The organism is Stenomitos rutilans (assembly GCF_059505485.1).
Window position 1 is genome coordinate 1 of sequence record NZ_JCACKR010000110.1, and the last position, 42,834, is coordinate 42,834.

38 protein-coding genes and 1 tRNA gene are annotated in these 42,834 nt (G+C 48.3%); 18 read left to right on the forward strand and 21 right to left on the reverse strand.

What is annotated here, in order from left to right; all coding sequences use genetic code 11:
- The first annotated feature begins 19 nt into the window (after window positions 1-19).
- From cas10d to AC5JLP_RS21890, 5 genes are all read left to right on the forward strand, one after another.
- Window positions 20-418: a type I-D CRISPR-associated protein Cas10d/Csc3 gene (gene cas10d, locus AC5JLP_RS21870; protein WP_496070109.1), complete on the forward strand. Its 399-nt coding sequence runs from the start codon at window positions 20-22 to the stop codon at window positions 416-418.
- Window positions 405-1,406, forward strand: coding sequence for a type I-D CRISPR-associated protein Cas7/Csc2 (cas7d, locus tag AC5JLP_RS21875; RefSeq protein ID WP_496070073.1), 1,002 nt, complete (start codon window positions 405-407; stop codon window positions 1,404-1,406). Before cas10d ends, cas7d begins: the two co-directional genes overlap by 14 nt.
- A 16-nt stretch (window positions 1,407-1,422) precedes the next feature.
- Window positions 1,423-2,229 (forward strand): type I-D CRISPR-associated protein Cas5/Csc1, encoded by an 807-nt coding sequence (gene cas5d / locus AC5JLP_RS21880; RefSeq protein WP_496070074.1) that lies wholly within the window; start codon window positions 1,423-1,425, stop codon window positions 2,227-2,229.
- Complete coding sequence (gene cas6 / locus AC5JLP_RS21885; RefSeq protein ID WP_496070075.1) at window positions 2,172-2,984, forward strand: CRISPR-associated endoribonuclease Cas6; 813 nt, start codon at window positions 2,172-2,174, stop codon at window positions 2,982-2,984. Before cas5d ends, cas6 begins: the two co-directional genes overlap by 58 nt.
- A gap of 750 nt (window positions 2,985-3,734) precedes the next feature.
- A complete protein-coding gene (locus tag AC5JLP_RS21890) occupies window positions 3,735-4,643 on the forward strand; it encodes a TniQ family protein (RefSeq protein WP_496070076.1) in 909 nt (302 codons plus the stop codon).
- A gap of 106 nt (window positions 4,644-4,749) precedes the next feature.
- Here AC5JLP_RS21890 and AC5JLP_RS21895 read toward each other — a convergent pair.
- The 9 genes from AC5JLP_RS21895 to msrB form a co-directional block, all read right to left on the reverse strand.
- Window positions 4,750-4,822, reverse strand: a tRNA-Ala gene (locus AC5JLP_RS21895).
- Between the two features lie 242 nt (window positions 4,823-5,064).
- Complete coding sequence (gene plsY, locus AC5JLP_RS21900; RefSeq protein ID WP_496070077.1) at window positions 5,065-5,742, reverse strand: glycerol-3-phosphate 1-O-acyltransferase PlsY; 678 nt, start codon at window positions 5,740-5,742, stop codon at window positions 5,065-5,067.
- Between the two features lie 220 nt (window positions 5,743-5,962).
- Window positions 5,963-7,162: a DUF3086 domain-containing protein gene (locus AC5JLP_RS21905; protein WP_496070078.1), complete on the reverse strand. Its 1,200-nt coding sequence runs from the start codon at window positions 7,160-7,162 to the stop codon at window positions 5,963-5,965.
- Between the two features lie 80 nt (window positions 7,163-7,242).
- The gene (locus AC5JLP_RS21910; protein WP_496070079.1) at window positions 7,243-7,626 is read right to left on the reverse strand and encodes a DUF3119 family protein; all 384 of its coding nucleotides are present in this window, start codon (window positions 7,624-7,626) and stop codon (window positions 7,243-7,245) included.
- Window positions 7,627-8,108: 482 nt separating this feature from the next.
- Window positions 8,109-9,164 (reverse strand): glycosyltransferase family 4 protein, encoded by a 1,056-nt coding sequence (locus AC5JLP_RS21915; RefSeq protein WP_496070080.1) that lies wholly within the window; start codon window positions 9,162-9,164, stop codon window positions 8,109-8,111.
- 28 nt (window positions 9,165-9,192) lie between these two features.
- Complete coding sequence (locus AC5JLP_RS21920; protein WP_496070081.1) at window positions 9,193-10,020, reverse strand: class I SAM-dependent DNA methyltransferase; 828 nt, start codon at window positions 10,018-10,020, stop codon at window positions 9,193-9,195.
- A gap of 282 nt (window positions 10,021-10,302) precedes the next feature.
- Window positions 10,303-11,421 carry a DegT/DnrJ/EryC1/StrS family aminotransferase gene (locus tag AC5JLP_RS21925; RefSeq protein ID WP_496070082.1) on the reverse strand — a complete coding sequence of 373 codons (1,119 nt, stop codon included), beginning with the start codon at window positions 11,419-11,421 and terminating at the stop codon, window positions 10,303-10,305.
- Window positions 11,422-11,746: 325 nt separating this feature from the next.
- On the reverse strand, window positions 11,747-12,205 hold the full coding sequence (locus AC5JLP_RS21930) for a cupin domain-containing protein (RefSeq protein ID WP_496070083.1): 459 nt from the start codon (window positions 12,203-12,205) through the stop codon (window positions 11,747-11,749).
- A 712-nt stretch (window positions 12,206-12,917) separates the two neighbouring features.
- Window positions 12,918-13,325, reverse strand: coding sequence for a peptide-methionine (R)-S-oxide reductase MsrB (gene msrB, locus AC5JLP_RS21935; RefSeq protein WP_496070084.1), 408 nt, complete (start codon window positions 13,323-13,325; stop codon window positions 12,918-12,920).
- 609 nt (window positions 13,326-13,934) lie between these two features.
- On the opposite strand from msrB, the gene AC5JLP_RS21940 reads away from it, so the two are divergent.
- Window positions 13,935-14,990, forward strand: coding sequence for a radical SAM/SPASM domain-containing protein (locus AC5JLP_RS21940; protein WP_496070085.1), 1,056 nt, complete (start codon window positions 13,935-13,937; stop codon window positions 14,988-14,990).
- Window positions 14,991-15,132: 142 nt separating this feature from the next.
- Here the strand turns inward: AC5JLP_RS21940 and AC5JLP_RS21945 are convergent, their stop codons facing one another.
- Both AC5JLP_RS21945 and AC5JLP_RS21950 read right to left on the reverse strand, forming a co-directional pair.
- Complete coding sequence (locus tag AC5JLP_RS21945) at window positions 15,133-16,467, reverse strand: hypothetical protein (RefSeq protein WP_496070086.1); 1,335 nt, start codon at window positions 16,465-16,467, stop codon at window positions 15,133-15,135.
- A gap of 115 nt (window positions 16,468-16,582) precedes the next feature.
- Window positions 16,583-17,221, reverse strand: coding sequence for a TetR/AcrR family transcriptional regulator (locus AC5JLP_RS21950; protein ID WP_496070087.1), 639 nt, complete (start codon window positions 17,219-17,221; stop codon window positions 16,583-16,585).
- A 132-nt stretch (window positions 17,222-17,353) separates the two neighbouring features.
- Between AC5JLP_RS21950 and AC5JLP_RS21955 the strand changes: the two genes are divergently transcribed.
- Window positions 17,354-18,571 (forward strand): HlyD family secretion protein, encoded by a 1,218-nt coding sequence (locus tag AC5JLP_RS21955; protein ID WP_496070088.1) that lies wholly within the window; start codon window positions 17,354-17,356, stop codon window positions 18,569-18,571.
- Window positions 18,572-18,582: 11 nt separating this feature from the next.
- The gene (locus AC5JLP_RS21960; protein WP_496070089.1) at window positions 18,583-20,577 is read left to right on the forward strand and encodes an ATP-binding cassette domain-containing protein; all 1,995 of its coding nucleotides are present in this window, start codon (window positions 18,583-18,585) and stop codon (window positions 20,575-20,577) included.
- Window positions 20,578-20,623: 46 nt separating this feature from the next.
- Here AC5JLP_RS21960 and AC5JLP_RS21965 read toward each other — a convergent pair whose 3' ends face one another.
- On the reverse strand, window positions 20,624-20,971 hold the full coding sequence (locus tag AC5JLP_RS21965) for a four helix bundle protein (RefSeq protein ID WP_496070090.1): 348 nt from the start codon (window positions 20,969-20,971) through the stop codon (window positions 20,624-20,626).
- A gap of 109 nt (window positions 20,972-21,080) precedes the next feature.
- Here AC5JLP_RS21965 and AC5JLP_RS21970 point away from each other — a divergent pair, with 109 nt between their 5' ends.
- The 3 genes from AC5JLP_RS21970 to AC5JLP_RS21980 all read left to right on the forward strand — a co-directional run bounded on the left by AC5JLP_RS21970 (window position 21,081) and on the right by AC5JLP_RS21980 (window position 23,771).
- Window positions 21,081-22,184 (forward strand): ABC transporter permease, encoded by a 1,104-nt coding sequence (locus tag AC5JLP_RS21970; RefSeq protein ID WP_496070091.1) that lies wholly within the window; start codon window positions 21,081-21,083, stop codon window positions 22,182-22,184.
- Between the two features lie 8 nt (window positions 22,185-22,192).
- A complete protein-coding gene (locus AC5JLP_RS21975; protein WP_496070092.1) occupies window positions 22,193-23,329 on the forward strand; it encodes an ABC transporter permease in 1,137 nt (378 codons plus the stop codon).
- 82 nt (window positions 23,330-23,411) lie between these two features.
- Window positions 23,412-23,771, forward strand: coding sequence for a hypothetical protein (locus tag AC5JLP_RS21980; protein ID WP_496070093.1), 360 nt, complete (start codon window positions 23,412-23,414; stop codon window positions 23,769-23,771).
- Window positions 23,772-23,829: 58 nt separating this feature from the next.
- Here AC5JLP_RS21980 and AC5JLP_RS21985 read toward each other — a convergent pair whose 3' ends face one another.
- The 3 genes from AC5JLP_RS21985 to AC5JLP_RS21995 form a co-directional block, all read right to left on the reverse strand.
- Window positions 23,830-24,639: a tRNA(His) guanylyltransferase Thg1 family protein gene (locus tag AC5JLP_RS21985; protein WP_496070094.1), complete on the reverse strand. Its 810-nt coding sequence runs from the start codon at window positions 24,637-24,639 to the stop codon at window positions 23,830-23,832.
- Window positions 24,632-25,075: an AAA family ATPase gene (locus AC5JLP_RS21990; protein WP_496070095.1), complete on the reverse strand. Its 444-nt coding sequence runs from the start codon at window positions 25,073-25,075 to the stop codon at window positions 24,632-24,634. Before AC5JLP_RS21990 ends, AC5JLP_RS21985 begins: the two co-directional genes overlap by 8 nt.
- A 67-nt stretch (window positions 25,076-25,142) precedes the next feature.
- Window positions 25,143-26,324: a glycosyltransferase family 4 protein gene (locus AC5JLP_RS21995; RefSeq protein ID WP_496070096.1), complete on the reverse strand. Its 1,182-nt coding sequence runs from the start codon at window positions 26,322-26,324 to the stop codon at window positions 25,143-25,145.
- Between the two features lie 231 nt (window positions 26,325-26,555).
- On the opposite strand from AC5JLP_RS21995, the gene AC5JLP_RS22000 reads away from it, so the two are divergent.
- Entirely contained in the window at window positions 26,556-27,554 is a 999-nt protein-coding gene (locus tag AC5JLP_RS22000; RefSeq protein ID WP_496070110.1) for a glycosyltransferase family 2 protein, read from the forward strand.
- 19 nt (window positions 27,555-27,573) lie between these two features.
- Here AC5JLP_RS22000 and AC5JLP_RS22005 read toward each other — a convergent pair whose 3' ends face one another.
- The gene (locus AC5JLP_RS22005; RefSeq protein ID WP_496070097.1) at window positions 27,574-28,167 is read right to left on the reverse strand and encodes a nucleotidyl transferase AbiEii/AbiGii toxin family protein; all 594 of its coding nucleotides are present in this window, start codon (window positions 28,165-28,167) and stop codon (window positions 27,574-27,576) included.
- 360 nt (window positions 28,168-28,527) lie between these two features.
- Here AC5JLP_RS22005 and rpsB point away from each other — a divergent pair, with 360 nt between their 5' ends.
- The 6 genes from rpsB (at window position 28,528) to AC5JLP_RS22035 (ending at window position 39,836) form a co-directional block, all read left to right on the forward strand.
- Window positions 28,528-29,322, forward strand: coding sequence for a 30S ribosomal protein S2 (gene rpsB / locus AC5JLP_RS22010; RefSeq protein WP_496070098.1), 795 nt, complete (start codon window positions 28,528-28,530; stop codon window positions 29,320-29,322).
- Window positions 29,323-29,419: 97 nt separating this feature from the next.
- The gene (tsf, locus tag AC5JLP_RS22015) at window positions 29,420-30,172 is read left to right on the forward strand and encodes a translation elongation factor Ts (protein WP_496070099.1); all 753 of its coding nucleotides are present in this window, start codon (window positions 29,420-29,422) and stop codon (window positions 30,170-30,172) included.
- 246 nt (window positions 30,173-30,418) lie between these two features.
- Window positions 30,419-31,960 (forward strand): site-2 protease family protein, encoded by a 1,542-nt coding sequence (locus AC5JLP_RS22020; protein WP_496070100.1) that lies wholly within the window; start codon window positions 30,419-30,421, stop codon window positions 31,958-31,960.
- Window positions 31,961-32,203: 243 nt separating this feature from the next.
- Complete coding sequence (locus AC5JLP_RS22025; RefSeq protein ID WP_496070101.1) at window positions 32,204-37,051, forward strand: PAS domain-containing protein; 4,848 nt, start codon at window positions 32,204-32,206, stop codon at window positions 37,049-37,051.
- A gap of 172 nt (window positions 37,052-37,223) precedes the next feature.
- Window positions 37,224-39,425, forward strand: a complete 2,202-nt coding sequence (locus AC5JLP_RS22030) for a PAS domain S-box protein (protein WP_496070102.1) — start codon at window positions 37,224-37,226, stop codon at window positions 39,423-39,425.
- Between the two features lie 3 nt (window positions 39,426-39,428).
- A complete protein-coding gene (locus AC5JLP_RS22035) occupies window positions 39,429-39,836 on the forward strand; it encodes a response regulator (protein WP_496070103.1) in 408 nt (135 codons plus the stop codon).
- Between the two features lie 194 nt (window positions 39,837-40,030).
- On the opposite strand, the gene AC5JLP_RS22040 is transcribed toward AC5JLP_RS22035, so the two are convergent.
- From AC5JLP_RS22040 to AC5JLP_RS22060, 5 genes are all read right to left on the reverse strand, one after another.
- The gene (locus tag AC5JLP_RS22040; protein ID WP_496070104.1) at window positions 40,031-40,216 is read right to left on the reverse strand and encodes a low molecular weight phosphatase family protein; all 186 of its coding nucleotides are present in this window, start codon (window positions 40,214-40,216) and stop codon (window positions 40,031-40,033) included.
- 121 nt (window positions 40,217-40,337) lie between these two features.
- A complete protein-coding gene (locus AC5JLP_RS22045) occupies window positions 40,338-40,529 on the reverse strand; it encodes an arsenate reductase/protein-tyrosine-phosphatase family protein (RefSeq protein ID WP_496070105.1) in 192 nt (63 codons plus the stop codon).
- A 31-nt stretch (window positions 40,530-40,560) separates the two neighbouring features.
- A complete protein-coding gene (locus AC5JLP_RS22050; protein WP_496070106.1) occupies window positions 40,561-40,968 on the reverse strand; it encodes an arsenic resistance protein in 408 nt (135 codons plus the stop codon).
- A gap of 136 nt (window positions 40,969-41,104) precedes the next feature.
- Complete coding sequence (locus AC5JLP_RS22055) at window positions 41,105-41,617, reverse strand: arsenic resistance protein (protein ID WP_496070107.1); 513 nt, start codon at window positions 41,615-41,617, stop codon at window positions 41,105-41,107.
- 249 nt (window positions 41,618-41,866) lie between these two features.
- Window positions 41,867-42,196 carry an ArsR/SmtB family transcription factor gene (locus AC5JLP_RS22060; RefSeq protein WP_496070108.1) on the reverse strand — a complete coding sequence of 110 codons (330 nt, stop codon included), beginning with the start codon at window positions 42,194-42,196 and terminating at the stop codon, window positions 41,867-41,869.
- Between the last annotated feature and the right edge of the window lie 638 nt (window positions 42,197-42,834).

Below are 42,834 nucleotides of genomic sequence, written 5' to 3' on the forward strand. Positions count from 1 at the left end.
TGGTTAGGCGGTTGGCGTAATTTGTTACACCCCTACCCCTTCTCAAACAGCCTCTAAAGCACTAGAGCACATTCTTTCAGTTCCAGCAGATTGGGATGATGAGGAAATTATTGAGCAAGGTGCCGGAATGCTCAAAGACGCACTTGATCGCCAGGAAATTTACAAACGTCCTCTGCTGTTAGATAAATCTATTGACTATGAAGTTCGGCAGTTGCAGGAAATTGAAGCTATCCAGACGTTCATGACTACCTGTGTAAAGCAGGTGCTTGGGGAAATGTGTAAGGGCGATCGCGCACTATTACAAGAGCAACGTAATCGGATCAAAGCTGGAGTTGAGTTTGCTTACCGCCAGCTAGCCCTTCAGGAGAAACAAGCGAAAGCCAATCAGAAACAGGGAGGCGAAAGTGAGTATTCTTGAGACCTTAAAACCCGAATTTCATTCCGTTCTTCCGCGCTTGGCGTCGAGTAGATATATTCATTTTTTCATCATCCGTCATAGCCAGTCATTTCCAGTTTTTCAGACGGATGGGGTGCTTAACACTGCCCGAACTCAAGCAGGATTGAACTCAGAAGATGAACAATCAAGTCAGATGATCAGTCGCCTAGTCATGTTCAAACGCAAGCAGATTACACCAGAGCGTCTATCTGGACGACAGTTACTACGATCGCTAGGATTTACGGACTTAGTTGAAGGCGAAAGTAACTTCTGCGACTATAACGGAGAGAAAACTTGCAAGCAATGCCCAGACTGCATTCTTTACGGATTTGGAATCGGCAGTAGAGGGGCAGAACGCTCCAAGGTTTATTCAGACTCCGCATTTTCCCTCAGCCCCTACGATGCCTCTCATCGCAGTTTCACGTTTAATGCACTCTTTGAAGGAGGCACGATGATTGAGCAGGGCAAAATGCGGAGTTCGATTAATGAGTTAGATCATGTACTTCCTGAGGTTGCTTTCCCCTCTGTGGAAACACTGCGAGATCCTACTTTGGAAGGTTTTATTTATGTGTTAGGTAACCTGCTTCGTACTCGTCGCTATGGAGCACAGGAATCACGTACAGGTACAATGATTAACCATTTCGTGGGACTTGCATTTTGTGATGCTGAAGTGTTTAGTAATTTGTACTTTACTCAAGCAATCTACGACGCACTAAAACAAAAAGGAAGCATCAACGTCCCGATTGGAGAAATCCGAAAAGAAGCAGCAGTCGTAGCAGGAAATTTGCTGGATCGTGAGCCACTGCGAATTAGCAGAATGATGTTTGATAGTGAACTGGCTGCTTTGCTGGAAGAAGTGACTGATATTTATCAGAGCGAAGCAAAGTTGCGGTCGATCCTGTCACTGCTCTGTCAACAAACTCAAACCTATGCTCGAACCTACGGAGCATTAGTGGGCAAGACAGAGTAATCTTGAAGGAGGCTTTATGGTGCTCTATTTATGCAATCTGACACTTCACGACAATGTATTTTTCGCCTCCCGTGAGATGGGAAGACTCTATGAAACAGAAAAATATCTGCACAATTGGGCACTAAGCTTTGCCCTATTTGAAGGTTCTTACATCCCAAAAGCCTATTGTCTAGATGAGCAAATGGCAGAACGTCCTGGATATCTGGAGGCAGACTACGATCGAAACCTTCTATCTCTAAATAGAGCAGGAATTTATGTTTTTCCTGCCTTACCTGTTCATTGGTCTTATCAGATCAGTACCTTCAAATCATCTCCTTCTGCTTATCACGATCAGCCTAGGAAACTTGGATTTGGGGGAAACAATCGCAATTACCCAAGCTACGGGCGGGTAAAAGAGCTGGCTGTGGGTAGTCAGTACCAAACCTATATCACTGCTCCTAAAACTGTTCAGATTCCAAGGTGGATCAGGTTAGGCAAATGGGCATCAAAAATCAAAGTCGATGCAAAACCTATTCTTGAAACGAATATCAAGTCAAGAACGGGAGAATTTGTCTGTGAGCATCCCTTGAATCCAATAGACTTGCCCGGTTCTACCAGGCTGCTCCTCTACAACCGGATTGTCATGACACCTGTAAGCTTGCTGAGTCAAGCTCAATTATCAGGTGACTATTGGGAAATTTCTCAACCTGAAGTGGCAGGTTCGACAGAACTGCCACTTCAGAAAGATTCGGCCAGACCGAGTTTGCTTACCGAGGGGGGTAGCGTATGGAGCCAGCAGTACTGTTACCACACCTTAAATCCGCAACTCTGCAAACCCTGGTAATTAATTTAGGAGCCGCAGAGAGCGGAGATTTACCTTCATCCTGTGGACGGGCTATTCATGCACAAGTTCTAGAGTGGTTTCGTCGAGGTGATCCAAAGGTTTCTGAGGCAATTCATGAAAGTCAGAATTCTCCCTTAAGTCTCTCCGGGTTGATCAGTAGATGTCAAAAAGCAAAAGTGTTAGCAGGAGATGACTGCTATTTTCGGGTTGGGTTGTTGGACGGCAGGCTGATAGAGCCTTTACTGAAAGGTTTAGATGAAACGGAGGATGTATCGTTCTCTCTTGCCAAATTTCCTTTTGTGCTGAAAGGTATCAGCGCACTGCCAGGAGCGGATGCGTGGGTCAAAACATCAGATTATGCTCTGCTTGCTGAACTACCAATTGTACTGAACGACTTGACACTAAAGTTTCTCTCTCCAACCAGTTTCAAGTTGAACACTGGACAGGGAATTCAATTATTTCCATCCCCTGAAGCAGTTTTTGGAAATATACATCGCCGCTGGAATGCTTTTGCTCCTGAAGAACTGAAGTTTCCCAAAATTCAATGGAGTGGATTAGTTTCTGACTATGATCTCAAAACTGAAAAGGTAAGGCTGGAAAACGCAGTTGAACGCGGTGTAATCGGTTGGGTTAGATATTTATTTCCTGATCCAGAACAAGCGAGGGTTGCAACAATACTGTCTCACTTCGCCTTTTTTTCTGGAGTAGGACGCAAGACGGCGATGGGAATGGGACAAGTAATGCTGGATGAATAAAACTAGACCGCTACTAGCAATGAGAAGGATATTTGTCCAACCAAAGCAAGAGTTAAAATTCTAGAAAACTTTCCAGAAACAACAAACCTTAAGATACTTAACAAACTCTTGCTCTCATTCGCTATACATAAGAAGATAAAGTATAAGCTTTGAAGACGTTTTCTTATGCTTTAAATCAAGTTTTGCAGCAATCTTATAAGCCTCATGTAGTTTTTATAGTCTTTTCACTTGCCAAATGTATATTCTGGTTCACGGGACTAAAAGCACTGCGGCAGTGTCGGGGAGGGGTTCAACCACAAACCGCCAAAGATATATCCCGGTTTACGGGACTAAAAGGAATCAGCAACCCATCCTTGAATTATGCCCTTGAAGTTGGTCAAGATTATTTCCTAGCTCATGGGACTAAAAGGATGGAACTTCTGAACAACAATAGCTAGTTACATCAAAGCTGACAGTGACTGAACTTGGATTTGAATATGCGAGATGGAGGTAAGCGGGTTTTCTCAGCAGTACCTACTTGAGTTAAATGTGCTTCAAAATATGAAATTCCGAATCAGATTAAAAATGCTTGAAAAGAACTAATTCAGTTGGATTATAATCTCTAACTTGCGGCGTTTACTAAACCATAAATTAAAGCTCAAATTAGGAAAGCTCCACATTACCCAATCTGAACATTAAGCTAGTATTATCTCTGTTGAGTGAGTTAGTAATGCTAAATTAACTCAGATCGTTTGTTAGCTTTAAAGCAATATGGCACCACATTACTTGGATAAGTGCCACTCTCAAGAATTAGATGCTTCTGTTATACCAGAGCGTAGCAGGCTTTATTTTCTAGAGCCGATTGCAATAGGTACGCCCTATGTTGAAGGGCTAGTGAGCTACATTTGCCGACTTGCTGAGGCACATCACGTTTCCCCAGGAGTACTGGCCAAACAGGAGATGTTACCCTCCTTTAGGCGAACTCATAGTGTAGGTGGTAAAACAGCTTATCGTGTACAAGACGAAGGGCTTAAAACTTCAGTATCTTCTTTCCCTACACCTAAGTATAGGAAAAATCTGAATGAGTATGGGCTGCTTTCGTGGCAGTATATAGCAGGATTGGAGCCTTTAATAATGCAATCAGGACTGCGATCGCTCACAATTCCCCCTTGGGCAGAAGAAACTGCTCGACCAAATCAAACGATTGAATTTGGAAGAAAGTTGCGATCATGGTGTCCAGAGTGCTTGCGAGCTTGGTGCGATACGAATCAACCAATTTATGAGCCTCTGATCTGGTCGATCGCTGCTGCTACTGTCTGCCCGTTGCATCATCAACCGCTACGCTCCTATTGTCCGCACTGTCAAAGGACACAATTGCCAATCTCCGGAAGGATGCAGGTGGGTCGTTGTGTTCACTGCCAAAATTGGCTTAACGTACAACCAGAAGAACCTTCGGAGCTTGAAACTTTAGTTGTGTCAGAAATTGATTGGCATCTCTGGGTTACAGAACGAGTTGTGGAGATACTTATCTCCAATTCAATCAAGGCAGAGACACGAGATGAGATTGAGCGAGTTATCTATCACGGGGGGCAACCGCAACCAGACCTGACTGATTTGAATACGAGGCAGGCTCAAGGAATCTTGCTCGAAACTTGCCTCCAGTCGCTTAACAAAACTTGACGAAAGCAAATTTTGGACAACTATTTTCGGAAGCAAATCTTGGACAATTTGTCCAAAATTCAGGTCAAGTCACATAAGGAGCTTGCGTAGAGCCTGTTTCGGGCTATGGAGCTAAGCGGATTCGAACCGCTGACCCTCTCAATGCCATTGAGATGCGCTACCAACTGCGCTATAGCCCCTTATACGTTTTCATCATGCCTTGGCAAGCATAATTCGTCAAGCCACCACTTAAGAAAGACGTGCGTACAAGCCAAGATAGATAGCTTAAAAATCAAGCTTAGGTCGTTTCTGCACTTCGGACTAATTCAACGCATCTGAGCTTCGCCTACTGTTATCACATAGGTCTACCTACGATCGTCAATCAGCCGCTTGACGTCTCCGTTGAAATAAAGGTTGTGACGCTACATTCCAAAGCCTTTGCTCAAGAAGGCGGGCTAGTGTTCTCTGGCGCGGGCTGACCAAGGCGGGGTTCACACCCAGATAACAGACGCTGGATGTTGGTACGATGGCGCAGGATCACATATAGCCCACCCAGCAGCCCGAACAGGATATAGGGGAGCGGCTGATGGGTAACCAGCATGAGGCTGGAAGCCGCGATCGCCCCTGTAATAGAGCTTAGAGACACAATTCTAGAAATTGCCAGCATCACAGCGAATACAGCTAGTGCCCCTAAGCCAACAACCCAACTAACTGCCAGTAAAACACCCAAACTAGTCGCGACTGATTTGCCCCCCATAAAGTTTAAGAAGACCGATCGACTATGCCCTAATAATGCTGCCATACCTGCTAATGTCACCATCCAGGGTAGCCAGACAGTACTGTCGATCGAGGGTGCAAAAGCACGGACATTAACAACTGTATAAAAAGATTGGACAGCCGCGATCGCCCCTACTCCTTTCAAAATATCAATTAACAGCACCACGAGCGCTGGCAATTTTCCAATGGTTCGCAGCACATTCGTCGCACCAGTCGAGCCGGAGCCGTGCTCTCGAATATCGATTCCTTTCAAGAGTCGTCCAGCCCAGTATCCAGGCGGAATGGAGCCTAGAAAGTACGCTCCCACCAGCAGTAGTCCGTTCAAGGCAAGCCAAAATACCATTGGGTGAAGTCCTGAAGGCGTTGTAACGTTATTTGCTATCAGCGATGAGGATATAGCCGTCTTAAAGCATTCGCAAAAAGCATGCTGTGTTTGAACCAATTAGCGGTCAGCTTGGAATTGAAAGCTGTAGCTTGCTTCGCCAAAGCGTAGGCTAAGCCAGAGTCACTTTCACAAATCAAAGAGGATCGCTGTCTTTGCTATCACAACTAGCATTACAACTTTAATATGAATAAGTCGGTACTTGAGGATTTGGTGCAAAGGCTAGCCAGAGCGGAAATTGCAATAACCCTAAGCTGATCTCGTCTTCCGTTTCATCAATGATGATCAGCGGCAAGAGCCCGTCTTTAACCAGGCGATCGGCTTTTTGCACTAGCGGAAACGGATCTTCAAACAAACCCACACCACGCTCTGGGCCAAATTCACTACGAGTAATGCCAAGGCAATCTTGCAAGCCGCGCCGCCATTCGCCCAACCGTTCTGGAGACTGGGCAAGCACCAGAGCGCGTAGACGATCGCCGTACAGCGTATGTAAAATCGAAATTGTGGCTGAGGCAATGAGGATATTTTGCAAGCGGCTACCCATCGTGCGAACAGCACCCCGTCCACCCTGCGTAAAAAACCAGCCTGAGACGCGATCAGCGTGAACTGGTTCAAAGGTGCGGCGAAGCTGCCATGCCGAACCGTAATAATCTGGTCGATTGCGGTATTGATCTAACAGATTACGAATTTTTTTCGTCTGCTCTTGAAAGCTTTGTTCAGCAAACTGGGGAGCCGTCTCTTGCTTTGAGAACACTTCAGCCGAAGCAGACGGTTTTTCAGTCATTCCAATCGCGTTCCCAGGCTGCGGCAAGTCCAGTTGCTCCGCTGCCAGTGCCAAATCTTGTAAGCTGCCAACCAGATAATCCTTAAAGCTTTGCACGCGAATCGCCAGATCTTGAGAAACTCCCGCAAACGTCGTCTTCATCTCACTACGAATGCGTTCTTGGCGGCGTTCCAGTTGCTCAACGCTAATTTGTAGCGTCTGTTTCCGCTGCTCCAGTTCTTTCAATCCTTCCTGTATCAAGCGCCCCATCGCTGCCTGTGCCGCTGCGGTTTCTTCCTGAAGACGAACTTGCGATGTCTGCAAAACGGCAATTTCACGCCTTAACGCTTGTTCGCGGCGCTGGAGATCGGTAACCCTCTGCTCAGCCGTGATGAGCGTTGTAGCATTAGGGGCTGAGGGCAGCGCTGGCTCTGTCTCAACGCGTTCTAGTAGCGGTCGTTTCTCCTCGTCAATCAATGCCTGAGCGGAAGCCTCTTGCATACCAAGCGGCTCTAAGGTAGGTTGATCGCGTGCCTCTTCGTGGTTACGCACATCAGCAGTAGCGTCGGACTGATAGCCATCCGCATCCGCTGCAATGGGCAGTTCGTCTGGATTCATGTTCAATGCAGAGGGAGATTGTTGGTCATTCGTTGCGAGTAAGCCTGCATGCCTAGTCTTTACAGGCTGACAACGAGCGCTTAGGGAATTTGAGGGCAGCGAGTTTCCAGGCAAGACTGTAGCGCTTTAGGATCAAAAAGAATTGGTAGAAAGTGAATACTATTGACTTCCCTAAAGTAAAAAAAAATCGGCACAGGTAACCAAAACAATCGCCAGTTTTGCCACTCCTGGTAAGGGAAGCGCCGAATGAGCGTTTGCCCACGCTCAATGTCAAGTGCAGTTTCAGTGAAGCAAAGGCGCAAAGTAGCCGCTTGAAACAGTAGGAAAAAGCCAAATAAAGCGATCACCAAACTACCCCAGATCTGCACCAATAGTAGAGGTGCAGCAAGCATCACGATCGCGATCGGTAAGCGATAGCTAGGCGATAGAACAACCGTTCCTGTCGAAGCAGTAGCCGTTGTCACAAGCTTTACTCCTGCAATTTAGATTTAACTCGCTCACTCTTCCATTCTACGACGACAGCCCATGACAAACGCTTCAACGCTAAACAATCAGGAGTGAGCGCTTTAAAGCCAAGGACTCACAATCTGTGATGCACTTGCGCTTAGTGCTTGGACATCTACGTTAAAAGCAGCACCCAGACAGCAGAACTTACTGAGTACTCGCCATAAAGACTGCTTAAAGCACATCATACCCCGAAAGCATTCAGCAGCTTAGGACGGGCAGCTAGACAATCCCTTGCTCTTCGATCGTGCATCACATCTGCTTACGTTCAGGGCTAGATTCAACCGACTGCATCCATTGGGCATATGGGTGGACTCCAACACACGGAACCTTACAACACATAGCGTAGACAGGCAAACTTCAACTGAAACGACTCGCTGACGAAGCTTAAGCTCCATGAGTGTAGAAGAACGGCCGTCGCTCCAAAACAGCTAGCCCCTCGCTATCTAACTGATTTAAGTAAGGATACCAGTTTTTCCACGTACCGCTGGCTATTATGGTGCTCCGAAATCATTTGATAAGCCCGCTTCGCCTGTGCTTCTGCTTCCTCTGGATGGGCGAATACATAAGCGATCGCAGCTTTCAATCCGTTGCTATCGCCTGGGGCGATCGGAATAACCGTTCCTGGCGTCTGCAAATAATCAGCCAATCCGTTGGTTTGGGTCGCAATCACCGGACGACCACAAGCCATCGCCTCCATGAGTGTCGTAATACCAGAAGAAGCGTCACCCTGAAACAGACTGACAACGACAAGATCCGCATCACGGTAGAGCTGCACTAGCTCTGCCCACTCATAATAGCGACGGCTCATATTGGCAGGCAACGTTTTAGGGAACGACTTCGCTAACGGTACGGCATCGCGCGAAAAGCCACTGATCTTCACATCCACATTTAAATCCGCTGTAGCCGCCGCCAAAATTTTGTAATCTCGTAACTCTAAGCCTGCACTAGCAATGATGGGGCGTGCTTTGTCAGGCGACACTGGCCCAGGACAGAAAAAGCGGGTATCCGTTTGCTCTGCAAGGTAGTGCAACCGTGATTCAGGCACACGTACTGTCTTCCTGAGATAGTTGAACTGAGGTTCTGTGTTAGACACAAACACATCAATTTTTTCTTCGAGGCGAAAAAGCGTTAAGGCGGCACGGACACGCGGTCGATTTGCCGCATGAAAAAAGATGATGAGCTTGGGTCGGTTTGGTTTCGCGCCGCAAAGGATGGCAAGGGGCAAGCCAATATCTTCTCCGTTGCAGTAAACGACATCCTCTTCATGCAGCTCGCTAGAGAGCTTTCGTGCTAAAGCCCAGTGTTCTGGCAGGCTAATCAATTTAGCGCGAAGTCGGTCGATCGGCAAAATTTGCTCACGTCCAGGCATATGGACGGAGGCAGCCACGGCTTGGCTTAAATCCCACATAATGTGCCCTGGACGCTTCCCAAGTAGTGCTTCTCGATTAATCCCTTCCAAATCGAGTGAGCTACCTAGCGCTAAATGATATTTCATAGTGCCTTCCTTCCCGGGATTTTAGCGTTCATACCGACTGGCTTTGACCAATAAAATAAACGTTCCAAGTGTGTGAGCCAACACCCTTATCTACCATCCATTCATCAACTGCAACACAGCTAAACCCATGCTGCTCAAGAAGCAAATCAATTTCTGGTTTAAACAAGTATCGTAGTGTGTGTACCTCCTCTAGTTCTTCCACTTTATCTGTAACGCGATCGTGAATCATAACGTGATACTTAACATCAACTGTATTGTGATTAGGGTACAGCGTCGGCTCAGCAACGCGAGTAATGCGAATTTTTTCATTCTCCAAGCGCTTTATTCGCACTGTGGGAGGATCACTCAAAACGGCTGGCCCATACCAGCAATCAAAAAGAAAGATTCCTCCTGGCTTTAAATGAACTCTAGCCGTCTCAAAAGCATCTCTTAAGGCTGAATTTGTTGATTGATAGCTGATAACATGAAATAGAGAAATAACCGCATCAAACTGACGATTGAGCCGAACTGTTTGAGCATTTCCCTGCATAAACTCCAATCTAGAAGCCTGCTTTTCTGGCAAAGTAAGCAATCGTTGTCGAGCGATTTCTAGCATTTCAGCACTAAGATCGATACCACAGACTGTGTAGTCTTTTTCAGCTAAAAGTGAGGCATGCATCCCAGTACCACAGCCAAGCTCAAGAACTGTCTTAGTACCAGACATATAGCGTTGGATCAAGCGGTGAACATAGTAAGCTTCGCCAGCATAGTCCTTGTCCCGATAGAGCAAATCATAGTAGTTAGCGTAATTTGCAAAAGCGTTTATCCCCACAAGAACTCCCAGGCAATTAATTACACTAAAACCAGCCAGTAGCATTGAATCGTGCGTCTTTAGTATGCCTTACACGCGAAAAAATACTATATGACCTTTGCTTAAAGTGCAAACAATGCAGTAAGAGAGAGCTAGATGCAGTATGCAGTAAATCTAGATTTAGTGTAAGAAGTGCTTAATCATTCAATCTATTTGTGCTTTACATCACCATGAGTTTGCTATGTTTATTACATATTTATCCCCTGGTTAAATTTGATGATTAATAACGCTGCAATGTTATAAACGATTTGAATTCAAACCGTGAAAAGCATCTCCATAGGGTTCTTCCTACTTCAACGCGTTTTTAACCGCGGTGACGACCTGTTCTACTTGAGAAGGCGTAAGCGCCATCCCGCTAGGAACATAAAAACCACGTCGGGATAGGCGTTCTGCTACTGGATACGTTTCGCCTTCAAACAACCCCATCTTCTTGAATACAGGTTGTTCGTGCATCCCCCAGAAAAAGGGACGAGTACCAATCTGATGCTGCCCTAACCGTCTCATCGCTTCAGCGGCATCAAAAGGCACCTCCTCTTTAAGGACAATGCCATAAACCCAGTAAATGCTCTCTGCATAAGCAGTTGCAGCAACGGGCAGTTCAAGCCCTGGAAGCTCTGATAGTAGCTGAGTGTAGTGCTGACCCATGCGCCGCTTTCGAGCTGCAAACTCATCTAGCCGCTCTAGCTGCGCTAAACCAAGCGCTGCTTGAAGGTTTGTCATACGAAGATTCCAGCCTAACTCTTCGTGGATGAAGCGTTTTTGGGGCTGAAAGCAAAGGTTTCGTAAAGAACGGCAGCGGTTGGCTAAAGCGTCATTATTGGTCACGAGCATCCCGCCTTCGCCTGTCGTGATGTGCTTATTGGGATAGAAGCTGAACGTACTGATATCGCCAAAGCTGCCACATGGCTCACCTTTATAGGTTTGCCCATGCATTTCAGCCGCATCTTCAATTACCCACAAGCCGTGTTGATGCGCAAGCTTGAGCACAGGATCCAGGTCTACAGGTAGCCCATAGATATGCACAACCATGATGGCTTTGCTTTTGGGTGTAATTTTGGCCGCGATCGCAGAGACATCCATATTCCAGGTAAGCGGATCAGAGTCTACTAAAACAGGCGTTGCCCCAGCCCGCACGATCGCAGCAGCACAGGAAATAATCGTAAACGTTGGCAAAATTACTTCGTCTCCGGGGCCAATGCCCAAGGCTACAATTGCCGCGTCTAAAGCCGCAGAGCCATTGGTGACGGCAATACCGTGCTTGCGATTTACCCGTGCTGCAAACTCAGATTCAAACCTCTGAATGAATGGGCCTTCTGAAGAAATCCAACCTGTATCGATACATTCGTTCAGGTATTGCTTTTCTTTGCCATCTAATAGTGGTTGATTAACGGGAATAAAATCTGTCATATCGCTGTCGTATCCATCTCTCTCAAGAGCATACCCACCGTGAGCACGCAATACACTATTCTGAACGCAAACTCACCAAAATAGACCCACTAGGAGCAGGCACCACGCTGTTCTGAATGCAACATTCAGCTTCTTTTACAGAAGCAAAGCAAAATTAGCAGAGGGGAAGAGGGTGCCTGCTTCGTCTGTGGCATTTATACAGCGGACGAAATTTGGAGATAAGCCAGAGATGGAATCTCAAAACAGGCAGTACTCGCTCGATACAAAATTGTACTGATTGAAATTTTTGTAAAGGGCATTTTGCATCGTACTTCTCTTGCCAAGATTAAAGGCTTAGGCGCACCTGATAGTTGCCCTCAGAGCAATTAAACCGCGTTTTATCTTGCTCACCCACGTAGGGGCCTTGCTTGACCTCAATCATCTCGACCTCTTCCAACACTTCAAAGCCGTGCCCACCCTGAACAAGCAGAATAACATCGCCCGCTTGCAGCACATAGCTTTCCAAGTATTCCTGCTGGTCTGTATAGAAATCTACTTTCAGCCTTCCTCGTTTGATCATGAGGACTTCCTGGGTATAGAACACCTCACGTAGTACAGGATTGTGTACATGTGGCTGAATGCTTTTGCCAGCAGGATGCCGCATATAGGCGATTTGCTGAGAGAGCGTATTTGGGGTGAAAAAGTGGATTCCTGGTTTTTTAAAATCAGCAGAGATGATAATTCCAAGCAGCTTTCCTTCGTGGATGACTTCTTGAACAAGTTGCTGCTCACAGACAGTAGCCATAAAGCCTCACCATTTAACTAGTTGGGAACTTTTCTAAGATCGCAATTTTATCAATTGACACCTCAAAACCTTACGTGTTCAGCAATACACTGTTCATCAATTTATGAGGCGATTAGTCAAGCAAACCATCTCAAAAAAAGCCTATTGCGATCGACGATTGTGGGTGAAGTATAAATAACCAATAGCGAAACCCTTTTTCATTAAGAAAGCATTGGCTCCTTCTTATGCTGCCAGGTTCTAAAGACTATGCATTGAATAGCTTCATGATTCTTAAGCCATTCCCAAACAGACGCTTGTTTAGGCTAAGACCTTAGTTCTAAAGGCGATTGAACTTCACTTTCTTAGTTTGCCAAATAGCCGTGACACTTTTTATAAAGACAGGAATTTGTATCGTGTATGTTTGATGAATTTCAGCTAAAGCTCTTGATTGACAGGTACACTCAATAGAGTGATCTGTCAAGTATTCATGACAAAAAATGTATTAAGCTTACCAGAGGATTTCTGAGAAGGTATAGCTCATAGCCAAAATCTGTCAAGGCGCAGCATGTGGACAACTATGTTTTGAGGACTGAGGTGTCCTGTAAAAAAGCAAGTTAGAAATGCTCCTTTAAAGACGTGGGCGAATAAAGACATAGACGAACGAGCGTGAAGCAGTGCATAAGTAACGTTTTACTGCACCACTCAAAAAGCGACCCAGCCCTTTTTCAGTCACTTAATCAGGAATAAACTTTAGCGATACACCGTTCATACAATAGCGTTGTCCTGTAGGCTTTGGCCCGTCTTCAAAAACATGGCCCAAGTGTCCGCCGCAACGATGACAGTGGGTTTCGACGCGCGTCATGAAAAGCGATTTGTCGATCGTGGTTTCGATTGCGCCTTCGATCGGTTGAAAGAAGCTGGGCCACCCTGTACCACTGTCAAATTTGGTTTCTGATGAGAAGAGGGGTAAGCCGCAACCTGCACAGACGTAGAGTCCCTTACCATACTGCTTGTCTAGCGGGCTAGTACGGGCGCGCTCTGTACCATGCTGACGGAGCACTCGGAACTGTTCTGGCGTTAGAGTTTGACGCCACTCGTCTTCGGTTTTCTTAACTTCAAATTCACGATCAGCAGTTGCCATGTGTATACCCTTCTTAAGCGTGTGACAGAGCGACTGCATTGATCTACAACGGCGCTTACCTCTAAGCTATCGCTTGATTTTCTTGCCGTGTATGGATGTGACTAATGCATGATATCGCTTTAGTAAAGCACCTATGCATTTATTATGCCGTTTTTTGCAGCCTCAGCTTTGAACGTCCAATCCTCAAGTGTTAACGTCTCAGTTTCTAAAAGTGACTAGCAGATTGAAACCATCAATAGCTAAACTTTAGCTAAATTTCATCGACTCTTTAATTAATTTAGCGTAATCACGAACAAGTTGAAGCCTGCTTAAGGATTGAGCGCCATTGCCTTTAGAGGAATGACGTTCTGAAGGGATCGGTATAATAGTGGGTCTAGAGTGCCATGAACGAAATAGCAGAATTCATCGCTCAGGTAAAGGCTCTTGAGCGATCGCTGCCTTTACAAGACCTAGACAGAGATGAAGTAAATAGACCATTGTGGTGCTAGCGGTTAAGCATGACCTTTTTTCCAAAGGACGTAAGACATCTACTAAGTGCCGTTCCTTATTAGCTGTAGCAGTGCTATGACTTACCTTTTTAGCCGTAGATTTCAACCTACTCTGGATTGGATGAACGTTCATCTTGTTCGTCCTGGTAGGCATTACATGAGTTGGTTGCTCGATTTTGTGTTGACTGAGTACTGTTTTCGGGCAGAACGGCGATCGGTTCGGCAGGTGTTGGAAGCAACTCGTCAGTTACCCCAAAACCTTCATCTTGAGGGTACGAACATTTGTAACGCTAAATGTGTTTTCTGTGCCTATCCACAAATGGAGCGGGCGAAGGAAACAATGCCAATGGAACAGTTTCGACGCATTATTGATGAGTATGTTGCAATGGGCGGTAAGTATGTTTCTCTCACGCCCATTGTGGGAGATCCATTTGTCGATCGCGCCCTTTTTGAGCGACTTGACGACTTATATCAACGCCCTCAAATTGAAGGCTTTGATTTTTATACAAATGGCATTTTAATGAAGCCTCAAATAAGTGAAAGGCTTCTAAAGTATGGCGATAAACTGCATATTCAAGTGTCTTGGGGTGGGTTCGATCGCCAAACTTATCATGCCATTATGGGCGTTGACCACTTTGAATTAGTCCGTCGTAACGTTGAAGCATTTGTTAAAGCAAAGCGCGAAGCTGGTTCTGTAATGCGGTTTAGCCTTGCCTTACGTTGCCCGCCATCAAATTGGACTGGGGATTTTTGGGAGCAGTGCCAACGATATATTCAAGAAGGACTGCTTGAGCTTCAGAAAGTTGTCATGTTTGATTCTTGGGCAGGCAAAGTCGATAGTGAAGCGCTTAAAAACGTTGGCCTAGAAGCGGTATTGCCACCCTATAAGCGAGGAGCCTGCGAGCTATTGTTTAGAAAGCCAGTGATTCTTGCTAATGGAAAGGTGAATGCCTGCGCCTGCCGAGATGTTGAAGCTGAGCTAATTATTGGGGATCTGAACAACGCTTCGTTGCTAGATATCTGGACAGGACAGGCAATTGATGAGCTGATCGATCGACACGAACGCGGCGATTTCCCAGATGTTTGTAAGCGCTGTACCTGGTATACCAGCATCTACAATCCACGCAAGTGTAATGCACGGATTAACAAAGCTGCGCTGGCTGCTCATCGTGATTAAATGAGCGTGATTAGATGAGGCAGAAGGCAAACAATGGTCGTACAAAGTACTTTTAGACTCTAAATGCTGATGTTTAGGCTTTCATCCTTCATTCCGCATGTGAATGCCGTCACACGATCAACTCTACCTTCGTCATTAAGTCCTAGCGTTGAAACCCTTTTTTCGGCTTTTGTGCATCTTTCTCTTTGGGGCGTGACTTACTTACTTCCTTGAGGGCTTCCTGGAACAGATCATGCAAGTGGATAGGAACGCTGGCAATTTCTGGTAAGTCCGGTTGTAGAGGCTTTTTGTGTTCTTGCAACAGTGTCTCTAGATCGGTTTGCAGGTCAAAATCGGGGCGCTCAAGAATCGATCGCAATAGAGCTTCTAGAACGGCTGGATAGGCTGTGGCGAGTCTGTGCCAAACGAAGGCATTAATCGCAGGATCGTCTAGATACTTGTGAACAAGCTTAGCGGCTCCGGGAACGCTTTGCCAATCGTCGGCTTGCAGCACGGTTTCAAACTGAGTGTAGGTTGGCAAGAACATTTGCCCCCAGCGTGGATGTGCCAGGACTGTCACCGCTTCTGCCTTCTTCAATTCGGGTGGCAGATCGATTTTGGGTGTCACCATCTTGGCAGCCGCTTCTTTGCTCTTCAGCATCGTTGAAACGGCTTTGGCGTCAGCACCCATTGCTTCCGCAGCGGCTTCGATTTCAGCTTCATCCATGCCTGCATCTGCTGCTAGATCTGCCATCGACTTGGACTCATCGATACCAGCCTCTGCCAGTTGCTTTTTAGTCAGCACATCCTGAAATTCAACAATTTTTTTACCCAACTGGTAGCCTGGTAGCGTGATGGCATCGCTTTCAAAGAAGTCGAGGAAATCTTGATGGTAGCGCTCGACCGATCGCCAAGCTTCTTCGAGCAGTTCGGGCGCATCGCTGTAGAGAGACTCTTTATAGTTTTGCTTGAAGTTACCGATCGCGACGGCTAGCTTTGGTTTGCCCAAATTCCCCATCACTTTCAGCGGGGCTGTAAATGTCCACTCGTTCTCTGTGATCGGCGCAATCTGGGTCAGCAAGATTTCACCCAGTCTGAAGCGCTGCATCTCTTCTAACGTGGCAGGATCGTTGGGCTTGACGGTGTAGTGCTTCGCCGTGAGCCAGTTCATCACCTCCAGGCCATCGGGCAGACTCTTGGTGACGGCAAAAAGCCCGACAAAACTGCGCTGCCAACCCTGGAGCAATTGTCGATCGCTGGCTGAGAGGTCAGGCGTAGCGGCGAGAAACAGGTCGATCGGCGTTTGGTTGTCCACTCTGCCTTCGATGACAAAGCGATCGACGACGAGTGTTTGCTGGTGCTGATCGGGCTGCTGCGATCGGGCTAGCTGTTCAGCGGAGTATTGTTCTAACGCTGTTGCCAACTCGCCTTCGGCATCCAGCACAAAATCCACTAAGTCTTGTTTGAGCTGTCGCGATCGCGCCAAAATTGCATCCACAGTCTGACCTCTATATATCTCTCGTCAGCATACGCTTTTGGCATTATGACAAGCAACGCTCCCCAATCGCCATCGGTCGAAAGGAGAAGCTTATGAAGACAAGCCTGCGACGATATTACGGCTGTTTGAGAATCAATTCGATCAAGCCATTCACCACTCGATCGCGCGCTATTGGCATCATTTCTTTGCCATAGAGCATTTCTTGAGTCAAGACAAACGAGACCAGGGTGCCAAAAAAGATGTGCGCCATCACTTCAGAGTCTGCAATGCCCAGTTCTGGGTGGGCGTCAAAGTAACGCGAGAGAAGACTGCGGCCGCGTTGAATCACCGTACTCGTCCACAGCCGCGCCAATTCTGGAAAGCGCTCTGATTCAGCAATGATGATTCTAGTGAGCGAAAGGTAGTTTTGATCCGCCACTTTAGTCAAATAGGTTTCAGCAAGCTGACGCAAGCGAATAGCGGGGTCTCCATCAAAATCTTCCAGGCAAAATACACTGCAGAAGCGATCGAGCGTCACCTGCTCCATCAGCGCCTTAAATAAGCCTTCTTTGTCCTGAAAGTGGCTGTAAATCGTTTGTTTGGCAACACCTGCTTCCGCCGCCACCCGATCCATGCTCGTTCCCGCATAGCCCGATCGCAAAAACACCTGCATGGCACCGAGCAAAATCTGTTCTCGTTTCTGGTCGGCAGCAGAGAGGCTGTCTTGACCGGATATGGAGATATCTTCAGGCTGAGAGACAGAATGCTTGAGCATAGTTTTAACGGGCCGTGAACCGATGGCAGGAGATATTAATTTTTTCAGCTTTTGTTTCATCATACTAGACCGTCCAGTATGATGAAACCATTAATCTTTGCCAGCTTAACCGTTAGTCATCGAAGGTCTACTATGGCTCAGAGTCTTCCAGGATCAAGCGATCGATCATCAGAGTCTTCAGCACCACCAACCAGGCAAGCGAGCAAGCGCAAGTCACGGTTGCTCATTCCTCTTGGAGTCTTGGCGATCGCGGGCATCAGCGCCACAATCTGGTACTTCTTAGCACGCCCCTCTAACCACGATTTGCGTCTCAGTGGTCGCCTTGAGGGGTATGAAACCGATGTGGGTGCCAAAACGGGTGGACGGGTCGATACCATCACTGTGCGAGAAGGCGATCAGGTTAAACAAGGTCAGTTGCTTGTTCGCATTAGCGACACAGAAGTGCAGGCCCAACTGCGAGGAGCGGTTGCAAAGGTGCAAGCGTCTCGACAACAGGCACAGCAGGCGAAGTTCCAAATTGCCAATGTTGAAAGTCAGATGCGCGAATCACAGCTCAACATTTTGCAGGCGCAGCAGGATAGTCAGGGGCGTGTGTACCAAGCAGCGTCCAATGTGGCCTCTCTGGAAGCGCAACTGAAGCAGGCAAAGGCACAGCTAGACCTGGCAAGAGTCACACGCGATCGCTACGCCCAACTTCTGCAAGCAGGCGCAGTTACCCAAGAACAGTCGGATGAGAAAGAAACCAGCTATCGAAATGCAGCAGCTACAGTTGAATCGGCCCAGAAGCAGATTGATGCAGGCGTGGGTGGTCTGGCCCTGGCTCGAAGCTATAACATCAACCCCAGCATTCGTGATGCTCAGTTGGGTGCGCTATTACGCCAACGGCAAAGCGCTGAGGCACAACTCAAAGCCGCCGAAGCTGATATTAAAAATGCCGAAGAGTCGCAGAAGCAAATTCAGGCACAAATCGATTACCTCAACATTATCAGCCCCATTAATGGAGTCGTGACGGCACGCAGTAGAGAGCCGGGAGCTGTTGTCACCAATGGGCAAACCTTGTTGTCACTGCTTGATTTCAACACGGTTTACCTGCGGGGCTATGTGCCAGAGGGCGATATTGGCAGAATTCGCGTGGGACAAAAAGCACGCGTGTTCATCGATTCTGATCCCAATCACCCACTGGATGCCAAAGTAGCCTCGATCGATCCCCAAGCTTCATTCACCCCCGAAAACATTTACTTCCGCAACGATCGCGTGAAGCAAGTCGTGGGCATCAAAATTACGATCGACAATCCCGGCGGCTACGCAAAACCAGGAATGCCTGCAGATGCCGAAATCGTTTTGGAATAGGAGCCTTTTCGGTGACTAACAACAAGAGTTACCCGTCATCAGTTTTAAACTCTCAGTCGGATCTAACTCAAAACTCAAAACTTAGAACTCAAAACTCTCCTGCCATCATCCACGTTGAGGCGCTCCATAAACGCTACGGCAGAATCGCCGCCGTTCGGGGCATCGACTTTGACGTGCAGCCAGGAGAAGTGTTTGGGCTGATTGGGCCCGATGGCGCGGGCAAGACCACCACGTTTCACATTCTGGGTGGTGTGATGGAAGCCACCACGGGTAACGTCCAAGTTCTGGGGCAAATTCCCCGCAAGGCACGGTTAGGCATTGGCTATCTCACGCAACAATTTTCGCTCTATCTGGATCTCAGCATTGATGAAAACCTTCGCTACATTGCCGGACTGCGAAGCGTGAGCAATCGCGACTTTGCCGAACGACGCGAGAAATATTTGCGCCTGATGAATCTGGAGCGGTTTGGCGATCGACTGGCAGGGCAACTCTCTGGCGGCATGAAGCAAAAACTAGCGCTCTGTTGTGCCCTGATCTACAAACCAGAAGTATTGCTGCTGGATGAACCCACCACAGGCGTTGATCCCGTTTCACGACGCGAGTTTTGGGATGTGTTGGCAGCGCTTGCCAGTGAAGGGGTGACGATCGTGGTCGCAACGCCCTACCTGGATGAAGCAGAACGCTGTAACCGCGTCGCACTCATGTACGAAGGACAAATTCAGCAAATCGGTACCCCTGCGGAGCTAAAAGATAGCTTAGGGCTCCATCGTCTGGAAGTGCGCACCAGTCAGCTTCAGGCGGTAGAACAGGCACTTGAGGCCCAAGTGTCCGACTCTGGTGCCTCAACACCAATTCATGACGTGCAAACCTTTGGCGATCGCCTGGATGTGCTCGTCAGCGATACGCAAACGGGTGAAGCACAGGTGCGACAGGTTTTAAGCCAGAAACGTTTCCCCCTCGATAGTCTAGAGCAGACCCAACCAACCCTGGAAAACGTCTTTGTAGCTCGGTTACGCCAACAGGGATTGGAACCGCCCTTTATCTCGTTTCCTCGAACAATGCGGCACGATCGCCATTCTACCGATGCAGCCATTTACGCCCGTAACCTTAACCGGATGTTTGGTACCTTCCAGGCTGTTAAGAACGTCAATGTGGAAGTGCGCTATGGCGAGATTTTTGGGCTATTGGGTGCCAACGGAGCCGGAAAAACAACCACTATTAAAATGCTGTGTGGATTACTGGAAGCCAGTTCGGGCGATATTTCTCTCGGTGGCGAAACGGGCAACCTGCGGAGTGGCGAGTTACGTCGACGCATCGGTTACATGAGCCAGAAATTCACGCTGTACGACGATTTGACGATCGTGCAAAATCTAGAATTTTACGCTGGGGTTTACAGCATTCCGCAACGCCTCCGACGCGAAAAAATTGCGTGGGTCATCAACATCTGCGGGTTAGAAGGGCAAGAAAACCTCATCACTGGACAACTTCCCGGTGGCTGGAAGCAGCGCGTAGCCTTTGGGGCCTCCGTCATGCACGAACCCGAAATTCTTTTTCTCGATGAACCCACTTCTGGGGTTGATCCGTTAGCACGACGGCAGTTTTGGCGCTTAATCAATGACTTTGCCCGTCAAGGAACCGCCATTTTGGTTACAACCCACTATCTCGAAGAAGCTGAACAGTGCAACCGCATGAGCTTTTTGGTCGCAGGCGAAACCGTCATTGAAGGCTCTCCCAGTCAAATCAAAGCCGCTCAACCCGGTAAACTCATCGAGATCACGCCCGACCAAAATCAAGCCGCATCTGACTTACTCAAACAAACGCTCGAACCCTGGCGCGTCTCCATCTTTGCCGATCGCCTCCACGTCGTTGTCGATAATCCCGATACCGAAATTCCCCAACTGCGCGATCAACTTCAAGCAGCTAACATCACCGTTCATTCCCTCCGCCCCATTCCATACTCCCTGGAAGATGCATTTATCGGCACAGTACAGCGAAGCCAAAAATAGTTTTGAGTTTTGAGTTAAAGAAATTTACGAAGAAAAAGGTTTTGGGTTAGAGAGTTTTGCGAGTTGTTTTGACGATAGAGGTTAGCAAACGAATCAGTTCTTCAACACGGCTTAGTTCAGAGTTTAAGTCAACCTCAACCAACTGAGATGCTTGTAAGAGCCGTAGCCAGTAGCGAGTTTCTCTAGCTTCTTTAGCAGCAATACACATTTTCGCCCAAAGAACCTTGCGACTTTGACCAGCACTCGCCTCTTCAACATTGGCTCCAATGCTAGTGCCACTTCTTAATAATTGATTCGATAAGACAAACTCCCGCTGACCTTGAAGTCTCTTATATAGCTGAATAACCTCCAACGAAAACTCAAAGCTCTTTTTCTGAATGATACTTTCCGCCATCGCCCTAGACCAAAATCTCGTTCTTCCTATTCTTCCCAACTCAAACTTAAAACTCTTAACTCAAAACTCAAAACTCTCCCGCCCACCTATCCCTTTGAGATTCCTCCAGATGAAGCGTATTCTCGCTCAGTGTGTGAAAGAATTGGCGCAATTTCGACGCGATCGTTTGACGTTGGCATTAGCATTTTTACTGCCCGTCATGACGCTTTTAATTTTTGGGTTTGCGATTCGGTTGGAATCAAAAAATATTCCGTTAGTGGTGCAAGACTTTGACCATAGCAATCTGAGCCAGACGTATGTTGAACGACTGTTTGCGACCAACCAATTTGAGCCAGTACGTTGGTCTGGTTATGACCCCACGCATGATGCGATCGATAAAGGCATTGCCAAAGCGGCGGTCATTATTCCACCCGATTTTAGCCGCCGTATTAAAGACGATAAGCAAAGCGTCGTACAGGTTCTAGTGGATGGTACTGATGCCAACAATGCTCGTGTGATTAAAAACAGCATTCAGGCAACCACAAACTTTTTTCTGTCAAATGATGTGTCACCCAGTACTCAAAAAGTTCAAGCTCATACTCGCTTATGGTTTAACCCTGGGCGCAAAGAATCGCTTTACATTGTGCCAGGAGTGTACGCGGTTGTATTGTGGATTTTTCCATCTTTATTAGCCGCGATCGCGATGGTGCGTGAGAAAGAAAAAGGCACAATTTTGCAAGTTTATGCCTCCAGCTTAACGGCTTCAGAATTATTGTTGGGCAAGGCACTAGCTTATCTGGTTGTGGGCCTCTCTGAGGCGTTAGGCGTGATGCTTTTAGGATCAATTATCTTCCAATTTGGCTTTGCAGGTGATCCAACCCCATTATTGATTGGTACGCCTATTTATCTCAGTGCAGCCATCATGTTTGGTCTACTGCTTGGAGTACGCGCTGGAAATCAAAATGCAGCCGTTCAAGGTGTTTCTCTGGTTGGTTTCTTAACAGCGTTTTTGCTTTCTGGTTTCATTTATCCTTTGAGCAATATTCCGTTTCCACTCTCTTTGTTGCCCAATATTGTCCCGGCTCGCTACTTCATTGTCGTGACTCGTGATGCATTTGTACGCGGCATTGGTTGGACAAGTGTTTGGTTTGACATTTTCATGATGCTGGCGATCGGGCTGTTGCTATTCAACGTGGCTCGTCGCCTTCTCAGCCGTATGCAGTTACCAGATTAGATAACACCATGAAATCTCTCTCTGCATTTTTTAGAACCTTATTTGATAGTCGCTTCGTAGCCTTGGTGCGGAAGGAAGTGAACCAAATTCTGCGCGATCGACAATTGTTGGTGTTGCTCATTATTCCGCCGACAGTTCAATTGTTGTTATACGGCTTTGCGTTGAATCCAGATGTGCATTACTTGAAGTTGGGCGTAGTCGATTATGCCAATGTCTCAGCCAGTCGAGAGTTAGTGTCTGCGTTGACCGAAAATCATATTTTTGTTGTGAAGTCATATCCGCCAACAGAGGAGGAACTGAGCCGTCAGGTTGAAGTAGGAGAATTAACGGCTGGTATTGTGATTCCCCCAGACTTTAGACGCAATATTAGTCAAGGTAAAACAGCCGAAATTCAAGCCTTTATTGATGGAGTTGATGCTAACACTGCCGGAATTGCGAATGGCTATATCACTCAAATGTTGCGGCAGTATAATTTCACTTTGGCTGGCGTTACGTCCAATCCAATTGTTAAGTCAGAAGTGATCTTTCTATACAATCCAGGGTTGTCAAGTAGCTGGTTTTTTGTACCAGGCGTCATGGGCTTTGTGCTCACGCTGATTGGCAGTTTAGTGTCAGCGGTAACAGTGGTGCGCGAGAAAGATACCGGAACTCTAGAGCAGTTATTGATGACACCCGCTGAAGCCTGGGAAATTTTGCTGGCAAAAGTTGTGCCCTTATTTGTACTACTGATGGGTGACGTTTTTCTAGCACTGAGTTTAGGACGCATTGTGTTTAGCCTTCCGTTTCGCGGCAGTTTGCTGCTGTTTATTGCCATGTCGGGACTGTATCTTTTTGTGGGAATTGGGGTTGGCATTATGTTGGCAACCATTTCTAAATCGCAGCAGCAGGTTGTCCTCACTGCCTTTTTTATCAACTTACCAATGGTGCAAACGTCGGGCGCGATCGCCCCGATTGAAACGATGCCCACATTCTTCAAGGTCGTTTCATTGCTCAACCCCTTGCGCCATTACATTGCGATCGTGCGAGGCATTTTGCTGAAAGGGGTCGGCCTAGAAGCCTTGTGGATGCATGCGTTAGCGTTAGCGTTAATTGCGATCGTTCTGCTAACTATCAGTGTCAACAAATTCCGTAGCCAACTCAGCTAGCCGCATGAGGGGCATGGGTCGCGCTTCATTCTAAGCAGATTTGCTAAGCTGGAAAAGCCGCACGGAAGGAGCGATCGCCATAATGCAGTTTATCCCAAAACTATTGCCCTACCTGACCCTTGCAGTGCCGCTGGCGATCGCGGTTCACATCACAGCCGCTACCGCCCAACCAGTTCTCGCACAGCCAGCATCAGGCTGTCTTTCTGGCACTTCAAATGGACTCTATGAGGGCGATCGACCCCTCACCCGCTACGAATTTGCCGCAGGAATGAATGCGTGTCTGGATCAGGTGAATCAGCAATTAGAGTTTAACAAAGCCAATTTTGCGACTCGCACTGATTTTGATACGTTGATTCAACGGCAGCGAGAGTTAAATGAGCAATTGAAAGAGTTGAGCGATCGGGTTGGCATCATCTCAGGCGATGAAACTCTAGTCAAATAAGAATTTTTGATCAACAAAAGCTGGTATCGGCTTAGCTGAGATAACACAGACTTCGTTATCAAATTGCCGAGTTGCGGCTCTCAACACTTGCTAGATCTGGATGCGCTTGAAGCACCAAATCTCTAACAAATTCGCTGTAATCATTTTTCATAGGAAGCTCCATGTCAACCTTGATGCGTCTTCTTACAGCGAAAACGTCCTCTCCCGTTGATGGATTGGTGGCTTTTTTCTGATACGATTCCCAGTACAAACCGACACCACGCTTTTGCCAGTTAGGTAAATTATTGAAATTGATTCCAGCTTGTTGATAAAGCAATTCATTTTTATCACCTACAGAAAGCCTGTCTAGTTTTTCAGTTGCCGTTTCAGCGGTTGCGCCATCTTTTCGTAGTGTCCAGTAACAATGAGCATTTAAGGCATTGCGATGAGCATCTTCCTGCCGCCAACGGAAGTAATCAACCACCAAGTTAAGTGTAGGAAGCTGAGAAATTAGGCAGTCGAATGCTGCAATACTACCAAGTGATAGAGAAAGTTTTGCACTTGCCTCACCTGCAAAAATCGAATTAAGCTTCCGCAATTTTCGACCAAAACTTTCTTCATCTTTGTGTAACAAGAGTGATATTTCATCGCTCTGTGTGTAGCCGTAAATTATACGAAAGCCACAGTTCATGAGATGTTCTACCGCCATCGCCATACAGTCTCGGAATTTGGGATCGAAGGGTGCTTCAAACTTATGCGTTTCTTTTGTCAGATGTGTAAAGTTACGTCCATCAATCCGCGCTACCATAAAAAGCTCTGGCAGGACGCAGAAATCATGGGCTGTCTCAAAAGTTCTCAGTTTTGTATCCAACTCTTCAAATTTAATCAACCCACTCCTTCACTGTGAATGTACCTTCAGGTAGTAATTGAACATAGTAAAGCTCGTTAAAACCTTCTATATATTTTGGGAGTATCAAACGTGCATGTGTCCCTCTAATTCCTTTTTCTGGAACTTGATATTCTAGAGTTCGACTTTGATTGCGTTGAATTGAATCGGCTATTTTCGATTCAAAATAGTAGCCAACAACATAAAAGCCTTGCCTCTTCGCTGGCTCAATATAACGTTTACGCTCTTCGAGTGTTGGGTTTGTATTATCAATAACAAATGGCTGATCAATCTCAAGACAAGTCTCCAAAAGACGTTTTTCTCGATGTCTAGTTTTGAGCATGTCCAGGTTAATGCGAATGTGTGTTTGAAAAAAACGTTGACTGTAGAACGTTGATTTACCACTTGCTTGAATACCCACAAAAATGATTGCTTGCACTGCTGCTCCAATGACAACTCAAAGCTTGTGTTCGTTTCATTTTTTGCTCAACAACCCTGTGCTACTGTCAGAACAGAACCGATCGCACGATCGCCACCGTTTCTTCAATCATCCGTTCTTCGCGGAACATGGTTTCTGCCTGTTGTTTACACGCCTGCCCAACCTGTTGACGGAGTGCTGCATCACCTGCCCAGTCCTTCAAGATGGCAACCAACTCTTGAATGGTGGATTGGAAGTTGCCAAACATCGGGGAAGTCAGCAGTTTTCCCGTATCGCCCAACCCTTCTGGTACACCACTTACTGCTGAAGCTGCCACAGGCAATCCTTTTGCCATCGCTTCCATCATCGCCAATGGCAGTCCTTCTGATTCAGATGGCAGCAGAAAAATGTCGCTGGCATCCAGCCAGTCGTTGATGTCATCCAGTTCGCCCAGAAACTTGACGCGATCGCTCACGCCAGCCTGTTTTACCGTTTGCTTAAAATGATCAGCCAACGTTCCCGTTCCCGCCCAGGCAAAGTAGAGACGATCCCAAACGGGCGTTTGCTTGAGTTGCTTGATCGCACCGATTTGATACTGATAGCCCTTGATGATGTCCATGCGGGCAGCCGTGAAGCAGAGAACCGCATCCTCAGGAATATGCCAATGCTGACGCAGGCGCGATCGCACCGTTAAATTGGGTGGCTGAAAATAAGCGGCTGGTCGCCCACAGTAAATCACCTGTCCTTTGTCTTCCGCCAGCCCAAACAACTTTCGCAGCAACCGCAAATTATCCTCCGAAACGGCAATGACAGCCTTTGCAGCATCGTACTGCTTTGCCAGCGCCGCATACGCTTCCGGTACCTCTCTCGGCTTCACTGGATGCACCAAGTGTTCCACAATGATGAACGGAATGCCATGATTGATCGCAACCTGTTTAGGCGCAAAGTTCGCGATCGGCCCCCCATTACTCACAATTAGCAAATCTGGTTTCGCCTCAGTTATCACCTTCTCGGCATCGACGGCCTTTGCCGCCTCCAGCCAAACGTGCTGCTGAATGCCAACCTGCTTTTGCTGAGCCACAAACCAATCTGCTCGTAGCCGTACTCGTTCCATACCAGCGGAACCAAAAAGCTCTACCAGCCCGTCAGGAATATCCTGCACATGCGTCATCTGGTAGCCTAGAGTGGCTAAGGCACATACAATCGCATGGTTGTATTGCAAAAGTCCGCCGATCGCAGGCGACGCATACAGCAGAATGTGTTTAGTCACGGCAGGGGAGTTGTTGGTTGTCAGTTGTTAGAATGCACGATGCGATCGACAAACTAACAAATGAAGGTAGAGGGTAGGAGGCAGGGGAAGCGGAGGGGGCAGGGAGGCAGGGGAAGCGGAGGGGGAAAGGGAGGCTGAAGGTTAAAGGCTAAAGGCTAAATCTCTCATTCTTCTCTTTCAACTCAAAACTTTCTAATGCAGCTAACAACTAACAACTTTCTAGGAGTCGCCGTGTTTTTCAGTGTGGTCATTCCGACCTACAACCGCAAACCAATTTTAGAGAAATGCCTGAAAGCGTTGGAGCATCAGCAGTTTGATGCTGGCGCGATCGCAGGCTACGAAATTGTCGTCGTCGATGATGGTTCCACCGATGGCACCGTAGATTGGTTACAAGCAAACGCCAGCACTTACCCTCACGTGCGTCTCTTTCAGCAAGACCATCAAGGCCCCGCCGCTGCCCGTAATTTGGGAGTCGAAAAAGCCTCTGGCGACACCATTATTTTTATTGACAGCGATCTCGTTGTGACGGAAGGGTTTTTGCAAGCACATGCAGACGGTCTTCAAAGGGGACAGGGGCCAGGGGGCAAGAGCCAAAAGCAACTCAACACTCAACACTCAACACTCAACACTCAACACTCCCCACTCCCTACTCCCATCTTCACCTACGGTCGCGTTATCAACACTGCCAACTTCGACAACCCCACTGCAGAAACTTACAAGATTACCGACTTTTCAGCGGCGTATTTTGCCACCGGAAACGTGGCGATCGCCCGTGTCTGGCTGGAAAAAGCGGGACTCTTCGACACGCGGTTTCAACTCTACGGCTGGGAAGATCTAGAGTTAGGCGTTCGCTTGAAGCAACTGGGTTTAACGCTGATTAAATGTCCCGATGCGGTTGGCTATCACTGGCATCCACCGTTTGCTCTAAACCAACTGCCGAACTTGATTGACAAAGAAATCCAACGCGGCAAGATGGGTGTGCTGTTTTACCAGAAGCACCCCACCTGGAATGTACGCATGATGATCCAGATGACCTGGATTCATCGGGTGCTGTGGGGTGTACTGTCGATCGGCGGACGGCTCAACGAACGAACGATGGCACCCTTCCTGCAATGGCTGATCGATCAAGGCAAACCCCAACTCGCCCTCGAAGTCGCCCGCATCTTTCTCAACTGGTACAACGTCCAGGGCGTTTACGAAGCGTATGGCGAAATGCAGTCTAACCGTTGAAGTGAGTGATAGTTAGCCTTCAAAATTCGTCTTCGTCCTCAGTTGCCTGAATGTCTTGCGCGACCAATTCTCGCCAAACAGTTAGTATCGCCGCCTCAGCATTGGCAGCTTGTAGACAACTCATCACAGCACCAGAGTCCGCTTTGAGTTTGGGGAACGTCAGCAGCAGCATTGCCAGATCACGCCAATCAGTTCCCGCCTTAGGCTTACCGCGTCGTTGATGATAGGCAATGACCTTACTCGCAATTAGCTCAGCGGGCGACAGGATTAGCACCTGCTCGATACGTTGTGCCGACGGTAAGGTTTCAACAGGGCGCAGGTCAACAAGGTGACGATTTCCAGACTTTTGAACTTGAAATAAACGGTAGCCTCGTCCATCTCCAACTTCTCGCACGCTCACAGCAATGTGGAACTGCTGACTTAGATGCTCTCGCAGTTCTTCGGCTAATTCTCTAGCACGGGTTGAGAGGAGATCAATGTCTTGCGTCATACGAGGTTCGCCAACGTAAGCATTGACCGCTTGAGCGCCAAAAATCACTGCATCATTGCGATCGCGCGAAAACTCCAGCACCGAGTTTTGAATCGTTGCTAATGGCAATGATTCACGCATCATAAACTCTCGAAACGTTAACGTACCTGCATCGAACATAACTGTTGTTCAGCCAAAACCTATTCTGGCTCCAGACAATCATTCTCCTACAGACATCGAAGTAATGACATCGGTAAACCACCGTTGGCGAGTCGGTTAACTTACCTCAGTACCGCGTTACACGATTCCCCAGCGTGCTACCCTAGGGGAGTTGTCTAAAATCGCACATCCAGGATTTCGGGTGCCTAAAGATAGTTGTTAGAGGTTAGTTTTTAGTTGTTAGACAGAGATGCTCTGGAAATCTAACAACCAACAACTAAAAGCTAAAAACTCTTCAAGGTGCTCCTGGGTGGAGGATTAACCCGAATCAGGAGTTCAAACCAAATGCCAGTTGTTTCGTTGGCTCAATTGCTAGAGTCTGGGGTTCACTTTGGGCACCAAACCCGTCGCTGGAACCCCAAAATGGATCCGTATATCTACACCGCTCGTAATGGCGTACATATTATTGACCTAGTGCAAACTGCCCGGTTAATGGATGAAGCGTACAACTATGTTCGCACTGCATCTGAACAGGGTAAGAAGTTCCTCTTCATCGGCACCAAGCGTCAGGCCGCTGGGATCGTGGCACAAGAAGCATCGCGTTGTGGTGCTTATTATGTCAACCAGCGCTGGCTGGGCGGCATGCTCACCAACTGGGTAACGATCAAAACCCGCGTCGATCGCCTCAAAGAGTTAGAGCGTCGGGAGGAAACGGGTGGACTGGATCTGCTGCCCAAAAAAGAAGCCTCGGTGCTGCGACGTGAGCTAGAAAAGCTCCAGAAATATCTGGGCGGCATCAAAGCCATGCGCAAAGTGCCCGACATCATCATCATGGTGGATCAAAAGCGCGAGTACAACGCTGTGCAGGAGTGTCAGAAGCTTTCGCTGCCGATCGTGGCCCTGCTCGACACCAACTGCGACCCTGATTTGGTGGATGTGCCCATTCCTGCGAATGACGATGCCATCCGTTCGATTAAGCTAATTGTAGGTAGACTGGCAGACGCAATCTACGAAGGTCGTCATGGGCAGCTTGAGTCTGATGACGAGTACGAAGACTACGAAGGCGGCGAGGAAGACTTCGACTACGAAGATAACGACACCTCGTTTATTCCCGAAGACGGCGACGAATCCGAAGCGTAAATTCAGTTAAGAGTGTTGAGTGATGAGTTTTGAAAGCAAGACTGATCACTTAACACTCAACACTTAAAACTCAAAACTTGCAGAGTGGGAAAGGGTAATGGCGGAAATCACAGCAAAATTAGTCGGTGAACTGCGCCAAAAAACGGGCGCAGGAATGATGGACTGCAAAAAAGCGCTCACAGAAACGGGCGGCGATCTGGAACAAGCCGCCGATTGGCTCCGTAAAAAAGGCATTTCTTCGGCTGAGAAGAAAGCAGGCAAAGTGGCGGCTGAAGGCATTGTCGATAGCTACATTCACACGGGTAGCCGCGTGGGTGTGCTGGTCGAAGTCAACTGCCAGACCGACTTTGTGGCGCGGAACGAAGCCTTTAAAAAGCTGGTGCAGGATATTGCCAAGCAAATTGTGGCATCGCAGCAAGTTGAGTATGTGAAGATTGCTGACATCCCCGCAGAGATCGTCGATCGCGAAAAGGCGATCGAAATGGGACGCGACGATCTGGGCGGCAAACCCGAAGCGATCAAAGAAAAGATTGTGCAGGGTCGCATTGAAAAGCGACTGAAAGAGCTTTGTCTACTCGATCAGCCCTATATCCGTGACCAAAATATCACGGTGGATGAGCTGGTAAAGCAAAACGTCGCTCAACTGGGTGAAAACATCCAGGTGCGCCGCTTTGTGCGCTTTGTGTTGGGTGAAGGCATCGAGAAAGAAGAGTCCGACTTTGCCGCCGAAGTTGCCGCTCAGCTTGGTACCACCGCGCCGAAAGCAGAGCCTGCTGCTGAAGCTCCTAAACTAGAGGAAGCTCCCAAAGAGGAGAAGAAGGAAGGGAAGGGCGGCAAGAAGAAAAAGTAGCCTCGATCGCTCAGACCAATCATCCTCAGAGGCAGCCCAACGGACTGCCTTTACTTTTAGTAGCATTCTGTCAGCACCCGATTCAGGTAGATTAAGGAATGGCACTCATGCAGAGCAGCCGTCTGAGTCTCGATCAATCCAGGATGTAGAAACTATTGTTCAGAAACTCACCTTCTGACTCCTAACTTCTAGAAACAGACCGGTTTCGCTTTTAAAGGATCAAAACGTCTCTCGTAAAGGTTGGGAATGATTACTGCCATCACTGTGCTGGTCGCGCTGGGGTTTCTGGGCTGGGGCTTTTACCGCGCCAAACCATTCGGCAAACTGGGATTAGTTGCCTGGCTGCAATCTGTCGTACTGATTGCGCCCTGGCTACTGTTTTTTGGTCTGTCGATCGTGGGCATTTATCTCAACATCGTCAGCGTGCTGTTTTTGTTTGTGTTGTCCACAGGTCTTTACATTTACCTGGGCAACCGACTGCGATCGATCGCTCAAACTGAAGCACTCTCCCGTCGAGCCAGCGCGATCGCCAATGCCGAAGATCCCAACGCACCAACCACCGCTAGCAATGCCGACGGCACGGCATCAGCCTCTTCAGTGGCGCAGGAACAGGCGACAAAACCAGCCGAAGAACTCCCCGCCTCTGACATTATTCCCATTCCAACCGCAGACCTGAAGGCAATCCAGAGCGTTTTTGGGATCGACACATTTTTCGTCACTGAAACCATCCCCTATCAAGAAGGGGTGATTTTGAAGGGCAATTTGCGCGGAGATGCCGAAGCAACGGTTGCCCGACTGTCAGAACAGTTGCTGGAGAAAGTCGGTGCCAGCGAAACCGATCCGCAACAGCCTCGCTATCGGTTATTTCTTGTCGAAGGGCAGGATAGTAAGCCTGTGGTCATCGTACTACCGAGTAGCCGTGACCCACTGCCATCGACTCTATTTCAGAAAGGAGTGGCAGTACTCCTGCTCCTGGCAACGATCGCCGCCAGTCTCGAAAGCGGTGGACTCATGCTCGGCTTCGACTTCTTCACATCTCCCCATCGATTTGCAGAGGCATTACCGCTAGCAGCAGGTATTCTCAGCGTGCTTGCTGTGCATGAGTTAGGGCATTGGGTGCTGGCACGTCGCTATCAGGTTCGTCTCAGCCTACCGTTTTTCATTCCCACCTGGCAGATTGGCTCGTTTGGAGCCGTGACCCGCTTTGAATCGGTCTTGCCTAACCGCAGTGTCTTATTTGATCTTGCAATCGCAGGGCCAGCCGCAGGTGGCATTCTCTCGTTGGGAATGCTGGTCGCTGGACTACTGTTGTCGCATAAAGGCAGCTTGTTTCAAATCCCAACTGAGTTTTTCCAGGGTTCGATCTTAGTCGGTACGCTCACGCGGGTCGTGCTGCGAGAATCACTTCAGCAGCCGATCGTCGATGTGCATCCTCTCGTCGTTTTGGGGTGGCTAGGTTTGGTGATTACCGCGCTCAACCTGTTGCCAGCAGGACAACTGGATGGTGGACGGATCGTACAAGCAATTTACGGACGCAAAATTGCCGGACGGACTACGATCGGCTCCATCATTGTGCTGGGTCTGGCGTCGATCGTGAATCCGCTGGCGTTGTACTGGGCGATCGTCGTGCTGTTTCTACAACGAGAGCTAGAGCGTCCTAGCCAAAACGAACTTACTGAACCAGACGACACCAGAGCCGCTCTAGGGTTGCTGGCGTTGTTCTTGATGATCGTGACCTTGCTACCGCTGACTCCTAGCCTTGCAGGACGCTTAGGTATTGGCAGTTAATGCCTCTAAAGCACGTAGTCATGTATGAAAAGCTACACGGTTTTTATGCTGCCACTTAGTCTCTTTATGAAAGGTTATTTTGCTGAAAGCATCTCGCAACAGCGTTTTCAGGCGAAAGACTTGAATTCTTGCTGCCTGAATTGTGTTGTTTTATAATTGGGTGCATCAGAGAAATGCTTTCTGCCGAATACTAATAGCAACACAGCGTGTTAGAAATGCTACTCAGTATTTCAAGGTTTTGAGGTGTCTAAAGGCCAAGTATTCTCCTTCGTTTCGTTGGAAAGCATTCTAAGGAACGTTTCCGCCATCACCCTCCAGATCCAGCAGAGCCAGGAACTAGAGAGCATTTTGCGATGGGCGATCGACGAGATCAGGCCCCTTTTATCAGCCGATCGTGTGCTGGTTTGCCAGGTTTTAGAGAGACAGGATGTCGTTGTAACCTTGGAGTCGACTGACGTAAACCAACCGTCACAACTTGGTCAACGGCTCGATGCCCCTAATCTTGATGTTGCCTGGTTGGAACACTACAAGCAGAGGCGGGCCAGTCTCCTTTTAGACAGTTCTAGTCAAAGCATAATCGCTTGTGGTGCTGAACAGGTCAACGTTTTACAGGAGCATACAGCCCTACTAGAGCCACTTTTCAACCGAGATACCTTGTGGGGTTTTTTGCTTGTTCAGCCTCATCACACCCCACGAGAATGGCTCCCTTTAGAAGTGCAGCTCTTACACCAGATCGCTCTGCAACTGGAGGTTGCCATTCAGCAAACGGGCCTGCGCGATCGAGAGCATGCAGCACAGTCGGGGCATAAAAGTGAAGATTTTGTCACAGCTCAACGAGTTGCCCAGATTGGCAACTGGCGTTTTGATGTCGCAACTGAAAGCATTAGTTGGTCAGAGGAGCTGTTTCATCTGTACGGACTTGATCCAACGCAGCCAGAACCTGACCTGACAGCATACATTCAGCTCATTCACCCAGAAGACCGTAGTCGCTTTCAAACCACAGTGCAACAGTCCCTGTTAACAGGTGAACCATACGCCATTGAGTTTAAAGCTCAGCGTCCGGATGGCTCTATTCGGGTGGTGGAAGGGAGGGGGGAGGCCGTTGTCAACACTCAAGGAGCCGTCGTTGGGCTGGTTGGAACCGCACAGGATGTGACTGATCGCAAACAGAAAGAAGACCTGACCCAAAATATTGCACAGGGCGTCTCAGCCGCTGTCGGGAAGGCATTCTTTCAGTCGCTCGTGCTGTACCTCATTCGTCTACTGAAGATGGATCAAGCCTTCGTGGGTGAGTTAATCGGACCAGGAAACAGATATGTGAGAATCATGGCTGGGCCAGGCAACGGTCAATCTCTAGACGGAGTAGAGTATCCCCTAGACGGCACACCCTCTGAACAGGTGGTGGAGCAGGGTTTTTGTCTGTACACAGACTCCCTTCAGCAACGATTTCCAAATGATTTGACCTTGCTGACTCTAGGCGGAGAAGGTTATGCAGGGATTCCCCTTATCAACTCAACAGGAACAGCCATTGGGTTTGTGGGTGTCATTAGCAACCAACCGATCACCAACGTTCCGTTTATTCAAGAAGTCTTGACGACTTTTGCGGTAAGAGCCACCTCGGAGCTAGAGCGACAACAGTCAGAAGCGATCCTACGTCACTATGAGCGTATTCTTTCTGCGACACCCGATTGCGTTTCACTCATCGATCGCCACTACGTCTATCAGGTTGTGAACCAGACGTATCTCAACTGGAATCAGAAAACCTATGACGAAATTGTTGGACACTCTGTCAGCGAGTTGTTAGGGCAGACCTTTTTTGAGACAGTATCTAAACCCCGGTTGGATCGTTGCCTTGCTGAAGAGGCTCAGCAAACGTTTGAGACATGGCAACAGTATCCCGATGGACAGCGGCGCTACATTAGAGCGACCTATACACCGTACTTAAACAGAGACCGCACGATCGCGGGTGTGGTTGTCAATGTCCATGAACTGACGGATGTCAAGCTAGCAGAAGAAGCCCTACGGGAAAGTGAAGAACGCTTTCGCCAGATGGCAACCAACATCCAGGAAGTCTTTTGGATGGCAGATATCAACTTCACCCGCATCATCTACATCAGTCCAACCTACGAGGAGATGTGGGGACGTAGTTGTGCCAGCCTTTACGAGCAGCCCCAGTCGTTTCTCGAAGCCGTTCATCCAGACGATCGCGCTCAAGTCATCGCGATTATTGAACAGCAGCGGTACACGGGCTTTGACCACGAATATCGCCTACTGCACCCGGATGGCACCATCCGCTGGATCTGGGAGCGAGCCTTCCCTATAGCAGACGCAACTGGTCAGCCCTACCGAGTGGTTGGGGTGTCTCAAGACATTACCGATCGCAAAACCGCCGAAGTTGCGCTTCAGTTTAGTCAAGCTAAGTTCGAGGTTTTAGTCGCCAACATGCCAGGGATGGTCTATCGCTACATTCCAGCCACGCCGGATTGCCCACATCACTTTACGTTTGTGAGTCATCAGTCCTACGAACTGCTGGAATTAGCGCCAGAAGATCTCCTGCAAAGTGCGGATGCCTTTATCACCTTGATTCACCCAGACGATTTGCCTGGTTTTCTCGCCTCTGTCAATCACGCGGTAGAGCATTTCCTGCCCTGGCACTGGGAAGGACGCATTACTACCCCAGCAGAGCGACAGAAGTGGATTCAAGGACATTCTCAGGCAATCGCATCACCCGAAGGGTTCGCCTGGGATGGGTTGCTGATGGATATCAGCGATCGTAAAGCCGCCGAAACGGCTCTAGTTGAGCAACAGGAGTTTACAGAACAGATTGCCCGATCAACGCTAGCCATTCTGTATATCTACGACTTGCTTGAACAACGCAACATTTACGCCAATCAACAGGTTGAAGCTGTTTTGGGTTACACTCCCGACGAGATTCGTGAGATGGGCGGAGCGATCTTTCGGCTGCTAATCCATCCAGAGGATGTGCCCAACGTGATGGTTGATCAGCAACGCCTTTTAGCGGCGCAAGATGATGAATATATCGAAACCACTTACCGCATGCGCCACAAGGCAGGAGACTACCGCTGGTTGCTTAGCCGCGATCGCGTTTTTAGCCGTACCCCTGAAGGCGTGCCGCAGCGATTACTGGGCATTGCCACCGATATTACAGCTCTCAAGGGAACACAGGCATCCCTGCGTCAGCAAGTGGAGCGCCAACGGTTGCTCATGGCGATTGCCCAACGGATTCGTCAAACCCTCGATTTAGATCATATCCTTCAGACCACTGTGACCGAAGTACGGCAGTTCTTGCAGACCGATCGTGTCATCATTTATCGGTTTGAGCCAAACTGGAGCGGCATCATTATCGCCGAAGCGGTTGCAGAGGGCTGGCGATCAATCCTGGGCATGCAGATCACCGATACCTATTTTGTGAATACCCAGGGACAACCTTATGAACAGGGCAGAGTCAAAGCAACCGACGATATTTATACCGCTCAGTTTGATCCGTGTCATGTGGCATTGTTGGAAGGAATGCAGGTACGGGCAAAACTGGTGGTGCCCATTCTTCAGGATGACCATTTATGGGGGCTTTTAGTCGCTCAGCATTGCCGATCGCCCCGACAGTGGGAACCCTTAGAAGTGGAACTGCAACAACAACTGGCAACACAAATCGCGATCGCGATCCAACAGGCTGATCTTTATCGCCAGTCACAGCTAGAACTTATGGAACGCGAACGGGCGGAAACCGCACTGCAACGACTGAATCAAAAACTGGAACAGCTCAACCAGAAGCTGGAACAACGGGTGCAGGAGCGGACACAGTCGCTCCATCAACAGGCAGAGCAGGAACGCTTGCTGCGCCTGATCATCCAAAACATCCATCGCTCCCTCAATGTAGAGGAAACGCTCGCGGCAGTACTGGGCGAAACTCGCCAGACTCTTAAAGCCGATCGCGTCGCGGTTTTTCAGTTTAAGCCTGATTGGAGCGGTAGTTTTGTCGCTGAATCAGTCGGTGAAGGGTGGGTACCACTAGTCAAACCAGACATTCAGCGAGTGTGGCAAGATACCCACTTGCAAGACACTCAGGGTGGGCGCTATCAACATAACGAAACGTTTGCCGTGAGTGATGTTTATCGTGTCGGGCATCAACAATGTCACATTGATTTGTTAGAACAATTTCAAGCTAAAGCCTATGCAATCGCGCCAATCTTCGTGGATGAGCAGCTTTGGGGGTTGCTGGCCGTTTATCAAAACAGCGCTCCACGCCTCTGGCAAGAGTGGGAAATAAGTCTGCTCAAGCAACTTGGCATTCAAACTGCGATCGCCCTGCGGCAGTCTTACCTGTATCAAGCCGTTCAAGCACAGGTTAAGGAGTTGGAGCGGCTGAATCAATTGAAAGATGACTTCCTCAGCACCGTCTCTCACGAATTGCGATCGCCCATGTCCAGCATTAAGATGGCGATCCAAATGTTAGAAATTAGTCTGGCACCGAGCGGTGTGTTAGACGATGAAACAAATGTCACCAATCGGTATTTAAAGATCTTGCGAGACGAAGTGAAACGCGAGGTCAACCTGATCAATGATCTGCTGGATCTGGCGCGATTGGATGCTAGCACTGAACCGCTCACACTAACCAAGATTGACCTTTCATCCTATATCTTGTATCTGGTAGAACCATTCATTGAACGCACCCAACAACAGCAGCAGCAATTAGTGATTTATATACCTGACAACTTGCCGCCTTTTACGACCGATTTATCTTTCTTGGAGCGTATTCTGACCGAGCTCCTCCACAATGCTTGTAAATACACGCCCGCTAGAGAAACTATCACCGTGTCGGCTCAAACGATTAGCACGGCTCTGGAGCTTCGCGTCAGTAACTCCGGGGTCGAAATTCCTCCGACCGAGCGCGATCGCGTCTTCGACAAGTTTTACCGCATTCCCAAAAACGATCCCTGGAAGCATGGAGGTACCGGGTTGGGATTGGCACTGGTGAAAAAGCTTACCGAACGACTGGGCGGTCAGATCCGTGTTGAGAGCAGCATGGGACAGACCACGTTTGTCCTGAACTTTGGCGACCTCAGAGCATGACCGCAACGAAGCCTCTTCTAATCACGGTTAGCACGTGACTTCAGGAGTATAAAGATGGGCCGCATCGCCTTATTCAGCGGCATAAAGAGAAATAGGCGTTCTCTCACCTTCTGGCACTGCTCACGGAATGATTAGGATTGAGAAGCCTGTGCCATCAGCCTGGAGTAGAACGATGCTAAATGTAATAAATCCTTTAGCTGGAACCAATACGTTTGTTTCTTTTGGGGATTGCTCTCTTGGGAAGCCTGCGCTGCTAGGGCTGCACGTTCTTTCAAATGCGCTCATCGCTCTTGCTTATTACTCCATTCCAATCACGCTGTTTTATATTGTTCGTAAGCGGCGAGATCTTCCCTTTAGCTGGCTTTTTCTGCTGTGTAGTGCCTTTACTGTTGCCTGCGGCACTACATACCTCTTGGAAATCTGGCCGTTGCGGCAGTTTGGTGACTGGCTCTCAGGCATAGCCAAGCTATTAACGGCTTGCATCTCGATCACAACGGCTATTCTGCTCGTGTTGATCGTGCCCAAAGCTCTGGCATTTCCCAACCCCAAAGAACTAGAGCTAGCCAACGGTGCTTTGCAACAGGAAGTAGCTGAACACAAGCGCATTCAAAGAGAACTCACTCGCAGTCGAGATTTGCGAGAGGCTATTTTTAACGAATCAGCAGACGCGCTCTTTCTGGTTGATCCTCAAACTCTCCTCACCCTGGATTACAATCGACGGGCAGTAGAGCTGTTTCAAGCGGTTGACCCAGCGCAGTTAGTTGGCATTGAAGGACACACGCTGCAACGCAACCAGTTTTCTCAAAAGGAACTGAGCAACATTGCTGCCGAAATACAGTCGAGCGGTCTCTGGAGCCGAGAAATTGAGTTTGTGACCTGTCAAGGGAATGGCTTTTGGGGAAACATTGCGGTCAAACCGATCGTGGTTGCTGAACGGGCGATGAACCTGGTACGAGTGACGGATATGAGCGATCGCAACAACGCTGAACGCAAACCGGCAGAAGAAACCCTCCGCCGCTACGAACGCATCGTCTCTGCCACCACAGATGCCATCCTGCTGCTCGATCGCGACTATCGCCACCAGGTAGTCAACCAGGCTTATCTCAATCGGTACCACAAGCAAGAGGATGAAGTGATCGGCTCTTCTGCTGCGAACCTGCTGCCACCAGACGTGTTTGAACAAATCGTCAAACCCCGTTTAGATCAGTGTTTAGCAGGACAGGTCATCCAGTACGAGATGTGGAGCGACTGCCCCACGTTGGGACGGCAGTTTTTGAGCGTTACCTACGCTCCCTACTACACCGCAAACCATTTGATTGTGGGCGTTGTCGCCAGCCTGCGTAACATCACTCGACTCAAGCAAGCAGAAGTAGAGCTAGAGCTTCAAAGCCTGATTGCAAGAAACATGGCCGAAGGCATTTGCATGGTCAAGGTAAGCGACGGCCTCTTTGTTTACGCCAATCCTAAGTTTGAGCAGATGTTTGGGTACGATGGCGACGAGTTGATTGGGCAGCATGTCGCGATCGTCAACTACGAAGACCGAAACACCGACACCACAGAAACATACGAGCTACTGGTCCATACCATTCTAAAGCAGGGTGGAGCGACGTATGAAGTGCAAAATGTCAAAAAAAATGGTACGCCCTTTTGGTGTCAGGCCACTACGTCTGTCTTTGAGCATCCAAACTACGGTGCTGTTTTTGTCGTGGTTCAACAGGATATTACCGAGCGAAAACGCGCAGAAACCGTCATTCAAGCATCGCTAGCCGAAAAAGAAGTACTGCTCAAAGAAATTCACCATCGCGTCAAAAATAATTTGAGCATTGTGGATAGTCTATTACACATGCAGTTGCGTCGATCGTCCGACCCAGATGTCGTCGTCGCCTTAAAAGAAAGCCGGAACCGCATCGCATCGATCGCGCTGGTGCACGAAAAGCTCTACGGCTCTAAAGATCTCGCAAACATTGACTTTGTGCAGTACATTGCCGATCTCACTGCTCACCTGTTCAATTCCTACAATACCTATGCCAATCAAATTAAACTGACGATGCAAATCGAGCCGATTGCGCTCGATATTGATACGGCTGTCTCCTGTGGTTTAATCGTCAATGAATTAGTCACGAATGCACTCAAATACGCCTTCCCAAAAGGGCAACCGGGTGAAATTCAGGTCATGTTTCGGCAACACTCCAACCATACTGTCACCTTTAGCGTAGGAGACAACGGGGTTGGGTTACCGCTAGACTTTAACCCTAAGCAAACTAAAACACTAGGCATCACCCTAGTGCAAGGCTTAGTCAAACAACTTCAAGGCACACTCAACATTAACGCTCAACCAGGAAGCACTTTTATCATTTCCTTCAGCAGACCTTAAACCATGAGCCGCGATCGTGAGCCTCTTGCTAGCCCCATCTCAACACGGATCCGCATCTTGATCGTGGAAGATAACTACGTGCTTGCTGCCAACCTGCAAGAGAATTTAGAGTCACTGGGCTATGAGGTACTGGGTACAGCGACCTCGGTTAAAGAGGCCATTCACAAAGTCGTCAGCCTGCGTCCCAGCATTGTGCTCATGGATATTCGGTTAGAGGGTGAGCAAGATGGTATTCAAGCCGCCGCGTTTATCTGGAACCAACTTCAGATTCCCATCATCTTTGTGACCGGGCATTCTGATCACAGTACCTTGGCCCGAGCCAAAACCACCTTTCCCTTTGGCTACGTTCTGAAACCAGTCAAAATTCAAGCACTGCACGGCGCGATCGCCACTGCTTTAGACCGTTGGTAGAGAAAAATGTTAGTGGAGAAAATTGCTCCTGTAGAGTGCCTCCATGACATCCACTATGCGATCGCGATTGGACGAGTCCTTTATGGTGCCGTCTTCGCTCAGCTTCTAATATGTGTACTTCGGCGAGTTTGCCTGGAATGGCTACCACAAGTTCTCTGCAATCAACGGCGTTTCTGGTGCGCTCATGGGTTACCTCACACAATAGGTGCGGTTTCGAGGGACTCAATGAGTTGTACTACCCGCTCTTTCCCCTCATCGCGTACTCTAGGAAAAATTTCTGGCTGCTCGGCTGGGTCATCCAACTGCCAGTCTTCAAAAACATCGCGCATCACCCAGGCAGACGGCAAATTTACGCCACACCCGCACAGCGAAATCACCACGTCGAAATCTTCAGGGTTAAAATCTTTCAGGGCTTTATACCGATTTAACGAATGACAGCTACAGATCAATCAGTGGGTAGGGGCAAGGCAATGCCTTGCCCCTACAGGATGTGTCGCATTTTCAATTCAAATTGGTATTAGAGGTTTGGCGACTGATGTCGATACCCGCATCCTTCATCGTGGCGATTGCTTCCAGTCTCACCTGGCTGGCTTCCAAACCAGAACTGGTCACTTCAATGGTTCCAGCACCAAGAGCATTCGCAAACCCTTCTGCCATTTGCGATCGCGCCGAGTGCTTCTTGCACACAAACATCACCGCTTCATCACAACATTCTCTCCAAAAATCACAGATTTTTCGATCGCGTCATGAAATAGCGCCGCTCAAACCAAAACGCCAAATTTACCAGCGTTATTAAAGTAGGTACTTCCACCAAAGGACCAACCACCGCAGCAAATGCCGTACCAGAATTGATGCCAAACATTGCAACAGCAACCGCGATCGCCAACTCAAAATTGTTGCCTGCCGCTGTAAACGCCACGCTTGCCGCTTTGGAGTAGTCTGCCTTAACCCGCCACGCCATGTAGAAGCTAACTAGGAACATCAAAAGAAAGTAAATCACCAACGGGACGGCAATACGCGCCACATCCAGGGGAATCTGCACGATCTTTTCTCCTTGCAGGCTGAACATGGCAACGATCGTAAACAGCAATGCGACGAGCGTGGGCGGGTTAATTTTCGGGATGAATTCCATGTAATACCAGCGTTTGCCTCTGATCGTGACGAGAACGAACCGAGTGATACCAATTTGAATTGAAAATGCGACACATCCTGTAGGGGCAAGGCAATGCCTTGCCCCTACCCACCGATTGATCTGTAGCCGTCATTCGTTAAATCGGTATGAAATACCCAGCTAGAAACGGAATGCCCAGATAGATGAACACACTTTTGGCAATCTCAGCCATGCTGACGTTGACCATGCTGCTTTGCAAGCCAAATATAGGTGGCAGCACATTGAGAAAAAACCAGGCAAACGGACTGTAAAAAATCACCTGAAAAATGCTGTTAAAGGCTACCAACCCAGCCGTATATTCCGTGTTGCCTCGTGCTAAATCACTCCAAACCACGACCATCGCAATGCAGCGAGCTAAACCAATCAGAATTAGCCCTACCATATACTCTGGTTTGCCTCTAAGAAAGGTGATTGCCAGCAGAAACATCAGCACTGGCCCAATCACCCAATTCAGCAGCAGCGACACACTCAAAATCTTACCGTTACGGAAAACACCGCCTAGCTCTTCGTAGTACACCTTCGCTAACGGTGGATACATCATGAGAATCAAGCCGATCGCAATCGGTAGATTCGTCGTGCCCACTTGAAACTGATGGATAAAGGACTCCACGCTGGGAACGAAAGACCTAGCGCGACCCCGATCACCATTGCCAGAAGAATCTAGAGGCTCAGGAAATGATCAAGGAAAGAAAGCCACTTTAAAGTTGAGCTTTACATCACAGACTGATTCATAACAATATTTATTGATTTATAGTAAGCGTCTCACCGTCAGAAAGAAATTCCTTTCTCTATCATTTCAAATAAAGTTGATTTATCAAGCCGTTCATCAGATTAACCGCCCGAAAAAAAACCTGATGGATCAGCGATCGTCCTGACACGAGCGTGCAGGCAGAATGGGACTGAAGCGACGGAATTCTGCCAGGTATTGCTCTAGTGCCACAAATTGAGTGAGATCAAGGCTGTAATAAATCCAGCGACCTTCTTGCCGTCCCCGAATCAAACCCGCTTCTTTCAGCGTCTTCAGGTGAAACGACAGTTTGGATTGGGTCACGCCCAGAAGTTCACAAAGATCGCACACGCACAGTTCTTTCTTCCGCAGCAACTCAATCGTCCTCACTCTCAACGGCTCAGATAAAGCATGAAAGCCTAAAACAATTTTATTTGATGCTGTATTCAACGCTTGATTCATCAATTTTTGTTGAAGTGAGACTCTAATTATAGTAGAACTTTATTGTAGCGAATCACTGGCTGAGCACTAAGTGCAGGCGCTTCTGAGCCAGGGCAAACGCACACTCAGGCAGTTAAAAGCCGCAAGAGATAACTGTTGCCCTACCCAGCTTTTAGGCGTTTAGCCTTGATACCTCCTTTAGCAGCAGTGTCTTGACGCAACCAGTTAAGCGCGACATGGCGAATCAGAGCGAGAGTTTCGGGCGCATGGCCTTTACAAACACGCGAGGCCTCTTCATCAAAAGCGACATCCAAGCCCCAATGGATTTGGTTCTCGATGCCCGATGAGCGCGGGTATAGTGGGCAAACGTGGCAGCATTGACCGCAAGCGAACTGGGGCAATAGCGGGTTTCGGTGGGTCTTTGTTCTAGAAGCGGCGATGAGTGTATACCACAACCAGGGTTTGTAAGCCTGTCCAATTCTACCTTTGACGGGGGGTAAAGACGTAGACGGCAGGGACTTGAACTACGCTTCGTGACTCAATGCAATGATGCTCACTCTCACAATGCTGATGCTGCGTGAAGTCGATGCCTTTGTCCTGACGGGCCTGATTGACTGACAGAAGTAAGGGCTTATCGGCGGAAAGTCTTGATGATTGCA

Coding starts and splice junctions, on each gene's coding strand:
- AC5JLP_RS22045 (WP_496070105.1), bottom strand. CDS start 40,529: ATGTTTGTGTGCAAGAAGCACTCGGCGCGATCGCAAATGGCAGAAGGG.
- tsf (WP_496070099.1), top strand. CDS start 29,420: ATGGCGGAAATCACAGCAAAATTAGTCGGTGAACTGCGCCAAAAAACG.
- AC5JLP_RS21970 (WP_496070091.1), top strand. CDS start 21,081: ATGAAGCGTATTCTCGCTCAGTGTGTGAAAGAATTGGCGCAATTTCGA.
- AC5JLP_RS21950 (WP_496070087.1), bottom strand. CDS start 17,221: ATGCTCAAGCATTCTGTCTCTCAGCCTGAAGATATCTCCATATCCGGT.
- AC5JLP_RS21920 (WP_496070081.1), bottom strand. CDS start 10,020: ATGCTACTGGCTGGTTTTAGTGTAATTAATTGCCTGGGAGTTCTTGTG.
- AC5JLP_RS22020 (WP_496070100.1), top strand. CDS start 30,419: ATGATTACTGCCATCACTGTGCTGGTCGCGCTGGGGTTTCTGGGCTGG.
- msrB (WP_496070084.1), bottom strand. CDS start 13,325: ATGGCAACTGCTGATCGTGAATTTGAAGTTAAGAAAACCGAAGACGAG.
- AC5JLP_RS21975 (WP_496070092.1), top strand. CDS start 22,193: ATGAAATCTCTCTCTGCATTTTTTAGAACCTTATTTGATAGTCGCTTC.
- AC5JLP_RS21890 (WP_496070076.1), top strand. CDS start 3,735: ATGGCACCACATTACTTGGATAAGTGCCACTCTCAAGAATTAGATGCT.
- AC5JLP_RS21965 (WP_496070090.1), bottom strand. CDS start 20,971: ATGGCGGAAAGTATCATTCAGAAAAAGAGCTTTGAGTTTTCGTTGGAG.
- rpsB (WP_496070098.1), top strand. CDS start 28,528: ATGCCAGTTGTTTCGTTGGCTCAATTGCTAGAGTCTGGGGTTCACTTT.
- AC5JLP_RS21925 (WP_496070082.1), bottom strand. CDS start 11,421: ATGACAGATTTTATTCCCGTTAATCAACCACTATTAGATGGCAAAGAA.
- cas5d (WP_496070074.1), top strand. CDS start 1,423: ATGGTGCTCTATTTATGCAATCTGACACTTCACGACAATGTATTTTTC.
- AC5JLP_RS22050 (WP_496070106.1), bottom strand. CDS start 40,968: ATGGAATTCATCCCGAAAATTAACCCGCCCACGCTCGTCGCATTGCTG.
- AC5JLP_RS22035 (WP_496070103.1), top strand. CDS start 39,429: ATGAGCCGCGATCGTGAGCCTCTTGCTAGCCCCATCTCAACACGGATC.
- plsY (WP_496070077.1), bottom strand. CDS start 5,742: ATGGTATTTTGGCTTGCCTTGAACGGACTACTGCTGGTGGGAGCGTAC.
- AC5JLP_RS21955 (WP_496070088.1), top strand. CDS start 17,354: ATGGCTCAGAGTCTTCCAGGATCAAGCGATCGATCATCAGAGTCTTCA.
- AC5JLP_RS21905 (WP_496070078.1), bottom strand. CDS start 7,162: ATGAATCCAGACGAACTGCCCATTGCAGCGGATGCGGATGGCTATCAG.
- AC5JLP_RS21915 (WP_496070080.1), bottom strand. CDS start 9,164: ATGAAATATCATTTAGCGCTAGGTAGCTCACTCGATTTGGAAGGGATT.
- AC5JLP_RS22060 (WP_496070108.1), bottom strand. CDS start 42,196: ATGAATCAAGCGTTGAATACAGCATCAAATAAAATTGTTTTAGGCTTT.
- cas6 (WP_496070075.1), top strand. CDS start 2,172: ATGGAGCCAGCAGTACTGTTACCACACCTTAAATCCGCAACTCTGCAA.
- AC5JLP_RS21930 (WP_496070083.1), bottom strand. CDS start 12,205: ATGGCTACTGTCTGTGAGCAGCAACTTGTTCAAGAAGTCATCCACGAA.
- AC5JLP_RS21940 (WP_496070085.1), top strand. CDS start 13,935: ATGAACGTTCATCTTGTTCGTCCTGGTAGGCATTACATGAGTTGGTTG.
- AC5JLP_RS22005 (WP_496070097.1), bottom strand. CDS start 28,167: ATGATGCGTGAATCATTGCCATTAGCAACGATTCAAAACTCGGTGCTG.
- AC5JLP_RS21980 (WP_496070093.1), top strand. CDS start 23,412: ATGCAGTTTATCCCAAAACTATTGCCCTACCTGACCCTTGCAGTGCCG.
- AC5JLP_RS22030 (WP_496070102.1), top strand. CDS start 37,224: ATGCTAAATGTAATAAATCCTTTAGCTGGAACCAATACGTTTGTTTCT.